At 71.4% G+C, this 42,448-nt stretch carries 30 protein-coding genes (1 of these 30 running past the window's edge); 11 read left to right on the forward strand and 19 right to left on the reverse strand.

Features of this window, described 5'->3' with window-relative positions; all coding sequences use genetic code 11:
* Positions 1-3,500, forward strand: the 3' portion of a protein-coding gene (locus ACWFR4_RS34800) for a hypothetical protein (RefSeq protein ID WP_453655987.1). The gene continues 1,198 nt to the left of window position 1, outside the view; 3,500 of the gene's 4,698 nt are visible here — the last part of the coding sequence; its start codon lies beyond the left edge, outside the window; it ends in the stop codon at positions 3,498-3,500.
* On the opposite strand, the gene ACWFR4_RS34805 is transcribed toward ACWFR4_RS34800, so the two are convergent.
* The 9 genes from ACWFR4_RS34805 to ACWFR4_RS34845 all read right to left on the reverse strand — a co-directional run bounded on the left by ACWFR4_RS34805 (position 3,497) and on the right by ACWFR4_RS34845 (position 15,669).
* Positions 3,497-5,047: a GMC family oxidoreductase gene (locus tag ACWFR4_RS34805; protein ID WP_453457623.1), complete on the reverse strand. Its 1,551-nt coding sequence runs from the start codon at positions 5,045-5,047 to the stop codon at positions 3,497-3,499. The two genes, ACWFR4_RS34800 and ACWFR4_RS34805, sit on opposite strands and share 4 nt — an antisense overlap.
* 8 nt (positions 5,048-5,055) lie before the next feature.
* A complete protein-coding gene (locus ACWFR4_RS34810; protein ID WP_453457561.1) occupies positions 5,056-6,627 on the reverse strand; it encodes an APC family permease in 1,572 nt (523 codons plus the stop codon).
* Entirely contained in the window at positions 6,624-8,126 is a 1,503-nt protein-coding gene (locus tag ACWFR4_RS34815; protein WP_453655988.1) for an aldehyde dehydrogenase family protein, read from the reverse strand. Before ACWFR4_RS34815 ends, ACWFR4_RS34810 begins: the two co-directional genes overlap by 4 nt.
* Positions 8,119-9,219: an aromatic ring-hydroxylating oxygenase subunit alpha gene (locus ACWFR4_RS34820; RefSeq protein WP_453457626.1), complete on the reverse strand. Its 1,101-nt coding sequence runs from the start codon at positions 9,217-9,219 to the stop codon at positions 8,119-8,121. The genes ACWFR4_RS34815 and ACWFR4_RS34820 overlap by 8 nt, the downstream gene beginning before the upstream one ends.
* A 41-nt stretch (positions 9,220-9,260) precedes the next feature.
* Entirely contained in the window at positions 9,261-10,424 is a 1,164-nt protein-coding gene (gene solA / locus ACWFR4_RS34825; protein ID WP_453457567.1) for an N-methyl-L-tryptophan oxidase, read from the reverse strand.
* An 18-nt stretch (positions 10,425-10,442) separates the two neighbouring features.
* On the reverse strand, positions 10,443-12,911 hold the full coding sequence (locus ACWFR4_RS34830; RefSeq protein WP_453655989.1) for a GcvT family protein: 2,469 nt from the start codon (positions 12,909-12,911) through the stop codon (positions 10,443-10,445).
* Positions 12,912-12,944: 33 nt separating this feature from the next.
* A complete protein-coding gene (locus tag ACWFR4_RS34835; RefSeq protein ID WP_453655990.1) occupies positions 12,945-13,565 on the reverse strand; it encodes an MBL fold metallo-hydrolase in 621 nt (206 codons plus the stop codon).
* Positions 13,562-14,647, reverse strand: a complete 1,086-nt coding sequence (locus ACWFR4_RS34840) for an S-(hydroxymethyl)mycothiol dehydrogenase (RefSeq protein WP_453457575.1) — start codon at positions 14,645-14,647, stop codon at positions 13,562-13,564. The genes ACWFR4_RS34835 and ACWFR4_RS34840 overlap by 4 nt, the downstream gene beginning before the upstream one ends.
* A gap of 203 nt (positions 14,648-14,850) precedes the next feature.
* The gene (locus ACWFR4_RS34845) at positions 14,851-15,669 is read right to left on the reverse strand and encodes an IclR family transcriptional regulator (RefSeq protein ID WP_453655991.1); all 819 of its coding nucleotides are present in this window, start codon (positions 15,667-15,669) and stop codon (positions 14,851-14,853) included.
* A gap of 175 nt (positions 15,670-15,844) precedes the next feature.
* On the opposite strand from ACWFR4_RS34845, the gene ACWFR4_RS34850 reads away from it, so the two are divergent.
* Both ACWFR4_RS34850 and ACWFR4_RS34855 read left to right on the forward strand, forming a co-directional pair.
* Positions 15,845-16,165, forward strand: coding sequence for a bifunctional 3-phenylpropionate/cinnamic acid dioxygenase ferredoxin subunit (locus ACWFR4_RS34850; protein WP_116503570.1), 321 nt, complete (start codon positions 15,845-15,847; stop codon positions 16,163-16,165).
* Positions 16,166-16,197: 32 nt separating this feature from the next.
* Positions 16,198-17,385 carry an NAD(P)/FAD-dependent oxidoreductase gene (locus ACWFR4_RS34855; RefSeq protein WP_453655992.1) on the forward strand — a complete coding sequence of 396 codons (1,188 nt, stop codon included), beginning with the start codon at positions 16,198-16,200 and terminating at the stop codon, positions 17,383-17,385.
* A 137-nt stretch (positions 17,386-17,522) separates the two neighbouring features.
* Here the strand turns inward: ACWFR4_RS34855 and ACWFR4_RS34860 are convergent, their stop codons facing one another.
* Positions 17,523-17,987: a hypothetical protein gene (locus tag ACWFR4_RS34860; protein WP_453457584.1), complete on the reverse strand. Its 465-nt coding sequence runs from the start codon at positions 17,985-17,987 to the stop codon at positions 17,523-17,525.
* Positions 17,988-18,374: 387 nt separating this feature from the next.
* Here ACWFR4_RS34860 and ACWFR4_RS34865 point away from each other — a divergent pair, with 387 nt between their 5' ends.
* The 5 genes from ACWFR4_RS34865 to ACWFR4_RS34885 all read left to right on the forward strand — a co-directional run bounded on the left by ACWFR4_RS34865 (position 18,375) and on the right by ACWFR4_RS34885 (position 26,426).
* Positions 18,375-21,269: a nitrate- and nitrite sensing domain-containing protein gene (locus ACWFR4_RS34865; protein WP_453655993.1), complete on the forward strand. Its 2,895-nt coding sequence runs from the start codon at positions 18,375-18,377 to the stop codon at positions 21,267-21,269.
* Positions 21,266-21,706, forward strand: coding sequence for a roadblock/LC7 domain-containing protein (locus ACWFR4_RS34870; protein ID WP_100597501.1), 441 nt, complete (start codon positions 21,266-21,268; stop codon positions 21,704-21,706). The genes ACWFR4_RS34865 and ACWFR4_RS34870 overlap by 4 nt, the downstream gene beginning before the upstream one ends.
* 9 nt (positions 21,707-21,715) lie before the next feature.
* Positions 21,716-22,120, forward strand: coding sequence for a DUF742 domain-containing protein (locus ACWFR4_RS34875; protein WP_266566735.1), 405 nt, complete (start codon positions 21,716-21,718; stop codon positions 22,118-22,120).
* Positions 22,121-22,192: 72 nt separating this feature from the next.
* On the forward strand, positions 22,193-25,840 hold the full coding sequence (locus ACWFR4_RS34880; RefSeq protein ID WP_453655994.1) for a hydantoinase B/oxoprolinase family protein: 3,648 nt from the start codon (positions 22,193-22,195) through the stop codon (positions 25,838-25,840).
* Positions 25,821-26,426 carry a GTP-binding protein gene (locus ACWFR4_RS34885; RefSeq protein WP_405482853.1) on the forward strand — a complete coding sequence of 202 codons (606 nt, stop codon included), beginning with the start codon at positions 25,821-25,823 and terminating at the stop codon, positions 26,424-26,426. Before ACWFR4_RS34880 ends, ACWFR4_RS34885 begins: the two co-directional genes overlap by 20 nt.
* 129 nt (positions 26,427-26,555) lie before the next feature.
* On the opposite strand, the gene glpK is transcribed toward ACWFR4_RS34885, so the two are convergent.
* The 6 genes from glpK to ACWFR4_RS34915 form a co-directional block, all read right to left on the reverse strand.
* Positions 26,556-28,073: a glycerol kinase GlpK gene (gene glpK, locus ACWFR4_RS34890; protein ID WP_266668234.1), complete on the reverse strand. Its 1,518-nt coding sequence runs from the start codon at positions 28,071-28,073 to the stop codon at positions 26,556-26,558.
* 75 nt (positions 28,074-28,148) lie between these two features.
* On the reverse strand, positions 28,149-28,901 hold the full coding sequence (locus ACWFR4_RS34895) for an MIP/aquaporin family protein (protein WP_453457595.1): 753 nt from the start codon (positions 28,899-28,901) through the stop codon (positions 28,149-28,151).
* 362 nt (positions 28,902-29,263) lie between these two features.
* Complete coding sequence (locus tag ACWFR4_RS34900; RefSeq protein WP_453457598.1) at positions 29,264-30,952, reverse strand: EAL domain-containing protein; 1,689 nt, start codon at positions 30,950-30,952, stop codon at positions 29,264-29,266.
* Between the two features lie 106 nt (positions 30,953-31,058).
* The gene (locus ACWFR4_RS34905; RefSeq protein ID WP_453655995.1) at positions 31,059-32,249 is read right to left on the reverse strand and encodes a lipid-transfer protein; all 1,191 of its coding nucleotides are present in this window, start codon (positions 32,247-32,249) and stop codon (positions 31,059-31,061) included.
* A complete protein-coding gene (locus tag ACWFR4_RS34910; RefSeq protein WP_453457604.1) occupies positions 32,246-32,692 on the reverse strand; it encodes a Zn-ribbon domain-containing OB-fold protein in 447 nt (148 codons plus the stop codon). Before ACWFR4_RS34910 ends, ACWFR4_RS34905 begins: the two co-directional genes overlap by 4 nt.
* A gap of 59 nt (positions 32,693-32,751) precedes the next feature.
* Positions 32,752-33,576 carry a M15 family metallopeptidase gene (locus ACWFR4_RS34915; protein WP_453655996.1) on the reverse strand — a complete coding sequence of 275 codons (825 nt, stop codon included), beginning with the start codon at positions 33,574-33,576 and terminating at the stop codon, positions 32,752-32,754.
* Positions 33,577-33,648: 72 nt separating this feature from the next.
* Between ACWFR4_RS34915 and ACWFR4_RS34920 the strand changes: the two genes are divergently transcribed.
* Positions 33,649-34,182, forward strand: coding sequence for an NUDIX domain-containing protein (locus ACWFR4_RS34920; RefSeq protein ID WP_453457609.1), 534 nt, complete (start codon positions 33,649-33,651; stop codon positions 34,180-34,182).
* A 36-nt stretch (positions 34,183-34,218) separates the two neighbouring features.
* Here ACWFR4_RS34920 and ACWFR4_RS34925 read toward each other — a convergent pair whose 3' ends face one another.
* On the reverse strand, positions 34,219-36,576 hold the full coding sequence (locus ACWFR4_RS34925) for a glycoside hydrolase family 31 protein (RefSeq protein WP_453655997.1): 2,358 nt from the start codon (positions 36,574-36,576) through the stop codon (positions 34,219-34,221).
* Between the two features lie 214 nt (positions 36,577-36,790).
* Between ACWFR4_RS34925 and ACWFR4_RS34930 the strand changes: the two genes are divergently transcribed.
* Positions 36,791-38,767, forward strand: coding sequence for an acetoacetate--CoA ligase (locus tag ACWFR4_RS34930; protein ID WP_453457615.1), 1,977 nt, complete (start codon positions 36,791-36,793; stop codon positions 38,765-38,767).
* 78 nt (positions 38,768-38,845) lie between these two features.
* Positions 38,846-39,748 (forward strand): hypothetical protein, encoded by a 903-nt coding sequence (locus ACWFR4_RS34935; protein ID WP_453457618.1) that lies wholly within the window; start codon positions 38,846-38,848, stop codon positions 39,746-39,748.
* Between the two features lie 62 nt (positions 39,749-39,810).
* Here ACWFR4_RS34935 and ptsP read toward each other — a convergent pair whose 3' ends face one another.
* Positions 39,811-41,481 carry a phosphoenolpyruvate--protein phosphotransferase gene (gene ptsP, locus ACWFR4_RS34940; RefSeq protein ID WP_453457629.1) on the reverse strand — a complete coding sequence of 557 codons (1,671 nt, stop codon included), beginning with the start codon at positions 41,479-41,481 and terminating at the stop codon, positions 39,811-39,813.
* A gap of 74 nt (positions 41,482-41,555) precedes the next feature.
* On the reverse strand, positions 41,556-42,005 hold the full coding sequence (locus tag ACWFR4_RS34945; RefSeq protein WP_453457621.1) for a PTS sugar transporter subunit IIA: 450 nt from the start codon (positions 42,003-42,005) through the stop codon (positions 41,556-41,558).
* Positions 42,006-42,448 lie beyond the last annotated feature (443 nt).

The following is a 42,448-nucleotide window of genomic DNA, read 5'->3' on the forward strand; positions in this document are numbered from 1 at the left end:
CCCTGCACGCGGCCTGGCAGGCCGCCGAGGCCGTCCTGCGTCACCGCGCCGCCGCCGACCGCTCCGCGCGCGTGGCCGTCGCCATCCGTGAGGCCGAGCGGGACGCCGCCCCGGCCCTCGCCGCCCGTGCCAAGGCCGCCGCCGACCTCGTACGCGCCCTGCACGGAGCGGCCGAGAGCGCCGAGCAGCTGGCCAACGAGGGCGAGGAGCGTTCCGCCGCGCTCCAGGAGGCGGGCGAGACCGCCCACCGTGACGCGACCGTCGCCGCGACGGAGGCGCAGCGTGCCCGCAGTGAGGTCGGGCACCTGCGGCAGCGGCTTTCCGAGGTCGAGCAGGAGACCGCCGAGGCGGTGCGGGCCGGCTGGCTCGACGACACGGCGCCCGACGCCGACCCCGCGCGCGCGGCGCTCGCCGCGAGCGACGCGGAGAAGACCACGGTCGCCGCCTGGGACACGGCGCGTGACGCCGCACGGCGCGCGAGCGAGCACGCCCGGGAGGCGGCGGGAGCCGAGGCCCGCGCCGAACTCACCGCGGCCCGCGCCGCGGACGCCGCCACGGCCGCCGAGAACGCGTACGCGGCCGAGCACCGCGCCGCCGGTGCGCTCGCGCGCGAGGAGCGCGTCGCGGAGCTGCTCGGACTGTCCGGGGCCCCCGGGATCCCTGCCGCAGGGGTGCCCGCACCCCGGGACGCGGCGGCCGACGGACGCGCGACCGGGCGCGCCCGCGTGGCGAACGTCACCCGCGACCTCGCCGAAACCCCGCTCACGGCCGAGGAGTTGGACCGCGCGGCCGACGACCTCAAGGCACTGCTCGACGGCGGCGTCACCTCCGCCGAACGACAGCTCTTCGACCTGCGCACGGCCGCGGCCGACGACGCCCGCATCCTCGGAGCGCTCGGCGACGGCGGGCTCCTGCCGCCGGGACCCGACGTCCTCGCCACCGTCGAGTTCCTCGGCGAGCACGGCATTCCGGCCTTGCCCGGCTGGCGCTACCTCGCCCAGGCCGTCGACCCCGCGGATCACGCGCGGGTGCTCGCCGCACGCCCCGAGCTCGTCGACGGCGTCGTCATCACCGACCCCGACACGCACGCCCGGGCCCGCGAGGCCCTCGGTGGCGCCGCCCTGCTGCCCCGCTCCGCCGTAGCCGTGGGCACGGCGGCCGCCCTGCTCGCCCCGACACCCCGCGAGGAGACCGGCGACAGCGGCGTCTTCCTCGTGCCGCCGAACCCGGCGATGCACGACGAGCACGCCGCCGACGAGGAGCGGCAGGCGCTGCGCACGCGCGCGACGGAGCGTGACGAGGAGATCCGCGCCCTGGCCGCCCGGCTCTCCAAGGACCGGGAGCTCGCCGCCCGGATCGGCTCGTGGCGCACCGGCTGCCCGGCCGGACGCCTCGCCGAACTGGCCGCCGCCGCACAGGAGGCGCGAGCCTTCGCCGACGAGACCGAGGCCGAACTCGCCGAGGCCCGCACGGTCCACGCCGAGGCCGACGAGACCTCGGTGGAGGCGACCCGCGTACGCGACGAGCGGCAGGACGCGGCCCAGCGCGCGCGGCGCGTCGCCGATGCCCTCGCGGGCCTCGCGTTCCGGCTGCGCGAGCGCGCCGGCTGGCAGGTCAAGCTGCGCGAACTCGCCGACGAGGCCGTCGAGTCGGAGGCACGCGCCCAGACGTGCCTGGAGCGCGCCCGCTCCGCCGACGAGGACCGCAGGGCGGCCCAGCGCGCCGCCGACGACGCCCGCCGTACCGCCCGCGCCCTGCGGGCCGAACGCGCGGAGATCGCCGGCGCCCCCGACGACGTACCGGCGGACCCGGAGCAGCCCGCTTCGGAGGGCGCCGCGCCGAAGCCGTCGCTGCCCGCGCTGCGAGAGGCGTACCGCGCGGCATCCCAGGTCTACGAGAAGGTCGGCGTCGGCGCCGACCTGCGCGCCGAGCAGGCCCGCGCGGAGAGCGACGAGAGCGCCGCGCTCGCCGAGCTCGACCGGCTCAGCAACAAGGTCCGCACCCGCGCCGCCCAGCTCCTGGAGTCCCCCGACGGCTCCGACGGACCGTCACGGCAGGCCGCCGCGGCCCGCGCCGACGAGCTGGTCCAGATCCTGGAGGCCCGCGTCTCCACGGCGAGCGAGCAGCTCGGACGCCTGCGTGGCGAGGCCGAGCGGCACGCGCCCGGGGACGGCGACGACGCCCATACCGAGCTGCCCGACGATCTCGTCCCCACCGGCGCCGAGCACGCCCAGACGCTTCTGCGTACCGCCACGGGCGAACTGGCCGCGCGCACCGATGCGTTGACCGTGGCGCGCGCCGCCCACACCGAACTCCTCGACGCCCACCGCGCTGCCGAGGACGCGACCGGCGGCTTCGAGGAGACCGCCGCGCTCCTCAAGGACCTCTTGCGCGAACACCTCGACCGGCACGAGTCCGAGCAGGACGAGCCCGAGCCCTACCCCGGCACCCTCGAAGAGGCCCGGCACGCGGCGGCCGAGGCCCGGCGCTCCCTGCGCGGCTGTGCCGCCGACCTGTCCGCCGCCGAGGCCTCCGTGCGCGACGCGAGCGACATCCTCGTACGGCATGCGAACGCCACGCGCTACGAGCAGGTGCGCACGCCGGCCCGGCAGCAGATCCGCGAGCTGCCCGCCTCGTCGCTGCCGGAGCACGCGCAGAAGTGGGCGGACGCGTTCGCGCCCCGGCTGCGCGTCCTGACCGACGAGCTGGAGCAGCTGGAGCGCAACCGCGACTCGATCGTGGACCGGCTGCGCGGACTCGTCGAGTCGGCGCTCGCCACGCTGCGCGCCGCCCAGCGACTGTCCCGCCTCCCGGAAGGGCTCGGCGAGTGGTCGGGCCAGGAGTTCGTGCGCATCCGCTTCGAGGAGCCCGACCAGGCGACCCTCGTGGAGCGGCTCGGTGAGGTCGTCGACGAGGCGACCCGCGCCGCCGTCAGGAAGAACTCCGACCTGCGCCGCGACGGCATGTCCCTGCTCCTGCGCGGCGTCGCCGCAGCGCTCCAGCCCAAGGGCATCGCCGTCGAGATCCTCAAGCCGGACGCCGTGCTGCGCGCCGAGCGGGTCCCCGTCGGACAGATGGGCGACGTGTTCTCCGGCGGCCAGCTGCTCACCGCGGCCATCGCCCTGTACTGCACGATGGCCGCCCTGCGCTCGAACGACCGGGGCCGCGACAAGCACCGGCACGCGGGCACGCTGTTCCTCGACAACCCGATCGGCCGCGCCAACGCCACGTACCTGCTCGAACTCCAGCGGGCCGTGTCGGACGCGCTCGGCGTGCAGCTCCTGTACACCACCGGCCTGTTCGACACGACGGCACTCGCCGAGTTCCCGCTGGTCATCAGGTTGCGCAACGACGCGGACCTCAGAGCCGGGCTGAAGTACATCAGCGTCGAGGAGCACCTGCGGCCGGGCCTGCCGCAGCAGGACCCGGCCGAGGAGACCGTGCACGGAGAGATCACGGCGACGCGCATGTACAAGCGCCCCGCCAACCAGACGGCTTAAGCGTCTGCGCGCAGCAGATCGGCGCACTTCTCGCCGATCATCATCGTCGTGATGCACGGGTTGACCGTGACGAGGTCCGGCATCACGGAGCCGTCGGCGACGCGCAGGCCCTCGGTCCCCTTCACGCGCAGCCGCGCGTCGAGCGGGGCCGAGTGGTCGTCGTCCGCGCCCATCTTCACCGTGCACGCCGGGTGGTAGACGGTGTTGTGCGTCTTGTGGATGTAGTCGAGCAGTTCGTCATCGGTGCGCACATCCGGTCCGGGAGCCAGCTCCGCGCCCGCCCAGCCGCTGAGCGCGGGCTGCTCCGCGATGCGCCGCGCCAGCTTCAGCCCGTACGTCATCACGCGCGCGTCGTGCTCGTGCGTGAAGTACCGAGGGTCGACCAGCGGCTTGTCCCGGTAGTCGCGGGTGCGCAGCCGCACGGTGCCGCGTGACTTCGCGCGCGTCACGTTGGGCGTGAGGCAGAAGGCGTTCTCCGACGTCGGATAGCCGTACCGCGCGGTGTTCATGTCGAAGGGCACGGAGCCGTAGTGGAACATCAGGTCGGGCCGGTCGAGGCCGGGCTCGGTGTCGTAGAAGATGCCTGCTTCCCACCACTGGCTGGACGTGGTGGTCATCGGCTGTTTCGCCTCCCACATGATCACGCCCTCGGGGTGGTCCTGGAGGTTCTCGCCGACCCCGGGGGAGTCCACGAGCACGTCCACGCCCATCTCGCGCAGATGACCGGCCGGGCCTATCCCGGACAGCATGAGGAGCTTGGGCGAGTCGATGGAGCCGCAGGAGAGGATCACCTCGCGGCGGGCCCGTACCGTCCTGGTGTGGATGAGATCGGGGTCGAGGTACTCGGCGCCCACGCAGCGCCGGCCTTCGAGGACGAGCCGTTTGGCCCGTACCCCGGTCCGCACCGTCAGGTTGGGCCGCTTGCCCATGACCGGGTGCAGATAGGCGACCGAGGACGACTGGCGGATGTTGTTCTCGTCGGAGTTGATCTGGAACCAGTTGGCGCCGCGCACCACCGTGCGGCCCGAGTTGAACGCCGTGGTCGGGATGCCCGCCTCGGCGCAGGCCGCGAGCAGCGCGCTGCCGCACGGGTCCGCGCCCTTGAGGGTGCGCAGCTTCACCGGGCCGGAGCGGCCGTGGTGGTCCCCGGGGGCGTCGTTGTTCTCCAGGCGCTTGTACAGCGGGAACACATCCGCGGCGCTCCACCCCGTGCAGCCCGCCGCCGCCCAGTCGTCCAGGTCCTCGGCCGGCGCCCAGAAGGCGATGCACGAGTTGTGGGACGAGCAGCCGCCGAGGACCTTGGCGCGCGCGTGCCGCATGAAACTGTTGCCGCTGGTCTGGGGCTCGACGGGGTAGTCCCAGTCGTATCCGGAATCCAACAGGGCCATCCAGCGGTCCAGTTGGAGGACGTTGTCGTCGCCGATGTCGCTCGGCCCCGCCTCCAGGACGCACACGGTGACGGACGGGTCCTCGGACAGGCGCGCCGCGACGACGTTTCCGGCGGTGCCTCCGCCGACGACGACGTAGTCGAAGACATCAGAGTTCACGGGCTGGTTCACGGGGTGGTGACCTCCTCCAGGGCAACGGAATCATCGGACGGGGCAGGCTGGGCCGCGTGCTCGGCGAGGACACCCGTGCGGTGTCGCTGGACGAACCAGTAGTAGGCGAAGCCGCCGCCCGCGATCACTCCGATGAACAGGACGGCGCCCCAGCGCAGGTACCAGTGGTAGGGGGCGGCGGCGTTGTAGACGGCCGCGCGCGGCCAGATCAGGTTGAGTGTCATGACGCCGCCCCACAGCACGGCGATGATGTTGACGGGCAGTCCCCAGCGGCCGAGGGAGAACTTCCCGTCGCCCGCAGGCTGCCACTTCCCGCGCAGGCGGGCCACCAGCATCGGGCCGGTGACCAGCAGATAGGCGAGGTAGATCATGATGATGCCGATGCTGGTGACCACGGTGAAGATCTGCGGCTGGCGGATGTTGACGACCAGGATCGCGAGCGCCAGTACGCCGATGACGACGGCCGGGACGACCGGTGTCCTGAAGCGCGGGCTGACCCGGCCGAGGACCGACGACGCCGGCAGGTTGTTGTCGCGCGACATCGCGAAGGCCAGGCGGATCGCCGCCGTGTGCACGGCGAGCGCGCACACCGTGACCGCGATCAGGACGCACCACAGCATCGCCTTGCCCGCCGTCGGGCCGAGGACGTCGAGGACGACGTACTGCAGGCCGTCCGTCGACAGCTTCTTGCCGGTCAGACTCGACACGCTCATCAGGGCGAGCAACAGGATCAGCCCGCCGAGGACGAACGAGGCGACGATCGCGCGGATGATGGCGCGCGGCGCGCCCCGCGTCGGGTCGAGGGACTCCTCGCCGAGCGAGGCCGCCGTGTCGAAGCCGTACATGACGTACGCGGAGGCCAGCGACGCGACGAGGAACGCGCTCAGGTAGCCGAAGGGCTGGCCGTGGCCCGCCCCCGCCGTGTGCGTCACGACCTGCGGGCCGCGCACGATGTGCACCGCGAACAGGACGATCAGGACGACGGTCGCGATCAGTTCGAGGAAGACGCCGGCCGTGTTGATGGTCGCCATCAGCTTCACGCCGAAGGCGTTGACGAGCGTCGTGAACAGGATCAGTACGGCGGCCAGGGCGACGGCGTTGGCCGCGACGTCGTAGGGGCCGGTGCCGTCCCCGATGAACTGGAAGGACGACGAGATCTGCGGCAGCGTCAGCTGGTAGGCGAGCGCGACGGCCGCGATCGACACGACCGAGGCGAGCAGCATCATCCACCCGGCGAGCCAGCCGATGTGCGGATTGCCCACCTTCTTCGCCCAGTTGTAGACCGATCCCGCGACGGGGTAACGGGCGGCCAGTTCGGCGAAGCACAGGGCGACCATGAACTGGCCGCCGAACACCATCGGCCAGGACCACCAGTAGGCAGGGCCGCCGTTCGCGTACCCGAAGTAGAAGAGCTGGAAGGTGCCCGTGAGGATGGAGATGTAGCTGATGCCCGCGGCGAAGGTGTGGAAGTTGCCCAGCGTGCGCTTGAGTTCGGGCCGGTAGCCGAACTCGGCGAGCTCGGCGTCGTCCCCGCTCCGGCTCTCCTGTGTGCTGTCTTCCTGGCTCATGAAGGGTCACCGTCCTCAGGACACTCCGGCGGCGCGCCGAACCAGCCCTGCGGGACGGGCCGCGTATTGCGCCAGATGTGCTTGGTCTCGCGGTACTCGGCGAGCCCCGAGGGGCCGAGTTCGCGCCCGGTGCCGGACTGCTTGTAGCCGCCCCACTCCGCCTGGGGGACGTACGGGTGGTAGTCGTTGATCCAGACCGTGCCGAGGCGAAGGCCGGCCGCGACCCGCGCGGCCTTCCCTTCGTCGCTGGTCCAGACGGCGCCCGCGAGACCGTAGATCGAGTCGTTCGCGAGTCGCACCGCCTCCTCCTCGTCGGTGAACCGCTCGACGGTCAGGACCGGGCCGAAGGACTCGTCCTGCACGACGGACATGCCGCTCGTGCACGCGTCGAGGACGGTCGGCAGGTAGTAGAAGCCCTGCTCGTACGAGGCCGACTTCGGCCGTGCGCCGCCGCAGCGCAGCACGGCCCCCTCCTCGACGCCCCGTGCGACGTACGCCTCGACCTTGGCGCGGTGCGCGGCCGAGATCAGCGGCCCGGTCTGCGCCTCCTCGTCGAACGGGCCGCCCAGTCTGATGAGTTCGGCGCGCCGCACGACCTCGTCGACGAAGCGGTCGTGCAGCGAGTCCTCCACGAGGAGCCGCGCGCCGGCCGAACACACCTGCCCCGAGTGAAGGAACACCGCGGTGAGCGCCATGTCGACGGCCGCGTCGAAGTCGGCGTCCGCGAACACGATGTTCGGGTTCTTGCCGCCGAGTTCGAGGGCGACCTTCTTGACGGAGCCCGCCGCGGCGGCCATGAGCAGCCGTCCCGTCCGCAGACCGCCCGTGAACGACACGAGGTCCACGTCCGGATGGTCGCCGAGCGGCGCGCCCGCCTCCGGGCCCGCGCCGAGGACCAGGTTGGCGACGCCCGCGGGCAGCCCCGCCTCGTCGAGCAGCCGCATCAGATGGATCGCCGTGTGCGGGGTGAGTTCGCTCGGTTTCAGGACGAAGGTGTTGCCGGCGGCGAGCGCCGGGGCGACCTTCCACGCGGTCTGCAGGAGCGGGTAGTTCCACGGGGTGATCAGGGCGCACACCCCGACCGGCTCGTACACGACCCGGCTCTCGGCGCCTTCCGTCCCGGTCTCCACTACGCGTCCGGTGTCGGCGGCCGCGAGCCGCCCGAAGTAGCGGAAGCAGTTCGCGATGTCGTCGATGTCGTACGCGCTCTCGACCAGCCGCTTCCCGGTGTCCAGGGACTCGGTGCGGGCCAGTGCGTCCTTGTCGCGCACGAGCAGGTCCGCGACGCGCAGGAGGAGGTCGCCGTGCTCGGCCGCCGTCATCCGGGGCCACGGGCCTTCGTCGAAGGCGCGGCGGGCCGCGGCGATCGCGTCGGCGGTGTCCTTGGCCCCCGCCTCGTCGACCACGGCGACGAGCGAGCCGTCCGCGGGGCAGCGGATCTCTCGGGTCCGCTCGTCCCGGGCGGTGGTCCACACGCCGCCGATGAACAGGTCAGGCATGGGCACCGCCCAGCTTCGAGGTCAGCCATTCATGGAAGATCCCGATGTGATGCTCGGTCGGGACGAGCACGCCGCCGCGCCGGTAGGCACGGGAGTCCATCGCCGGCTGGGTCCGCTCGCAGGCCTCGAAGTCCTGGGCGTTGACCCGGTGGAACAGCTCCACGGACTTGGAGACATCGGCGCCTGACGCGACGACCTCGGGCGCGTAGAGCCAGTCGCACTCGACGACCGTACGGTCCTCGGCCAGCGGGAACATCCGGTGCAGGATCACATGGTCGGGGACGAGGTTGATGAAGACCGTCGGCCTCACGGTGATCGCGTAGTAGCGGCGGTCCTGGTCGTCGGCGACCTCGGGCAGCCGGCCGAAGCCCTCGCTGCCGTCGACGGTGAAGCCCTTCACGCCGTCCCCGAACTCGGCACCGTGGCCCACGTAGTACTGGGCGGCGTAGCCGTCCGCGAACTCCGGCAGGACGTCGGTCAGTTCGGGGTGGATCGTCGCGCAGTGGTAGCACTCCATGAAGTTCTCGACGATCAGCTTCCAGTTGGCCTTCACGTCGTACGTGATGCGCTTGCCGAGGGCGAGATCCTGGGTGTGGTAGCGCTCGAGCGAGGCCGTGTCGCCGAGCCGTTCGACGGCCGCGCCGACCACCGTCTCCTCGAAATCGGGCGGCTCGTCCGCCAGGCAGACCCAGGCGTAGCCGAGCCACTCGCGCAGGGCGACCTTGACGAGGCCGTACTGGGTGCGGTCGACGTCCGGCATCTGCACGAGGTTCGGCGCAGCGATGAGCTTGCCGTCGAGGTCGTACGTCCACGCGTGGTACGGGCACTGGAGGTTGCGGCGGACCTGGCCCGACTCCTCGGTGCACAGGCGGGCGCCGCGGTGGCGGCAGACGTTGAGGAATGCCCGTAGTTCGCCGGTGCGGGACCGGGTGATGAGGACGTTCTCGCGGCCGACCTGGACCGTGCGGAACGCGCCCGGCTTGTCGAGGTCGGCGGACCGCACGGCGCAGAACCACATCGACTCGAAGATGCGTTCCTGCTCCTGGCGGAAGATCTCCGGATCGGTGTAGTAGCGCCCGGACAGCGTGGCCATCAGGCTGGGGGCAATGGGGGTCGTCGTCACGTGCGTACTCCTCAGGCGGGCGCGGCGGCGAGGCGGCTGGGGTCGAAGAGGTCGATGGGGTGCGCGGTGGTGCCGGTGAGCGCCAGGTCGGCGACGATCTCGCCGACGACGGGCACGAACTTGAAGCCGTGGCCGGAGAACCCGGCGGCCACGGTGACGGACTCGGGGTGGGCGGGGTGCCGGGCGATCACGAAGTGCTCGTCGGGTGTGTTGGAGTACATGCAGGTGGCAGCCTTGAGGAAGGTCCCGGGCAGGCTGGGGATCTGGCCCGCCAGGTGCTCCGCCATGGCCGTGACCTCGTGCTCGTGGACCGTGCGGTCGATGGTCTCCGGGGTGCACTCGACGCCCTTGCGGAAGAAGGCGACCTTGGCGCCGAGGCCGGGGCCGTCGATGGCCGGGAAGCCGTAGACCTGGACGCCGGCCGCGTCCTCCCAGATGTAGACGGGGTGGTTCTCCGGGAGGAACGGGGTGGTTCCCCCCGTTCCTCCCGTCGGCCGGAACCAGTACATGACCTGCCGTTCGATCGAGAACGGCACCCCGAGATCGGTCAGCAGATCCGGCGCCCACGCCCCCGGGCAGATCACCAACCGGCCCGCCGTGTAGGTGTTCTCGGCCGTGTGGACGCGCACCCCGTCCTTGTACGGCTCCCAGCGCGTCATCGGCTCCTCGAAGTGCAGGTCGGCCTCCTGACGGGTGGCGAGCTGGAGGTGCGCTGCGACGGTGTTCTCGGGGCGCACCAGACCGGCCCGCTCCTCGTACAGCGCCACCTCGTCGTCCTTCGGGGTGAGCGTCGGGAAGCGGCGGCGGATCTCGCGGGCGTCGAGCATCTCGTGCGGCAGGTCCCACTGCAGGGCGGACAGCAGGGAGCCGGAGACGGTGCGCGAGTCGGCGCGGCCGAGCATGACGCCGCCGCACAGGGTGGCGACCTCGCGCCCGGTGGCCCGCTCCAGGTCCGCGTAGAGCTCGTACGAGCGCAGCAGCAGCGGTACGTACGCCGGGTCCTCGAAGTAGGACTGCCGGGTGATGCGCGAACCGCCGTGGCTGGAGCCGCGGTTGTGGACCGGGCCGAACTTCTCCAGGCCGAGCACGCGTGCGCCGCGGGCGGACAGGTGGTGGGCGGCGGCGCTGCCCATGCCGCCGAGGCCGATCACGATCACGTCGTAGGTGGGTGACATGTCCGAACCTCCGTGCGGTCAGCGGCGGATGCGGGTCATCTTGGGGTCGAACAAGGGCTCGTCGGCGACGGTCGCGGGGATCTTCTCGCCGAAGTACTCGATGTGGACGCCGGTACCGGCGGCGAGCGGCGGCAGCCACGCGTACGCGACACAGCGGCCCAGCGTGTAGCCGTACGACGCGCTGGTGACGTAACCGGCCGGGACCCCTTCGACGTGCACGGGCTCCTTGCCGAGGACGACGGACGCGGGGTCGTCCAGGAGGAGCGGCGTGAGCCTGCGGGCCGGCCGCTCGGCCTTCCGCTCCAGCGTGGCCCTGCCGAGGAAGTCACCGCGGTCCATGCGGACGGCGAATCCGACGCCCGCTTCGTACGGGTCGTGCTCCTCGGTCATGTCGTGGCCCCAGGAGCGGTAACCCTTCTCCAGGCGCAGGCTGTTGAAGGCCGAGCGCCCGGCCGCGATCACGCCGTGCTCCCGCCCCGCCTCCCACAGCGTGTCCCACAGGCGCAGCCCCAGGTCGGCGGTGGTGTACAGCTCCCAGCCCAGCTCACCGACGTACGACAGGCGCATCGCGGTGACGGGCACGTGGCCGAGGTAGGTCTGCTTGGCGCGGAAGTAGCCGAAGCCCTCGTGCGAGAAGTCGTCGCGGGTCAGCGGCTGGACGAGGTCGCGGGCCAGCGGGCCCCAGACGCCGATGCAGCAGGTCCCGGAGGTGATGTCCCGGATCTGTACGTCACCGGGCGCGTGGCGCGTGAGCCAGTCCAGGTCGGCGGGGGAGTTCGCGCCGATCTGGAACAGGTCCGGCGCGAGACGGGCGACGGTCAGGTCGGACCGGATGCCTCCCGCCTCGTTCAGGAGAAGCGTGTACGTGACCGCGCCCGGCTTCTTCGCGAGATTGTTCGACGTCATGCGCTGGAGGAAGTCGAGGGCGCCTGGACCCGTGACCTCGAGGCGGCGCAGGGGCGTCATGTCGTAGAGGGCGACCTTCTCGCGGGTGGCCTTTGCCTCGGCGGCCGCTATGGGCGACCAGTAGCGGGCCGACCAGGCGTCGCGCTCGGGCAGATCGCCGGTGGGCAGGTCCGCGTTCGCCTCGTACCAGTGCGGACGCTCCCAGCCGCCGCCCTCGAGGAAGTACGCGCCGAGCTGCTCCTGGCGGGCGTGGAAGGGGCTCACCCGCAACGGGCGCGGCTGCTCCGCCGGCTGGAGCGGGTGCAGGACGTCGTATACCTCGACGAACTGCTGCGCCCCGCGGTCGTGCACATAGGCGGGGGAGCGCTGGGCGTCCTCGAAGCGGGTGAGGTCGCACTCGTGCACGTCGACGGAGGGCCGCCCGTCGACCATCCACTCGGCGACCGCTTTGGCGACGCCCGCCGAGTGCGTCACCCACACCGCCTCGGCCAGCCAGAATCCGCGCAGCGCACGGGTCTCGCCGAGGACCGGCATCCCGTCGGGCGTGAAGGAGAAGACGCCGTTGAACCCCTCCTCGATCTCCGTCTCACGCAGCGCGGGGATCAGCCACCGGCAGTCGTTCCAGCTGGGCGCCCAGTCCTCCTCGGTGAAAGGCAGCGACGACGGCATGTCCAGCTGACTCGCCCGTGCCTCGTCGTAGTCGAGGACCTTGAACGGGTCGACGGGCAGCGGCTTGTGGGCGTAACTGCCGATGCCGATGCGGTCGGTGTGCTCACGGAAGTACAGATCACGGTCCTGGAAGCGGAGGATCGGCTTCGAGGCTTCCGTGCGGGGGCCGTCGGCTCCTTCGAGCTCCGCCATGGGCCTGGTCTTCGCGTACTGGTGCGCGAGGGGCAGGAGCGGGACGTCCACGCCTGCCATGCGGCCGATCACCGGGCCCCAGAATCCGGCGGCGGAGACGACGTGGTCGGCGGGGAAGCTGCCGCGGTCGGTGACCACCGCCGTGACCCGGCCGTCCTCCTGCTCGATGCCGGTGACCGTGTGCCGGTCGAGGAACGTGGCGCCGCGGCCACGGGCGCGTTCCATCTGGGCGCGGGAGGCGAGCAGCGCGCGGGCCAGGCCGTCGTCGGGGGTGTGGAAGCCGCCGAGTACGGCCGACTCGTCGATGAGGGGCCACAGCTCCTTGCATCGGGCGGCGCTGACGAGTTCGCCGCGCACGCCCCAGGAGGCGGCGTAGCCGGCCTTGCGGTGCAGGTCGGCCCAGCGCTCGGGGGTGGTCGCCAGCTCCAGGCCACCCACCGGGTTGAAGCAGGAAAGCCCGTCCACCTCCAGGGTGTTGAACTTCTCCACCGTGTACCGGGCGAACTCCGTGAGGGTCTTGGACGGACCCGTCTGGAAGACCAGTCCCGGCGCGTGCGAGGTGGAGCCGCCGGGGGCCGGCAGCGGGCCCTGTTCGAGGACGGTGACGTCGGTCCAGCCGCGGGCCGTGAGTTCGTCGGCGAGGGAGCAGCCGACGATTCCGGCGCCGACGACGACGACGCGAGGGCTGGATGTTCCGGGCTTTTCGGGCGTGCTGGACATGCCCCTCCTCATGCTGGTGGGGATGGAATGGCCTTATGCGGCAGGTATGTTGGCGCGCTCGGCGGCGATGGTCGTGTCCTGGCCGTGGCCGGTGTGGACAACCGTGCCTCCCGGCAGGGTGAGGAGCCGGCCGCGGATGGACGCCGCGATCGTCGGGGCGTCGGAGTACGAGCGGCCGGTAGCGCCCGGGCCGCCGTGGAAGAGGGTGTCGCCGGTGAACACGGCGTCGAGGAACGGCACGTAGAGGCTGCAACTGCCCCAGGAGTGACCGGGGGTGTGCAGGACCTGGACGTCGACCCCGGCGGCGGTCAGGAGCATCCCGTCGGTGAGCTCCGCGTCCGGCTTGCGGTCCGGGTGCACCGCCTCCCACAGCTCGTGCTCGGCGGGATGCAGGAGTACGGGGGCGCCGGTCGCCTCGGCGAGATCGGCCGCGGCGCCGATGTGGTCGTCGTGCCCGTGGGTGCAGACGATCGCGGTGACGCGGCGCCCGGCGACGGCGGCAGTGATCGACCCCGCGTCGTGCGCCGCGTCGACGATCAGGACCTCCTCGTCGTCGCCGATCAGCCACACGTTGTTGTCGACGTCGAACGTCTCGCCGTCCAGGCTGAACGTGCCGGAGGTGACGACGCGCTCGGCGCGGGCCGCAGGGCTCACAGGACCACCACCGAGCGCAGCACCTCGCCCCGGTGCATCTTCGCGAACGCCTCCTCCACCTGGTCGAGGGCGATCGTCTCGGTCACGAACCCGTTCAGGTCGAGCAGCCCGTAGAGGTACTGGTCGATGAGGACCGGGAAGTCACGGCTCGGCAGGCAGTCCCCGTACCAGGAGGACTTGAGGGCGCCGCCGCGCGAGAACAGGTCGATGAGCGGAATGTCCAGCGTCATCTCGGGGTCGGGCACGCCGACCTGGACCAGCACGCCCGCGTGGTCGCGCATGTAGAACGCCTGCTTGTACGTCTCGGGGCGGCCGACCGCGTCGATGGCGATGTCGACGCCGAACCCGTCGGTGAGCGCGCGCACCGCCTCGATCGCGTCCGTGCCACGGGAGTTGACCGTGTGCGTGGCGCCGAACTTCTCGGCCTGGTCGAGCTTCTTGTCGTCGATGTCGACGGCGATGACGCGGCGCGCGCCGTTGAGACAGGCACCCGCGATGGCCGCGTTGCCGACGCCGCCGCAGCCGATGACGGCGACGGTGTCTCCGCGCTGGACGTTGCCCGTGTTCACGGCCGCGCCGTAGCCGGCCATCACGCCGCAGCCGATCAGGCCCGCGGCCTCGGGGCGCGCCGCAGGGTCGACCTTGATCGCCTGTCCGGCCGCGACCAGGGTCTTCTCGGCGAAAGCGCCGATGCCGAGCGCGGGGCTCAGCGGCGTTCCGTCGAGCAGCGTCATGGGCTGCGTCGCGTTGCGCGAGTCGAAGCAGTACCAGGGGCGGCCGCGGCGGCAGGAACGGCAGTTGCCGCAGGGGGCGCGCCAGGCGAGCACCACGTAGTCGCCGGGGGTGAGGTCGGTGACCCCGTCGCCGACGGACTCGACGGTGCCGGCCGCCTCATGGCCGAGCAGGAACGGGAAGTCGTCGTTGATGGCGCCCTCCCGGTAGTGCAGATCCGTGTGGCAGACCCCGCACGCCTGCACCTTGATCAGAACCTCGCCCGGGCCGGGATCGGGCACGACGATCGTCTGCACCTCGACGGGTGCGCCCTTCTTCACAGCGACGACGGCGCGGACCTCATGTGGCACGACCAAACTCCTCTGCTGTTGCGCAATGCACGCTCAGTTGCGCGATGAGGAACATCTTGGAAACGCCATCAAGGCCCCGTCAAGAGGTGGGAGTTAATGCTTGGCAAAACGATCGGCCGCACCGAAACCTCGTCGACACACGCAGAACGCGGGGCCAGGTTTCCCTGACCCCGCGTTCAGTAACCGTGCTGCGGAACGTCCTGCTAGAAGCCGTATCCCATCCGGCGCGACAGTTCGGTCGAAGCCGCGACGGTGCGTTTGGCCAGCTCGGGGAGGTGTTCCTCGGTCAGCCGGTACACGGGACCCGACGCGCTGATCGCGCCGATGACCTTTCCGTCGTGGGCGAACACGGGGGCCGCGACCGCGGCGAGGCCGATCTCCAGCTCCTCCACGGCGACGGCGTATCCCTGGTCGAGCACGGCCTCCAGTTCGGCCCGCAGTGACGCCGCCCCGGTCGCCGTGTGCGGGGTGAAGCGCGCCAGCGGGCGGGCGAGCAGGCCCTCGCGCAGCGCGGACGGCAGATGGGCGAGCAGCACCTTGCCGCTCGATGTGGCGTGCAGGGGGGTGCGTCTGCCCAGCCAGTTCTGCGCCGTGACGGAGGCGGAGCCGCGCGCCTGCATGATGTTGACGGCGACATCGTCGTCGAGGATCGCGATGTTGACCGTCTCGCCCAGCTCGTCGGCCAGCTCACGGCAGACGGGCAGGCCCTCCTGTGAGATGTCCAGGCGCACTGCCGCCGCCCCCGCGAGGTGCAGTACACCCGCCCCCAGGTAGTACTTGCCGCGGTCCTTGGCCTGCCCGACCAGGCCGCGGTTCTCCAGCACTCCGAGCAACCGGAACGCGGTGGACTTGTGCACGTCCAGCTCGTCGGCGATCTCGGTGACCCCCGCCTCGCCGAGCCGGGCGAGGATCTCGAGGACACTCACCGCGCGGTCCACGGACTGGACGGAGGCGGCCGCGCCCTTCGGGGTCTTCTCCGGTGCCGTCGTGCCTGGCTCAGCCTGCAATGCCTTGCGGGTCATCACTCAACTCTCACCACCTTGCGACCCCTTGGCGGGTCGCATCTTCGAGAAGCCCTTGACGCGGCGGGCATCTCGACCGGATTCTGTTGCGCATAGCGCTCCCTCATGCGCCATACGAAACTTCATGTTACCGAACAGTCCTGAGCCAGACAGTCCTGGACCAAGAGGGGGGCCCGTGATTCCCGTCTGCCGCCTTGAAGACCTCCCCGAGGGCGGATCCGTCCGCATCGACACAGCACCGCCCATCGCCGTTTTCAATGCTGACGGTGAGCTGTACGCCATCGACGACACCTGCACCCACCAGGACGCCTCCCTGTCGGAGGGCTGGCTGGAGGGCTGTCTGGTCGAATGCCCGCTCCACGAGGCTTCATTCGATCTCCGCACCGGGCGGCCGACCTGCCTGCCCGCCCGCCGCCCCGTACGCACCCACCGGGTGACCGTCGACGACGGCGTGGTCCACGTCCATCCTGCCGCCGAGGAAGGTACCGCCGCATGAGCACTGTCAACGGAATGAGGACGGGATCCGGCATGAGGACCGTGACCGTGGTGGGCGCCTCGCTCGCCGGGCTGTACGCCGCTCGTGAGCTGCGGGCCCAGGGCTTCGACGGGCGTCTCGTCATCGTGGGCGAGGAGCCGCACCGCCCGTACGACCGCCCGCCGCTGTCCAAGGACTTCCTCCTCGGGAAGGCCGGCGAGGACCAGCTCGCCCTGTCCGACGTCGACGAGACGCTGGAACTGGGCGCCGAGTGGATGTTCGGCGTGCGGGCCCGCGGGCTCGACGCGCGCGGCCGCACCGTCCTCCTGGAGGACGGCCGCACGGTGTCCACGGACGGGGTCGTCATCGCCACCGGGGCGAGCGCCCGCCGGCTGCCCGGCCCCGCCCTCACCGGCGTGCACACGCTCAGGACCCTCGACGACGCGCGCTCCCTGCGTGCCGAACTGCTGCGCGGGTCGCGGCGCGTGGTCGTGATCGGCGGCGGGTTCATCGGCGCCGAGACGGCGTCTTCGTGCGCGGCGCTCGGCCACTCTGTCACCGTCGTGGAGGCGGCGCCGCTGCCGCTCCTGCCCCAACTCGGGCCGGAGATGGCCGCGGTGTGCGCGGGGCTCCACGCACGCGGCGGGGTGGAACTGGTCACGGGTGTCGGGGTCGCGGCACTGCACGGTGACAGCGCGGTCCACGGCGTGGAGCTGGCCGACGGGCGTGTGTTGCCCGCCGACGTGGTCGTCGTCGGCATCGGTGCCGTGCCCAACACGGGCTGGCTCGCCGGTTCGACGCTCTCGCTGCACGACGGCGTGCTCTGCGACGACGGCTGCGTCACGGCGCTGCCCCAGGTCGTGGCCGTGGGCGACGTGGCCCGCGTCGGCGGGGCGCGGGCCGAGCACTGGACGAGCGCCACGGCCCAGCCACGGGTCGCCGTACGCAATCTGCTGGCGGGCCGCGCCGTCGAGACCGTGCGGCCGCTGCCGTACTTCTGGTCGGACCAGTACGGCTCGCGCATCCAGTTCGCCGGGCGCAGGAGGGACGGGGACCTGGTCCGAGTCGTCGAAGGCGCCGTGGAGGACGGAAGTTTCCTCGCGCTCTACGAGCGCGCGGGCGTGACCACGGCCGCGCTCGCGGTGGACCGGCCGCGACCGTTCACGCGCGTGCGCCGGGAGCTGGCGCGCGGCGAGGCGCGACCGGTAGTGCAGAACGTCGCGGAGCCGGTGGCGCTGTGACGGTGGCTCTCGCCTCGGGCGCGCGTAGGTAGCCGACTCCTGTCCCAGTGCTACGCAACCGCCACCGATCCCACTCCCACCTACCTACGCAGGCGCACTCACGCGCACCTGACTACCGACGAGCCAACTGCACGCGTCTACGTATGCGTCAACTGTCCGGCCCCGCCACGCCTCCGTATGCGTTCCGGGGCCGGACGGCCCTGCGCGCGTGCCTGCCGGCGTGCCTGGCGACGCTCCCGGCGCAGCTGCCGTGCCGTGCTGTTGGGCGCGGACACCACGCCGTTGCGCTGGTTCCACACCTGGCGGGTCACCCAGACGTCCAGCACGCCCCAGGTCGCCACGACCGTGCTCCCCACGCTGCTCAGCACCATCGGGAACGCCAGCCATGAGTCGGCGACGGTGCACAGGAACGCGATCACCGCCTGCATCAGGGTCAGCGCGACGATGAGCACCGCCCGTACCGCCGCAGTCCGCACCGCATCAGGCATTCGGCGCCGTCCCGCCGGCTCCTCGACCCACAACTCCCCGCACCGCTCTGCCGTGCCCATCAGTTCGTCACTCCCCACCGCCGTCACAGCCCGCCGCCCTGGGCGCTCCCGCACCGGGGCTCTTCGATGGCTGCCCGGATTGCGCCGCTTTACGCTGCCCGCTCACCTCGTGCGCGCCTCATCGCGTATGCCCCGTAAGGAAGGACGTACGGCGACGTCGAAAGATTCCCCCGGATTGCGACGGTCACTTCCGCCCCGCCGAAGATCGATCGATTCCGGCCAACTGTCGCCCGTGTCCAGCCGGATGGTGCCGAATTTCGAGCACCACTTTGCGGGATGCAATCTCCCGCAATGCCCGGACACATGCTGATGTCCCACTCCACCTGCCACCGGACAGCATCCGGACAGCCCTTCGAGTTGCTCCTGCGTCAGTAGTAGGCTCGCGCCGTTTGTTGCCGCACATGTGTACCCCTGACCGCAGGGGTCGATCTGGGGGAGGCCATGCGCTTTCGCGGGAAGTCCATCCGCCGGAAGATCGTGGCGTTGCTCCTGGTGCCGCTGGTGTCCCTGACCGCCATCTGGGCTTTCTCCACGGTGATCACGGGCCGCGCCGCGACGCAGCTGCTGTCGGCGGGGAGAGTCGCGGACGAGATCGGCTACCCGATCGCCGACGCCGGCCGGACCCTTCAGGAAGAGCGCCGCCAGACCCTTGTCTATCTGGCCGACCCCCGGGCCTCCGACGCCCTCTCCAAGCTGCGCAGTCGCCGCAGCGCCTCCGACGAGGCGATGGCCCAGATCAAGGCGAAGGCCGAGAACTCCGGGATCCGCGACGACATGAGCGACGACTCCCGGCGCCGTATCTCCACCGTCGTCGAGGGATTCGACGGCATCGAGTCCCTGCGCCGCAACGTCGACGAGGGAACCGTCACCCGCGAGCAGGCCCTCGACTTCTACAACCGCCTCATCGACCCGACGTACGACTTCCTGCTCACGCTCAGCTCCTTCGACAACTCGACGATGGACCGCCAGGGCCGCGCCGTCATCGGCGTGCTGCGCGCGCGTGAACTGCTGTCCCGTGAGGACGCGTTGGTCGGCTCGGCGCTCGTCGCCCGCAGGATCACGCACAAGGAACTGCGTCAGGTCTCCGACCTCGTCGCCCAGCGCGGCATCCTGTACGACACCAGCCTCGCGCTGCTCCCCGACGACGACCGCGCCGAGTTCGAGCGCTACTGGAAGAGCGCCGACACGGCGGCCCTGCGCACGGCGGAGAACACACTCGCCGACTCCACGGCGGGCACCCCCAGGGGCGTCACCGCACGCGCCTGGAACGACGCTTCGGGCCAGGTGCTCGACGAGCTGGTCAAGCGCGACACCGCTGCCACGGAGCGCTACCAGGACCGGGCGCGCCCCGTCGCGATCAATGTCTTCCTGCAGGCCGGAGCCGCCGGTGTGCTCGGCCTGCTCGCGGTGCTGCTCTCGCTGTTCCTGTCCGTACGCATCGGCCGCGGCCTCGTCCGCGACCTGCGGCGGCTGCGCCTGGAGGCCCACGAGGCCTCCGGTGTCCGGCTGCCCAGCGTGATGCGCCGCCTCGCGGCGGGCGAACGCGTCGACGTGGAGACCGAGGCCCCTCGCCTGGAGTACGACAAGAACGAGATAGGGCAGGTCGGTCAGGCGCTCAACACCCTTCAGCGCTCGGCCGTCGAGGCGGCCGTGAAACAGGCCGAACTGCGCCACGGCGTTTCCGAGGTCTTCGTCAACCTCGCCCGGCGCAGCCAGGTGCTCCTCCACAAGCAGCTCACCCTGCTCGACACGATGGAGCGCAGGACCGAGGACACCGACGAACTCGCCGACCTGTTCCGCCTCGACCACCTGACCACGCGCATGCGGCGCCACGCGGAGGGCCTGGTGATCCTCTCCGGGGCCGCCCCCTCCCGGCAGTGGCGCAGGCCCGTCCAGCTCATGGACATCGTCCGGGCCTCCGTCGCCGAGGTGGAGGACTACGAGCGCATCGAGGTCCGGCGCCTGCCACGCATCGCGGTCACCGGCCCCGCCGTTGCCGACCTCACCCACCTCGTGGCCGAACTCCTGGAGAACGCCACGGTGTTCTCGCCGCCGCACACCGCCGTGCACGTCATCGGCGAGCGCGTCGCGAACGGCTTCACCCTGGAGATCCACGACCGGGGCCTCGGCATGGCGGCCGACGCGCTCCTCGACGCCAATCTGCGGCTGGCCGAGACGCCCGAGTTCGAACTCTCCGACACCGACCGGCTCGGCCTCTTCGTGGTCAGCCGGCTCGCTCAACGCCAGAACGTCCGCGTCTCGCTCCAGCCGTCCCCGTACGGGGGCACGACCGCGGTCGTCTTCATCCCGGACACCCTGCTCACCGACGCCCCCGACACCGAGGGCGCCGGCTTCCGTCTCGACCGTCCGAACAGCCCCGGGCGCGGGGAGGGCCCCGGTGTGCGCTCCCCGAAGCTCTCCACGGCGGGCAGCCCGCTCCCGGGCCTTCCCGCCTCCCTCGTGGACGGGCCCGTGGAACTGGAGGCGCCTCTGGCGGCGTCGGACCTCGCGCCCTTCCCCGGCGCTCTCGACGACGAGGACAGCGAACGAGGCGGGCTCTTCCGGCCGCGCCGCCGCCCCGCCGGGCTCCCCGGAGAGCAGCACCAGCACGCGCGCGACGAGTTCGAGAGCAGGCCCGAGCCGATCCGCGCCGGTGGACCCGAAGGCCCCGACGCCGATGAGGCGCCCGTGCCGCTGCCGCGCCGCAGGGCGCCCAAGCTCGTGAGCTCGCACGGCAGGCCGGTCACCCACACGAGGCCCGGAGAGCCGGGACCGGACAACCGCCGCACGGACGCGCAGCCCGAGAACCCGGGCGGCGTCCCACCCGAGCCCACGGCCGCGACCCCGGACACCCCCGGGGACACGTACCGTCCGGAAGCCCCGGAGGGACCCCGCGAGCGGCGGCTCACGTCGGCGCCCGCGCCGGACCTGCCGCGCAGGCGCGCCCGTGCCGAGGCCTCGGGGGACGCGACTCCCGCACGTCGCCCGGAGCCGGTGCGCGACCCCGCGCCGGAACCGGCCGCCGACGCCCCCGCGCCGGAACCGGCCGCCGACGCCCCCGCGCCGAGCGCGCCGAGTGGTCTGCCCCGCCGTGTGCGGCAGGCCAATCTCGCCCCGCAGCTCAAGGAAGGACCCGACCTGCGCGCCGACCGCGTCGCGGACCGGGAGGGGCCCAACCACTCGGACAGCCCCGCCGAGCGCGACGCCGACGAGGTCCGCAACAGGATGGCCTCGCTCCAGCGGGGCTGGCGCCGCGGCCGCGAGGAGAACGCCGCAGGCGACGACGCCTCCGACGGCACAGCACAGGGAACGACATCTGAGGGGGACGGTCGATGACCGCACCGAAGGCCGCCGCACACACCACCGCGAACGGCGGTTCCGGGGAGCTGAACTGGCTCCTGGACGACCTGGTGGAGCGCGTCGCCAGTATCCGCAAGGCGCTCGTGCTGTCCGGGGACGGCCTCCCGACCGGGGTCTCCAAGGACCTCACCCGGGAGGACAGCGAGCACCTCGCTGCCGTCGCCTCCGGCTTCCACAGCCTGGCCAAGGGGGTCGGCCGGCACTTCGAGGCGGGCAGCGTCCGCCAGACCGTCGTGGAGCTGGACGACGCCTTCCTCTTCGTCACGGCCGCCGGCGACGGCAGCTGCCTCGCCGTCCTGTCGGACGCGGACTCCGACGTCGGTCTCGTCGCGTACGAGATGACCTTGCTGGTCAAGCGGGTCGGCGTGCATCTGGGGACCGCTCCGCGCACCGATCTGTCCGCCGGCGGGTAGTGGGCCGGTATGAGTCCTGACGGGGAGGGGACGCAGGAGACGCACCACTGGTTCGACGACGACGCCGGACCGGTGGTTCGCCCGTACGCCATGACACGCGGCCGCACCACCAGCGCGGCCCAGCATCGTCTCGACCTGATCGCCGTCGTCGTCGCGGAACACCGCACCGGCGACCCCGCCGCCGACCAGACGCTGTCCCCGGAGCACGTGGACATCGTCGGGCTGTGCCGCGACAGCCCTCAGTCGGTGGCCGAACTCGCCGCGGAACTCGACCTTCCGATCGGTGTCGTACGCGTCCTCATCGGCGATCTCGTCGACGAGGAACTGGTCCATGTGACCCGGCCCGTACCCCCTGCCGAGCTCCCGGACGAGAGTATTCTGCGCGACGTGATCAACGGTCTCAGGGCGCTCTGACCCACGCGTACACCGAGGCCACACACGGGGGTGGGGACCAGGCGAGCAGCGGGGCGAACAACGGAGACGCGCGTGACAGGCTGGCAGTTCTGGATCGACCGAGGCGGCACGTTCACCGATGTCGTCGCGCGGCACCCCGACGGACGCCTGCTCACCCACAAGCTCCTGTCCGACAACCCCGCCCGCTACCGCGACCCCGCCGTTGCCGCGATCCGTGGACTCCTCGACAGCGAGGGCGAGTCGGGGCACACCCGTGTCGACTCCGTCCGCATGGGCACCACCGTCGCCACCAACGCCCTTCTGGAACGCAAGGGCGAACGCACCGCCCTGGTCGTCACCCGGGGCTTTCGCGACGCCCTGCGCATCGCGTACCAGAACAGGCCCCGCATCTTCGCGCGCCGCATCGAACTGCCCGAGCTGCTCCACGAACGGGTCATCGAAGCCGACGAGCGCGTCGACGCCCACGGCGCCGTCCTCACCCCGCTCGACACGGACGCACTCGAGGTGTCGCTGCGCCAGGCGTACGACGACGGGATCAGGGCCCTCGCCGTCGTCTGCATGCACAGCCATCTGTACCCCGACCACGAGCGGCGCATCGGCGCCCTCGCGGCCCGGATCGGCTTCCCGCAGATCTCGCTCTCCAGCGAGGTCAGCCCTCTGATGAAGGTCGTCCCGCGCGGGGACACGACGGTCGTCGACGCCTACCTGTCGCCGGTCCTTCGCCGCTACGTCCAGCAGGTGGCGGACCAACTCGCGGGCGTACGCCTGATGTTCATGCAGTCCAACGGCGGGCTCACCGAGGCCGGGCAGTTCCGCGGCAAGGACGCCATCCTGTCCGGACCCGCCGGCGGCATCGTCGGCATGGCCCGCGTGTCCCGCCTCGCCGGCTTCGACCGCGTCATCGGCTTCGACATGGGCGGCACGTCCACGGACGTGTCGCACTACGCGGGGGAGTACGAGCGCGTCTTCACCACGCAGATCGCCGGCGTACGCCTGCGCGCCCCCATGCTCGACATCCACACCGTCGCGGCCGGCGGCGGGTCCGTCCTCCACTTCGACGGCAGCCGCTACCGCGTGGGCCCCGACTCCGCGGGCGCCGACCCGGGCCCCGCCTGCTACCGCGGCGGCGGCCCGCTCACCGTCACCGACGCGAACGTAGCCCTCGGGCGCATCCAACCCGCCCATTTCCCCGCAGTGTTCGGCCCCGAGGGTGACCAGCCACTGGATCGCACCCTCGTACGGGACCGCTTCGCCGCGCTCGCCCGCGAGATCCGCGACCGCACCGGCGACGACCGCACCCCCGAACAGGTCGCCGAGGGCTATCTGCAGATCGCCGTCGCCAACATCGCGAACGCCGTGAAGCGGATCTCCGTCCAAAAGGGCCACGACGTCACCCGCTACGCCCTCACGACGTTCGGCGGAGCCGGTGGCCAGCATGCGTGCCGGGTCGCCGACTCGCTCGGCATCCGCACCGTCCTCGTACCGCCCATGGCGGGAGTCCTGTCCGCCCTCGGCATCGGCCTCGCCGACACGACCGCCATGCGCGAGCAGTCCGTCGAGGCACCGCTCGAACCGTCCGCCATGCCGCACGTCCACAAGACCGCCGACGGCCTGGAGGGCGCGGCCCGCGCGGAACTCCTCGCCGAGGACGTGCCCGAGGACCGCGTCCGCGTCACCCGCCGGGCCCAACTGCGCTACGACGGCACCGACACCACGCTCACCGTGGAACTCACGGACCCCGACACGATGCGCGCCGCCTTCGAAGAACGCCATCGCGCCACCTACTCCTTCACCCTCGACCGCCCTCTCGTCGTCGAAGCCCTCTCCGTCGAAGCAACCGGCCTCACCGCACCCCCCGATCTTTCCGCCCTCGCACCACGCTCGGCCCCGCCCGACGCCCCGGAAACCGCCAGCCTCCACACCGGCGGCGCCTGGCGCGACGTGCCCCTGCACCGACGCGACCAACTGCCGCCCGGCGACAGCGTCACCGGACCCGCGATCATCGCCGAGTCCGGTTCCACGACGGTCGTGGACGACGGCTGGCGGGCGGCCGTGACGGACGACGGCCACCTGATCATGGAACGCGCGGCGGTCACGGAGAGTTCCGACATCGGCACGGCAGCCGACCCCGTACTCCTCGAGGTCTTCAACAACCTCTTCATGTCGATCGCCGAGCAGATGGGCGCCCGCCTGGAGTCCACCTCCCAGTCGGTCAACATCAAGGAGCGCCTCGACTTCTCCTGCGCGCTCTTCGACCCCGACGGCAGCCTCGTCGCGAACGCCCCCCACATCCCCGTCCACCTGGGATCCATGGGCACAAGCGTCAAGGAGGTCATCCGCCGCCGCGGCACGCGCATGCGGCCGGGGGACACGTACGCCGTGAACGACCCCTACCACGGGGGCACCCACCTCCCCGACGTCACCGTCATCACCCCGGTCTTCGACACGGAGGGTGAGCGGATCCTGTTCTACGTCGCCTCGCGCGGCCACCACGCGGAGATCGGCGGCATCGCCCCCGGCTCCATGCCCGCGGGCAGCCGCACCATCGAAGAGGAAGGCATCCTCTTCGACAACTGGCTGCTCGTCGAAGGGGGCCGCTTCCGCGAGACGGAGACCCTGGGCCTGCTCACCGGCGGCCCGTTTCCATCGCGCAACCCGCGGACCAACCTCGCCGACCTGCGCGCCCAGATCGCCGCCAACCAGAAGGGCGTCGACGAAGTCGCCCGCATGATCGACCACTTCGGGCTCGACGTCGTCCAGGCGTACATGAAGCACGTCCAGGACAACGCGGAGGAAGCCGTGCGCCGCGTCGTCGACGCACTACAGGACGGCGAGTTCGCCTACGAGACCGACTCGGGCGCCGTGATCCGCGTCCGGGTCACCGTGGACCGCGAACAGCGCGGCGCGACCGTCGACTTCACCGGCACGTCACCACAGCTCGCCACCAACTTCAACGCGCCCTTCGCCGTCGTCAACGCGGCCGTCCTGTACGTCTTCCGCACCCTCGTGGACGACGACATCCCCCTCAACGACGGCTGCCTGCGCCCCTTGCGCATCGTCGTGCCGCCCGGCTCGTTCCTCGCCCCCGAGCCACCCGCCGCCGTCGTCGCCGGCAACGTGGAGACCTCCCAGGCCATCACCGGCGCCCTCTACGCGGCCCTGGGTGTACAGGCCGAGGGCTCCGGGACGATGAACAACGTGACCTTCGGCAACGAGAGCCACCAGTACTACGAGACCGTGGCCTCGGGCTCCGGAGCCGGCGACGGCTTCCACGGAGCGCCCGTCGTACAGACCCACATGACCAACTCGCGGCTCACCGACCCCGAGGTCCTGGAGTGGCGGCTGCCCGTCCTGCTCGAGGAGTTCGCCGTGCGGCGCGGCAGCGGGGGCCCCGGACGGTGGCACGGCGGCGACGGCGCCGTACGCCGTCTCCGCTTCCTCGAACCCATGACCGTGTCCACCCTCTCGCAGCACCGCAGGGTCCCGCCGTACGGCATGGCGGGCGGCGGGCCGGGGGCCCTGGGCGCCAACTCCGTGGAGCACCCCGACGGCACGGTCGACCGGCTCGCCGGCAGCGACTCGGCGGACGTGCTCCCCGGCGACGTACTCGTCATCGAAACCCCCGGAGGCGGCGGATACGGTCCGCCGCCGCCCGCCGGGAACGACCACAGCGACAGCAGTGAGGCAGGAGAAGAGACCCATGATCTTCGGGCGTTCTGAGCGCGGCAAGCCCCCCGTGGAGCCCGTCACGCTCAAGATTCTCGTGGCCGGCGGATTCGGCGTGGGCAAGACGACGCTCGTCGGTGCGGTCAGTGAGATCAAGCCCCTGCGCACCGAGGAGCTGCTCAGCGAGGCGGGCCGCCCGCTCGACGACACCCGGGGCGTCGAGGGCAAGCACACCACCACGGTCGCCATGGACTTCGGCCGGATCACGCTCCGCGAGGACCTGGTGCTCTACCTCTTCGGCACCCCCGGGCAGGACCGTTTCTGGTTCCTGTGGGACGAGCTGGCGACCGGTGCTCTGGGTGCCGTGGTCCTCGCCGACACCCGCCGCCTGGAGGACTGCTTCGCCGCCGTCGACTACTTCGAGCGGCGCTCCATACCGTTCGTCGTGGGCGTCAACTGCTTTGAAGGCTCGGCCCGTTATCCGGCCGATGACGTACGGCAGGCCCTCGACCTCGACTCCGACGTGCCCGTCCTGCATTGCGACGCGCGCGAGAAGGAGACTGTCAAGGAGGTCCTCATCGGCGTCGTCGAGCACGCGATGGCCGTGGGCGCGCGCCGCCGTCAGCCGGCCACCACCTGAACCGCCCGCGCGCTGACGGAGGACGTGGGAACGGCCCGCACCCTCGCCGACCGGGGTGCGGACCGTCGTCCACGCGCGCGTGGCCCTCACCAGGACCACGCGCCAGTCACAAGAGGCGCGCGCCGACCGTCACGCCTCGTCGTCGTGCCAGCCGAAGCTCTTCTCCACGGCCTTGCGCCAGTTGCGGTACTCGCGCTCACGCGTCGCGCCGTCCATGGCCGGCGTCCACTCCGCGTCGCGCTGCCAGTGCGCCTTGAGCTCGTCCAGGTCGTTCCACACCCCCGTCGCGAGCCCGGCCGCGTACGCGGCGCCCAGGCACGTCGTCTCCGACACCCGCGGCCGGATCACCGGCACACCGAGGACATCTGCCTGATGCTGCATCAGGAGATTGTTCTTGGTCATGCCGCCGTCGACCTTCAGCGTCGTGATCTGCACGCCGGAGTCCTGGTACATCGCGTCGACGACCTCGCGTGTCTGCCAGCTCGTCGCCTCCAGGACGGCCCGCGCCAGATGGGCCTTGGTGACGTACCGCGTCAGCCCCGTGACGACACCGCGCGCGTCCGAGCGCCAGTACGGCGCGAACAGGCCTGAGAACGCCGGCACGATGTAGGCGCCGCCGTTGTCACTCACACTCGCCGCGAGCGTCTCGATCTCGTCGGCCGTGCGGATGATCCCGAGCTGGTCGCGGAACCACTGCACCAGGGCGCCGGTGATCGCGATCGACCCTTCGAGGCAGTACACCGGCGCCTCGGAGCCGATCTTGTACCCCATCGTGGTGAGCAGTCCGTGCTTCGAGGGGACGGGCCGGTTCCCGGTGTTGAGCAGCAGGAAACTGCCTGTGCCGTACGTGTTCTTGGCCGTCCCCGTGTCGTAGCAGGCCTGCCCGAAGATCGCGGCCTGCTGGTCGCCGAGCGCGGACGCGACCGGCACCCCGGACAGCTGGCCGACGGCCGTCCCGTAGACCTCGGCCGATGACCTGATCTCCGGGAGCACCGCCTCCGGCACGTTCATCGCCGACAGGATCCCCTGGTCCCACTGGAGCGTCTCCAGGTTCATGAGCATGGTGCGACCGGCGTTGGTGACGTCGGTGACGTGCACACCGCCGTCCGTGCCGCCGGTCAGGTTCCAGATGAGCCAGGAGTCGATGGTGCCGAACGCGATCTCGCCCCGCTCGGCGCGGGCGCGCAGCCCCGGCACGTTGTCGAGGAGCCAGGCCGCCTTGGGCCCGGAGAAGTAGCTCGCGAGCGGCAGACCGGTCTGCTCGCGGAAGCGGTCCTGCCCGTCCGTGCCGCCCAGTTCATTGCACAGGGCCGACGTACGGGTGTCCTGCCACACGATCGCGTTGTGCACGGGCCGGCCCGTGGCCCGGTCCCAAAGGACCGTCGTCTCCCGCTGGTTGGTGATGCCGAGCGCGCTCAGGTCGTCGGCGCGCAGCCCGGCCTTGGCGAGCGCGCCGGCGACCACGGCCTGCACCTTGGACCAGATCTCGGTGGCGTCGTGCTCCACCCAGCCGGGCTTCGGGAAGATCTGCCGGTGCTCGCGCTGGTCGACGGCGACGATCTCCCCGCCGTGGTTGAAGATGATGCAGCGGCTCGAGGTGGTGCCCTGGTCGATGGCGGCGACGTACTTCACATCGTTGTCGGGCATGTGACTCCCCTTCGTCTTCGTCTGAGGTCCCCGCGCGCGGGGACGCGATAGCGACGTGGCGCGGCCCGGCCGCGGTCAGAACGCCGCGTTGTAGATGAGCCCCGCCAGCGCGCCGCCGATCAGCGGCCCGGCCACCGGGATGATGGCGTAACCCCAGCCGGACGTGCCCTTGTTGGGGATCGGCAGGAACGAGTGCACGATGCGCGGACCGAGGTCGCGCGCAGGGTTGATGGCGTACCCGGTGGGCCCACCGAGCGAGAGGCCGATCCCGACGACCAGGAAGGCCACGACGAGCGCCGTCGTGCCGGACTCCCCGAGCCCCTTGGTGAGCCCGAACGCGAGGATGGGCAGCACGAGGGCGATCGTCGCGATGATCTCGGTGATCAGGTTGGCCACGGGGTTGTTGATCTCGGGGATCGTGGAGAAGATCCCGAGCGTCGGAGTGGGCCCGTCGTCGTCCGCTTCGCTCTCGCCGGACCCCGACGTGACGTTGGCGTTGAACTGGGCCAGATAGACGAGATAGGCCAGCACGGCGCCCAGCATCGCGCCGACCATCTGGCCGAGCAGATAGACCCAGACCTTGTCCCACTTGCCGGTGTCCACCGCGATGCCGATCGTCACCGCCGGGTTGAGCTGGCCCCCGGACAGCGGCGCGGCGGTGTACGCCCCGGCCAGCACGCCGAAGCCCCACCCGAACGCGATGACTACCCATCCCGAGGCTCTCGCCTTGGAATGCTTGAGCGTGACCGCGGCGCACACGCCGGCGCCGAACAGAATCAGGATCGCGGTCCCGATGACCTCACCGACGAAGATGTCTCCATTGCTCATGGCGGCTCCTAGGCCCTCGCCCGGAGCGATACGCCCCGGTCCTCAGTGCAGGGTGCGTTTTCCATGGCTGGTTCCGGACGGCTCTGGCTGCAACGGCCGACGGCAGGGTCTCCCGCGCCCCACCCGGCGCCCGCGACAGGCGTTCCCGCTCAGTCGGATCACTCGTTTCGCCGGTGGGGGAAGGCCCTGACCTGCCCGAACGCGACAGGAGGAGCCCGACGGACAGGCTGGGCCCTGAGCGGCGGTGGGACGACGTGCGGCGATGCCGACCGACACCCGGAAGTGTTCACCGGCCGTGATGGAGCGTCAAGGTCGTGGACCGGAACGGTTGGCGGCGCCCGCACGCACGGCCCGCGCCCGGGTCATCCAGCGGCTGCGCGGCCGGATTCCGCTTCCGCGCGCGGCCCGGCCCCCGTCCACGCCGTCCCGGACGCCGGGGCCGCCCCCGCACGCACACCCCGCCGCACCTCGTGCCCCGGAGTGTCCGAGCGGCCGATGACCCAACTCGCCCCCGGCAGCGCCTTGGCGGCCTGCTTGAGCGGCGCCAGCGACGCCGCCGCCTGCCGGTGGTCGGTGACGCTGCCCGCCGCGCACAACACCGTGGCGAGCGACAGCGTGACGGGCCGCCCGCCCGCCGCCCAGGGCACGTCGAGCACCGCGGACGCCAGCGGATCGAGCCCGTCCGGATCGGCAAGTACCAGGAAGTCGTCGCCCCCGATGTGCCCCACCCTGGTCGTGCCCGACGCGGCCCGTGCCAGGGACCTGCCCACCTCACGAATCAGATCGTCACCCGCGGCGAACCCCGCACCGTCGTTGACCTGCTTGAACCCGTCGATGTCCAGCCAGCTCAGGGCGAACCCGCGCCCCTGCGCGATCCGCCGGTCCACCTCGCCCGTGATGGCGTCCGAACCGGGCAGCCGCGTCAGCGGATTGAGCGCGGCCGCCTCCTCGACGCGGCTCTCGGCCAGCGCGCGCACGAGATCGGCGAGTCGCACGATGCCCACGCACCGCCCCCGCTTGTCGACGACCGCGACATCGTCGGCCGTACGGCTGCGCTCGCCGTCCGCGAGGACGTCGAGGACCTCCCAGGCGGTGGCGTCCACGCCCACCGTGCGCGGCCGGTCACCATGGCGGGCGGCCGGACGGTCGGCGTAGAGCGCATGCCCGTAGCGGCCCGAGAGCGACAACAGGAAGCGGTCCCGCTGCACGGAACGCACCGGTGCGCCCGCCGAGTCCACGAGGAGCACGCCGGACACCTCGGGCGACCCGGTGAGCAGCGCGCGTACCCGCCCCGCCGATGCCGAAGCGGGCAGCAGCGCGGCGGGCCGCACGAACTGGCGTACCGGCGGTCCCGAAGGCGGCGGCGCCGCCACTGGGGGAGTGAGCGCCGGCACGTACACATCGGCCGCCGGCAGCCGCGACGGCGGCGCGAACAGCTCGCCCTGTGCCAGCTGCGCCCCGGCTTCCCGCGCGGCGCCGCATTGCAGTTCCGTCTCCACGCCCTCGACGGCGAGCAGTGCGCCCAGCCCTTCGCACAGCGTCCGCATCGCGCTCACCGACGCGGGACGCGACAGCAACGAGGGATCCAGCTTCACGAGGTCCGGCGCCAGGTCGACCAGGAGCCGCAGCGGCAGGTCGCCGTCACCGACGCCGTCCGCGCAGACCCGGAAGCCCTCGTCGCGCAGGGCCGTGACCCCCTCCAGGAGCGCCCGGTGCGGCACGTGGGTGAACGGGGGACCGATGTCGACCGTCACTTCCCAGGGCAGCCGTCCCACGTCCCGGACGGCGTCCCGCAGCGCGGCGAGGCCACCCAGATCCGCCACCGTCCCGGCGAACACATTGACGTGCAGCGGCAGCAGCGTCTCCCGCTGCGCCGCCGAGCGCACCGCCAACGCCGCCAGACGGCCGTCGAGTTCGGGGTCGCGCCGGGCCTGCGCCAGCACGTCGCCGACCTCCGGACGGGCGAGTATCTCCAGGGCCGCCACGGCTCCGGTCGTCAGATTGACGACCGGCTGGAAGGCGAAACGGAGAGCGTCCGTCCAGGAAGGCACGGAAGCATGATGGCGCCCCCGGCGCGCGCCCAGGCGCAGTTCACGAGCTGTTCACGCACCCTTTTCGGCCGAACACGCAGCGTACGGATCCATAGGCGGCCGCCGGTCAGCGGACCGCGACCACGGACGAGCCGTGCCCGAACAGTCCCTGATTCGCCGTGATGCCCACGCGCGCGTCAGCCACCTGCCGGGCGCCCGCCGTGCCGCGCAACTGCCACGTCAGCTCGCAGACCTGAGCGATGGCCTGCGCGGGGACCGCTTCTCCGAAGGACGCGAGTCCGCCACTGGCGTTCACGGGTATGCGCCCGCCGGGAGCCGTCGCGCCCTCCCTCAGCAGCTTCGCCGCCTCGCCCTCGCCGCACAGCCCCAGATCCTCGTACCACTGGAGTTCCAGAGCGGTCGACAGGTCGTACACCTCGGCGAGGGAGAGGTCTTCCGGGCCGATCCCGGCCTCCTCGTACGCCGCCCGCGCTATCGAGGCGCGGAAGGTGACGCCGTCCGGCTCGACGACCGCGGCCGAGTCGGTGGCGATGTCCGGGAGGTCGAGCACCGTGTTCGGATACGTGGGCGTGACCGTCGACACCGCGCGGATCCGCACCGGATTGCGCACTCCGTGCTTGCGCGCGAAGTCCATGCCGCACAGCACGAGCGCGGCCGCCCCGTCGGACGTGGCGCAGATGTCCAGGAGTCGCAGGGGATCGGCGACGACAGCCGAAGCGGCCACCTCCTCGGCGGTCACCGTCTTGCGGTACCGGGCGTTCGGATTGAGCGCGCCCGCCGCCGCGTTCTTCACCTTGACCTGCGCGAAGTCCTCCAGCATGTCCCCGTGCACGGCCATGCGCCGACGCGCGTACAGACCGAAGTAGGCAGGATTGGTCGCGCCGAGCACCCGGAACCGCAGCCAGTCCGGATCGTCGTGCCGGTCCCCGCCCGCGGGCCGGAAGAACCCCTTGGGCGCGGCGTCGGCACCCACCACGAGTACGACGTCGGCGAGCCCCGCGAGGATCTGCGTACGCGCCGCATTGACCGCCTGGGCGCCCGAGGCGCACGCCGCGTACACACTCGCGACCCGCGCGCCCTGCCAGCCGAGCGCCTTCGCGAACGTCGCGCCCGCCACATAGCCCGGGTACCCGCCCCGCACCGTGTCCGCGCCCACGACGGAGTCCACGTCGCGCCAGTCGACCCCCGCGTCGGCGAGCGCCGCCCGCGCCGCCACCGTCCCGTACTCGACGAAGCCGCGCCCCCACTTGCCCCAGGGGTGCATGCCCGCGCCGAGCACCGCCACGTCGTCCGTCATGCCGCCACCCCCGTCGGCCGCCAGTGCCACGTCGTCCAGGTCGTGTCCCCGTCCTCGTCGAGCACTCCGGGCACGACCTCCACCTCCATGCCCACCTCCAGGTCGGCCACGGAGACCCCGGGAACCGCCTGCCCGAGCACCACCAGACGCTCCGACTCCAGCTCCACAGCGATCAACGTGTAGGGCTGCCAAGGTAGTTCCGGATCGGACACGTACGGTGCCGGAGGCCGGTACCGGCTGTCCGTGTACGACCAGACCCGGCCGCGCGGGGAGAGCGGCACGGAGAGCAGCTCCCCTCCGGCGCAGCCGGGGTTGCGGCAGAAGGTGTCCTCGCGAGGGAAGAAGACCGAGGCGCAGGCCGAGCATCGCGTGCCGAGCAGCCGGAAGTCCTCTCCCTCCCCGGTGAACCAATCGGCCACGACAGGTGTGCGCGTACGCGACAAGGCCCCTCCCGCGCTGGATCCGACGACGCCACCAGAACACCAGTAGATCTGATGGACCGTCAGAAGTGTGCCATGGGCCGGTCACTCAGGGAACGCCGCGAGATGGGGAAGTCGAAGTACGTGTCCGGGAAGAGCTCCGGCTTGTACGTGAAGTGCCACCACTCCTCCGGCAGGTTCACGAACCCCTGGGCGGCCAGGGCGTCCCGCAGGAGGTCACGGTTCGCGCGCTGCGCCCCCTCGATCCGTGGGTCGTCGGTGTGGGCGAGCGTGTCGAAGCAGTCGAAGCCCGTGCCCATGTCCACCGAGTTGTCGGGGAAACGCTCCTTCTTCGGCCCGTAGCAGGGCGCCAGCCGCTCACCGGGCACGTACGCGCGCGTGGGCAGAGCCGGCAGCTTCACGACGGTCAGATCCAGCGTGGAGCCGCGGCTGTGCCCGGACTTCTCCGCGATGTAACCGTCCGCGAACAGCCGCGTCTTGTCGACCTGCGGATAGAACTCCGCCTTCATCCGATGGTCGTCGAGGTCCTTGGCCCAGCGCACGAAGTGGTCGACCGCCCGCTGCGGCCGGTAGCAGTCGTACACCTTCAGCGAGTAGCCCCGCTTCAGGAGCCCGGCCTGCGCCTTGCGGAGCGCCTTCGCGGCAGGCTCGGTGAGGATGCACATCGGCTTCTCGTAGCCGTCGACGGGCGCTCCGACGAAGTTGTGCGGAGTGATGTAGCGGATCTCCTGGATGATCGTCGGGTCGACGTCCCGCAGCGCCACGAACTGCGGGGGAGCCTTGGGCTCGGGCTTCGCCTGGGCGGCGCCGGGAGCGGTGGCCGTCCACAGGAGTGCGGCGGCGGCGGTGACGGCGAGTCTGCGTACTGCAGTTGCGGTTCGTGTCATGAACCCTGGATCTATCAGGATCAATGGTGGCCAGGGAAGAGCCGCGCTTCGCGATCGGATACAGTCCGCGGCGTGTCAGCACCCCACCACATAAGCAACCCCGTTCCGGATTCCCACTGTTCGAGCTGTGGAACCGCCTACGGACCCGACGTCTCGGGATGGCCGCGCACGTGCCCGGCCTGCGCCGACGTGAGCTACCGCAACCCTCTGCCGGTCGCGGTCGCCCTCCAGGCCGTCTACGACAGCCGCGGTTCCGCTCTCGTCGTGATCACTCGGACCATCGCCCCCGCGCGCGGGGGAGTCGCCCTGCCCGGCGGGTTCGTCGACCACAGGGAGGACTGGCGCGACGCCGTCGTCCGTGAGCTCAAGGAGGAGACGGGCATCGAGGCGGCGAGCCGCGACGTACGCCTCGCCGACGCGATGAGCTCACCCGACGGACATCTGCTCCTGTTCGGCCTCCTCCCGGAACGCCCGGCCGCCGAACTGCCCGAGCCCGCCGTCACGGACGAGACGGAAGGCTGGCACCTCCTGCGCCGCCCCGCCGAACTCGCCTTCCCCCTTCACACCTTGGCCGTCCGCGCCTGGTTCGAGGGCCGCTACGTGTGATATCCCGCCGCATGAACCACCCAGCCCTCTGAACGCTCAGAGCCCGCGGATCCGCACCGGGTACGCGGGCTCGGCCGGCCCGCCCTCGTCCTGCCGCTCCACCACCGGACTGCCGCCGCTCCACCGTGAGGTGTAGCGCTGGACGTCCGGCGTCTCCCAGCCGTCACCGACGTCGGGCACGACAACCCCACCGCCGGTGCGCCCCTGCGCCGGAGCCCACACCTCCAGGCACAGCTCCCCGTCCTCACCCCGCACCGGGATCACCGCGCCCGCGCGCGCGAAGACGGGAACACGGGACAGCGGCGCGTCCACCAGAACCTCACCGGGCCCCTCGTGCGCCTGCCCACTCTCCGTGTCGTACCAGCGCCCGCGCGGCAGCCGCACCGCCCTCCGGTCCGCACCCGGCTCCAGGACCGGAGCCACCAACAAGGAGTCACCCAACAAGAACGCGTCCTCGCAGTCCCGCAACGCCCTGTCCTCCGGAGTACCCCACCACACAGGCCGCACATACGGAGCACCCGTACGCCGCGCGAGATGGGCCAGTGTCACGAAGTACGGCAGCAGCCGCCTGCGCTCGACGAGCGCCACGCGCGCGTGCCCCAGCACCTCGTCACCGAACTCCCACGGCTCCCGGCGACCCGCCCGCAGCGCCGCATGCGTACGGAACAGCGGCAGATACGCACCCAGCTGGAACCACCGCAGATACAGCTCCGGGGACGGCTCCCCGTCGAACCCGCCCACGTCCGGCCCCGAGTAAGGCACCCCACACAACCCGAGCCCGAGCACCAAGGACAACGAGGCGCGCAAACCGGGCCACCCCGTGGCAACATCCCCCGACCACGTCCCTCCGTAGCGCTGCATCCCCGCCCAGCCCGAGCGCGAGAACAGGAACGGCCGCTCCTGGGGCCGCAGTTCACGCAGCCCCTCGTGGCCGGCGCGCGCCATGCAGAGCCCGTACACGTTGTGCGCCTCCCGATGGTCGCCGCCCCGCCCCTCCAGGGAGTGCCGTGCCGAGCGGGGCAGTGTCGGGTCACCGAACGCGGCGAACGACGCCGGCTCGTTCATGTCGTGCCAGAACCCCGAGAACCCCTGGGCGAGCCGCTCCTCGTACAGACCGCCCCACCACTTGCGCACCGCGCGGTCGGTGAAGTCGGGGTACACGGACTCACCCGGCCACACCACGCCCCGCACCGGCCTCCCCGCCGCGTCCTTCACGAAGGCGTCAGCGGACGTTCCCGCGTCGTACACGGCGTTCCCCGCCTCCGCCTTGACCGCGGGGTCGACGATCGACACCAGCCGCACACCGTCCCGGCGAAGGTCCTCGGCGAGCCGCGGGAGCCCCGGATACGTCTCCTGGTCGACCGTGAACACCTGAAACGCGTCGAGATGATCGATGTCCAGATGCACCGCGCCGAGCGGAAGCCCCCGCTCCCGGTAGCCCGCGACGATCCGCCGCACCTCGTTCCCCCCGCCGAAGCCCCAGCGCGCGTGCTGATACCCGAGCGCCCAGGCCGGCGGCAGCGCGGGCGCGCCGGTCAGCGACGCCCACGCGCGCAGCACGCGCGCGGGGGCACCCACCATGACCCAGCAGCGCAGCGGACCGCCCTCCATCCGGACCTCGCACGTCCCCGCACGGTCGTGCCCGGAACCGGCCCCCTCCTCGCCCTCCGAAAGCGTCACCGTGCCGTCCCACGAGTTGTCGTGGAACACCAGATGGGTGCCCGCGTCGGCGACCACCATCTGCACCGGCATGGTCAGATACAGCGGATCGTCCCCCGGCCCGAACGAACCGCCCGGATCCGTGTTCCACAGCCGGTACGCGCCGTCCCGCAGCCGTGGCCCCGAGGCCCGCCCGCCCAGACCGTAGAACCGCGCGTCCGCGGCCACCTCGGACCGCTGCACCCACCGCGCCTCGCCGCCATCCACCGGCTCCCACCAGCGAGGCGGCAGATCCCGCCGCAGCACCACACCTCCCGGCGTACACACGGAGACAGCGCCGTGCCGCGACACGACGACGGTCACCCGCTCCGACACCACCCGCCAGCCGCCGTCCTTGTCCGGCTCCAGGACGGCCCGCGGATCCGGCTGCGGACAGGAACCCGCCAGCGCGTACGACGGCTCGGGATCCGCCCCGTCCCAGCCCCAGAAGACCGCACCCGTCACCGTCACCGTGATCCGCAGCTGGGACCGCGTGAACCGGACGACACCACCACCGGGCGCCGGCTCGGCCCCGGTCACCTGCCCCGGCACCCTCGCCCGCTCCGGCCCCCGGCGCCGCAGACCCACCGCATCCGCCCGCCTCCTGCGCCACGAGGACCGCACCGCCCGCAAACCCTGGACCGCCCCCACCAAGCCAACCGCCCTCACCGCGCGTACCAGGTCACGACCGTTCATGCTGCTCACCCTGTCATTGCGCGGCGCGCAAAGGTGAGTCGTTCAACTGCCGTTCATCCGTGGTGGCAGCACACCTTCACGACACGGACTATGTGGGGCACAACCTGGTGCGGAAGTCGATCACGTGGCATCGTCCCTGTCAGCCGCGTCACGCGCACACACCGGCCCGTGCGCGGGACCGACGCACACCACGCGTACATCCGGGAGCCGCCCCATGCCGTCCGCAGCGAATCCGACGCCGCTCTGGAAGCCCGACGAGGAATTCATCGCCGAGGCGCAGATCACGCGCTTCCAGGCATGGGCGTCCGAACACTACGGAGCCCCCGCCGACGGCGGTTACGAAGCATTGCACCGCTGGTCGGTGACCGAACTCGACACGTTCTGGAAGGCCGTCGCCGACTGGTTCGACATCCGGTTCACCACCCCCTACACGCGCGTGCTCGGCAACCGCTCCATGCCCGGAGCGGAATGGTTCCCCGGCGCCTCCCTGAACTACGCCGAACACGCCCTGCGCACGGCCACCGACCCCGCGCGCGCGGACACCCCGGCCATCCTTCATGTGGACGAGACACACGAAACCCGCCCCGTGACCTGGGCCGAACTGCGCCGCCAGGTCGGCTCGCTCGCCGCCGAACTGCGCGCCATCGGCGTACGCCCGGGCGACCGCGTCAGCGGCTATCTGCCGAACATCCCCGAGGCCGTCGTCGCCCTCCTCGCGACCGCGGCCGTCGGCGGAGTCTGGACGTCCTGCGCCCCGGACTTCGGCGCCCGCAGCGTCCTCGACCGCTTCCAGCAGGTCGAACCCGTCGTCCTGTTCACCGTCGACGGCTACCGCTACGGAGGCAAGGAGCACGACCGCCGTGACACCGTCAGCGAACTCCGCGCCGAACTGCCCACTCTCCGCGCCGTCGTCCACATCCCGCTGCTCGGCACGGACGCCCCCGAAGGAGCCCTCGAGTGGTCGGAGCTCACCTCCGCCGACACCGAGCCCGTCTTCGAAGCCGTCCCCTTCGACCACCCGCTGTGGGTCCTGTACTCCTCAGGCACGACGGGACTCCCCAAGGCGATCGTCCAGTCCCAGGGCGGCATCCTGATCGAGCACCTCAAACAGCTCGGCCTGCACTGCGACCTCGGCCCCGGAGACCGCTTCTTCTGGTACACGTCCACCGGCTGGATGATGTGGAACTTCCTCGCCTCCGGCCTCCTCACGGGCACCACGATCGTCGTCTACGACGGCAGCCCCGGCTACCCCGACACCGGCGCCCAATGGGCCGTCGCCGAACGCACCGGAGCCACCCTCTTCGGCACCTCGGCCGCCTACGTCATGGCCTGCCGCAAGGCCGGCGTCCACCCCTCGCGCGACCACGACCTCTCCCGCGTCAAGTGCGTCGCCACGACCGGCTCGCCGCTCCCGCCCGACGGCTTCCGCTGGCTGCACGACGAGGTGCGCGAAGACCTCTGGATCGCCTCCGTCAGCGGCGGCACGGACGTCTGCTCCTGCTTCGCCGGAGCCGTCCCGACCCTGCCCGTCCACATCGGCGAACTCCAGGCCCCCTGCCTCGGCACGGACCTCCAGTCCTGGGACCCGCAGGGCAAGCCGCTCATCGACGAGGTCGGTGAACTCGTCGTCACCAACCCCATGCCCTCGATGCCGATCCGCTTCTGGAACGACCCCGACGGCAGCCGCTACCACGACAGCTACTTCGACACCTACCCCGGCGTCTGGCGGCACGGCGACTGGATCACCCTCACCTCCCGCGGCTCGGTCGTGATCCACGGCCGCTCGGACTCCACCCTGAACCGCCAGGGCGTCCGTATGGGTTCGGCCGACATCTACGAGGCCGTCGAACGCCTCCCCGAAATCCGCGAGTCCCTCGTCATCGGCCTCGAACAGCCCGACGGCGGCTACTGGATGCCCCTGTTCGTCCACCTCGCACCCGGCGCCGCACTCGACGACGACCTCCGCGCCCGCATCAAGCGGACCATCCGCGAGAACCTCTCCCCCCGCCACATCCCCGACGACATCATCGAAGCCCCCGGCGTCCCGCACACCCTCACCGGCAAGCGCATCGAGGTCCCCGTCAAACGCCTCCTCCAAGGCACACCCCTGGAAAAGGCCGTCAACCTCGGCTCGGTCGACAGCGTCGAACTCCTGCGTTTCTACGAGGACATCGCCCGCAACCGCCCCTGACCGAACCCGGTTCCCCGCCGTTGTCAGTGCCCGCGATTACCGTGAGTGAGCATTGACCTACAGCTCTCAGGGGGAACCATGGCGCACACCCAGAACACCCGGCACGCCGGCATGCGACGCGTCCTGCGCCGTGAAGTCGCGGGCATCATCGGCCTCCTCGCCGACGAACGCGACTTCACGGCGATGCGGAGTTACCGCACCTTCGCCTTCGACGACCACGACACGTACCTCCAGCAGGTCGAGAGCCTCCTCCAGGCCCTCGCCGCCCAGGGCGGACACACCACCGTCGCCCTGTTCGACCCCGAGGAGTACGCGGAGTTCTGCGCCGAGAGCGGCCTCGAACCGGACACCCCGACGAGCCGCACCCGGTTCACCGCCGAACTGGCCGCCATGGGCGCCACCGTCCCCTACGAAGGTCAGCCCCTGGCCGACCTCCTGCCCGACCTCGTCGACGAAGCCGTCCGGCAGGCCACCTGGGAGTACGCCTCGTCCGTCCTCGCCCGGATCGGAGTGTGCGGCGCCTGCGGCCGGGACATCGGAAGGGACGCCTTCGCCCGCGCCTCGCTCCTCCTGACGCGGGTCCTCGACACGGCAGGCATCGGCGCCCACCACCTCGTGTGCAGCGTCCCCACCGACGCCGAATCACTGCTGTCGGTGCTCCACGTCGACCGCTACACCGAGGACAGCACACGACTTGACGAGAAGGAGGCGCTCGAGTTCACCACGGTCCTGGCCCTCGGCCTCGCCACCGCGAGCCCGGGCGGCCTGGTCATGCGCACCACCGCTTCGGACAGGGACGACCGCGTCCAGGGCTGGCGCCTGCGCGACGAACGCCTGCTACCCCTCACCGCGGCGGAAGTCTTCGACGCCTACTGCACCGACGCCCAGTCCGGCGACCTCGTCGCACCCGAGTCCGGCGTCGACTACTGCGCGGCCCCCGACCTCGGAGACACCGGCCCCCAGGGCGGGCACACCCACTGAAACGCCCGTGGGGCGCTCCACCACGAAGGTGAAGCGCCCCACGACAACGAACCGGCCTCCGGCTACTCGCCGGACAGCACCGCCTGAGCGGCCTTGCGGGCCTCCTCGGCGGAGTCCGCGGCACGCGCGGCCGAGGCCGCACGCTCGCACTGCGCCAGCGTGTACTTGCCGAGCGTCGTCCGCACGTAAGGAATCGACGCCGCACCCATGGAAAGGGAGGTGACGCCCAGACCGGTCAGGACGCACGCGAGCAGCGGGTCGGACGCGGCCTCACCGCAGACACCGCAGCTCTTGCCCTCGGCCCTCGCCGCGTCCGCGGACAGCGCGACCAGGTCGAGCAGCGCGGGCTGCCACGGGTCCTGAAGCCGGGACACCGCACCGACCTGCCGGTCAGCGGCGAACGTGTACTGCGCGAGGTCATTGGTCCCCAGTGAAAGGAACTCGACCTCCTGAAGGATCGAACGCGCCCGCAGAGCGGCCGACGGAATCTCGACCATCGCACCGAACTTCGCCTCAAGACCTGCCTCGCGGCACGCGTCGGCGAAGGCCTTCGCGTCGGCACGGTCGGCGACCATCGGCGCCATGACCTCGAGGTAGACCGGCAGCCCCTCAACAGCCTTGGCCAGCGCGGTCAGCTGCGTACGCAGAACGTCGGGGTGCTCGAGAAGAGAACGCAGACCACGTACACCCAGAGCCGGGTTCGGCTCGTCGGCGGGCGTCAGGAAGTCCAGCGGCTTGTCCGCACCGGCGTCGAGGACGCGCACCACGACTCGGCCCTCGGGGAATGCCTCGAGAACCTTCCGGTACGCCTCGACCTGCTTCTCCTCGGAAGGAGCCCTGCTGCTGTCGTCCAGGAAGAGGAATTCGGTACGGAAGAGACCGACACCCTCGGCACCGGCCTCGACCGCGGCAGGCACGTCGGCCGGACCGCCGACGTTGGCCAGCAGCGGCACCTTGTGACCGTCGGACGTCGCACCCGGACCGGACGACGCGGCCAGCGCGGCCTTCCGCGCGGCGGAGGCGGCCTCCAGCTCGGCCCGCTTCTCCGGGCTCGGATCGACGAAGATGTCGCCCGTGCTGCCGTCGACAGCGACAACCGTGCCCTCGGCGAGCTCACCCGCGCCGGGCAGCGCGACCACGGCCGGCACTCCGAGCGCACGCGCCAGGATCGCGCTGTGACTGGTCGGCCCGCCCTCCTCGGTGACGAAGCCGAGCACGAGCGTCGGGTCGAGCAGCGCCGTGTCCGCGGGAGCCAGGTCCCGCGCGATCAGCACGTAGGGCTTGTCGCTGTCCGGGACACCGGGCATGGGCACCCCGAGCAGCCGCGCCACGATCCGGTTCCGCACGTCGTCCAGGTCGGCGACGCGACCCGCGAGGTACTCACCGGCACCGGCCAGCAACGCCCGATAAGACGCGAAGGCGTCGTACACCGCACGCTCCGCCGTACTGCCAACCGCGATACGGCGGTCGACATCGGCCATGAGCTCCGGGTCCTGCGCCATCATGGCCTGGGCCTCCAGCACGTGCTGTGCCTCGCCACCGGCCAGATTGCCGCGTGCAACCAGATCGGCCGCCACAGCTTCCACGGCCTGACGGGCGCGCCCCTGCTCGCGCTCCGCGTCCTCCGTCGGAATCTGCTTGGCCGGCGGCTCGAGAACCGCCGTCCCCATGTGCCGAACCTCGCCGATCGCCACACCATGGCTCACGCCGACGCCTCGCAGCGTTGTCTCCATCTCACCGTCTCCGATAGTGCGGCGGGCCCAGCCGCCGCGGTGGTTGACCTGCATGCCGCCAGCGACGGCCCGCGTCACTTCCAGCTGAACAGCGCGTCGCCGGACTTGACGTCGCCGTCCTCGATCACATCGGAGAGGGACTCGGCGGTGGCCTCGAGGGCAACGATCGGGCAGATCGGGGACTTGCCGGCGGCTTCGACGGCGGCCGGGTCCCAGCGCACCATCTCCTGACCACGCTGCACGGTGTCGCCCTTGTTGACGAGCAGCTCGAAGCCCTCGCCGTTGAGCTGCACGGTGTCGATGCCCAGGTGCGTCAGGACGCCGTGGCCCTGCCCGTCCACTACTACATAGGCGTGGGGGTGAAGAGAGACGACGATGCCGTCGATGGGCGCGACAGCCGCCGAGGGCTCGCGCACCGGGTCGATGGCGGTGCCGGGACCGACCATCGCACCGGAAAAGACCGGGTCAGGAACGGCGGTGAGTCCAATGGCGCGTCCGGCGAGCGGGGACGTCACACTGGTCATGGCAAGCCTCCCAGGGGTGGAGATTGATGGTCACCGTCACTGCCTGTCCTGGACGGCGTACCGTTTCAGAAGCGTAAGTCATAAAAAGTCCCGGTTCCGCATGATAGGTACCGGTTGGCTGACGTAGAGGGTGCACGCAAACGATTTGCGCCTGCCCTTCACCCCCATGTACTGTCGTACCCCTGCTTGAGGCCGAACGGCACCTTCGAGTGCCTGGTGGCTCAGCGGCAACTATCACGACAGATCCTAGCTTTGATCGACTTCCGCATGCCCGCAGAAGCCCACGGTCGGAGCAGCGGAAAATGACTGATAGTGTTTGGACCGCCGGAAAGGGAAACGCGAAAAGCTGAAAGGCCGGAGCGGAAACCTGAAAGGCACCGAGGAAATCGGACACGAAAGAGTCTGATAGAGTCGGAAACGCAAGACCGAAGGGAAACTGCCCG

It is taken from the genome of Streptomyces sp. NPDC055140, from assembly GCF_053607285.1.

What these genes read in the sequence shown, in the direction of transcription:
- ACWFR4_RS34810 (WP_453457561.1), bottom strand. Translation starts at nt 6,627, where the DNA reads ATGAGCCAGGAAGACAGCACACAGGAGAGCCGGAGCGGGGACGACGCC.
- ACWFR4_RS34815 (WP_453655988.1), bottom strand. Translation starts at nt 8,126, where the DNA reads ATGCCTGACCTGTTCATCGGCGGCGTGTGGACCACCGCCCGGGACGAG.
- ACWFR4_RS34820 (WP_453457626.1), bottom strand. Translation starts at nt 9,219, where the DNA reads ATGGCCACGCTGTCCGGGCGCTACTACACCGATCCGGAGATCTTCCGC.
- solA (WP_453457567.1), bottom strand. Translation starts at nt 10,424, where the DNA reads ATGTCACCCACCTACGACGTGATCGTGATCGGCCTCGGCGGCATGGGC.
- ACWFR4_RS34830 (WP_453655989.1), bottom strand. Translation starts at nt 12,911, where the DNA reads ATGTCCAGCACGCCCGAAAAGCCCGGAACATCCAGCCCTCGCGTCGTC.
- ACWFR4_RS34845 (WP_453655991.1), bottom strand. Translation starts at nt 15,669, where the DNA reads ATGACCCGCAAGGCATTGCAGGCTGAGCCAGGCACGACGGCACCGGAG.
- ACWFR4_RS34855 (WP_453655992.1), top strand. Translation starts at nt 16,198, where the DNA reads ATGAGGACCGTGACCGTGGTGGGCGCCTCGCTCGCCGGGCTGTACGCC.
- ACWFR4_RS34865 (WP_453655993.1), top strand. Translation starts at nt 18,375, where the DNA reads ATGCGCTTTCGCGGGAAGTCCATCCGCCGGAAGATCGTGGCGTTGCTC.
- ACWFR4_RS34870 (WP_100597501.1), top strand. Translation starts at nt 21,266, where the DNA reads ATGACCGCACCGAAGGCCGCCGCACACACCACCGCGAACGGCGGTTCC.
- ACWFR4_RS34875 (WP_266566735.1), top strand. Translation starts at nt 21,716, where the DNA reads ATGAGTCCTGACGGGGAGGGGACGCAGGAGACGCACCACTGGTTCGAC.
- ACWFR4_RS34885 (WP_405482853.1), top strand. Translation starts at nt 25,821, where the DNA reads ATGATCTTCGGGCGTTCTGAGCGCGGCAAGCCCCCCGTGGAGCCCGTC.
- glpK (WP_266668234.1), bottom strand. Translation starts at nt 28,073, where the DNA reads ATGCCCGACAACGATGTGAAGTACGTCGCCGCCATCGACCAGGGCACC.
- ACWFR4_RS34895 (WP_453457595.1), bottom strand. Translation starts at nt 28,901, where the DNA reads ATGAGCAATGGAGACATCTTCGTCGGTGAGGTCATCGGGACCGCGATC.
- ACWFR4_RS34905 (WP_453655995.1), bottom strand. Translation starts at nt 32,249, where the DNA reads ATGACGGACGACGTGGCGGTGCTCGGCGCGGGCATGCACCCCTGGGGC.
- ACWFR4_RS34915 (WP_453655996.1), bottom strand. Translation starts at nt 33,576, where the DNA reads ATGACACGAACCGCAACTGCAGTACGCAGACTCGCCGTCACCGCCGCC.
- ACWFR4_RS34925 (WP_453655997.1), bottom strand. Translation starts at nt 36,576, where the DNA reads ATGAACGGTCGTGACCTGGTACGCGCGGTGAGGGCGGTTGGCTTGGTG.
- ACWFR4_RS34930 (WP_453457615.1), top strand. Translation starts at nt 36,791, where the DNA reads ATGCCGTCCGCAGCGAATCCGACGCCGCTCTGGAAGCCCGACGAGGAA.
- ACWFR4_RS34935 (WP_453457618.1), top strand. Translation starts at nt 38,846, where the DNA reads ATGGCGCACACCCAGAACACCCGGCACGCCGGCATGCGACGCGTCCTG.
- ptsP (WP_453457629.1), bottom strand. Translation starts at nt 41,481, where the DNA reads ATGGAGACAACGCTGCGAGGCGTCGGCGTGAGCCATGGTGTGGCGATC.
- ACWFR4_RS34945 (WP_453457621.1), bottom strand. Translation starts at nt 42,005, where the DNA reads ATGACCAGTGTGACGTCCCCGCTCGCCGGACGCGCCATTGGACTCACC.